At 69.6% G+C, this 52,616-nt stretch carries 51 protein-coding genes and 2 pseudogenes; 12 read left to right on the top strand and 41 right to left on the bottom strand.

Annotated features, from left to right (window positions below; genetic code table 11):
• Positions 1-15: 15 nt before the first annotated feature.
• Genes D0D37_RS23335 through D0D37_RS23275 form a run of 13 tightly spaced genes read right to left on the bottom strand, consistent with a single transcriptional unit; the run spans position 16 to position 10,413 of the window.
• Entirely contained in the window at positions 16-810 is a 795-nt protein-coding gene (locus tag D0D37_RS23335) for an SDR family oxidoreductase (RefSeq protein WP_116202699.1), read from the bottom strand.
• Between the two features lie 4 nt (positions 811-814).
• Positions 815-1,585: a maleate cis-trans isomerase family protein gene (locus D0D37_RS23330; RefSeq protein WP_116202698.1), complete on the bottom strand. Its 771-nt coding sequence runs from the start codon at positions 1,583-1,585 to the stop codon at positions 815-817.
• 16 nt (positions 1,586-1,601) lie between these two features.
• Positions 1,602-2,423 carry a GntR family transcriptional regulator gene (locus D0D37_RS23325; protein ID WP_116202697.1) on the bottom strand — a complete coding sequence of 274 codons (822 nt, stop codon included), beginning with the start codon at positions 2,421-2,423 and terminating at the stop codon, positions 1,602-1,604.
• Entirely contained in the window at positions 2,420-2,701 is a 282-nt protein-coding gene (locus tag D0D37_RS23320; RefSeq protein ID WP_116202696.1) for a hypothetical protein, read from the bottom strand. The genes D0D37_RS23325 and D0D37_RS23320 overlap by 4 nt, the downstream gene beginning before the upstream one ends.
• Complete coding sequence (locus D0D37_RS23315; RefSeq protein ID WP_116202695.1) at positions 2,698-3,558, bottom strand: nitrilase-related carbon-nitrogen hydrolase; 861 nt, start codon at positions 3,556-3,558, stop codon at positions 2,698-2,700. Before D0D37_RS23315 ends, D0D37_RS23320 begins: the two co-directional genes overlap by 4 nt.
• Positions 3,551-4,654, bottom strand: coding sequence for a DODA-type extradiol aromatic ring-opening family dioxygenase (locus D0D37_RS23310; RefSeq protein ID WP_116202694.1), 1,104 nt, complete (start codon positions 4,652-4,654; stop codon positions 3,551-3,553). The genes D0D37_RS23315 and D0D37_RS23310 overlap by 8 nt, the downstream gene beginning before the upstream one ends.
• Positions 4,651-5,661, bottom strand: a complete 1,011-nt coding sequence (locus D0D37_RS23305) for a 2,5-dihydroxypyridine 5,6-dioxygenase NicX family protein (protein ID WP_116202693.1) — start codon at positions 5,659-5,661, stop codon at positions 4,651-4,653. The genes D0D37_RS23310 and D0D37_RS23305 overlap by 4 nt, the downstream gene beginning before the upstream one ends.
• Before the next feature lie 25 nt (positions 5,662-5,686).
• Positions 5,687-6,478: an SDR family oxidoreductase gene (locus D0D37_RS23300; RefSeq protein ID WP_116202692.1), complete on the bottom strand. Its 792-nt coding sequence runs from the start codon at positions 6,476-6,478 to the stop codon at positions 5,687-5,689.
• Positions 6,479-6,480: 2 nt separating this feature from the next.
• Entirely contained in the window at positions 6,481-6,675 is a 195-nt protein-coding gene (locus tag D0D37_RS23295; protein ID WP_116202691.1) for a ferredoxin, read from the bottom strand.
• 12 nt (positions 6,676-6,687) lie between these two features.
• Positions 6,688-7,878: an NADH-ubiquinone oxidoreductase-F iron-sulfur binding region domain-containing protein gene (locus D0D37_RS23290; RefSeq protein ID WP_116202690.1), complete on the bottom strand. Its 1,191-nt coding sequence runs from the start codon at positions 7,876-7,878 to the stop codon at positions 6,688-6,690.
• Positions 7,878-8,495 carry an isochorismatase family protein gene (locus D0D37_RS23285; RefSeq protein ID WP_116202689.1) on the bottom strand — a complete coding sequence of 206 codons (618 nt, stop codon included), beginning with the start codon at positions 8,493-8,495 and terminating at the stop codon, positions 7,878-7,880. Before D0D37_RS23285 ends, D0D37_RS23290 begins: the two co-directional genes overlap by 1 nt.
• On the bottom strand, positions 8,492-9,877 hold the full coding sequence (locus D0D37_RS23280; RefSeq protein ID WP_116202688.1) for an aromatic ring-hydroxylating oxygenase subunit alpha: 1,386 nt from the start codon (positions 9,875-9,877) through the stop codon (positions 8,492-8,494). The genes D0D37_RS23285 and D0D37_RS23280 overlap by 4 nt, the downstream gene beginning before the upstream one ends.
• 26 nt (positions 9,878-9,903) lie before the next feature.
• Entirely contained in the window at positions 9,904-10,413 is a 510-nt protein-coding gene (locus D0D37_RS23275) for an aromatic-ring-hydroxylating dioxygenase subunit beta (protein ID WP_116202687.1), read from the bottom strand.
• Between the two features lie 557 nt (positions 10,414-10,970).
• Here D0D37_RS23275 and D0D37_RS23270 point away from each other — a divergent pair.
• Positions 10,971-11,627, top strand: a complete 657-nt coding sequence (locus tag D0D37_RS23270; RefSeq protein ID WP_116202686.1) for a hypothetical protein — start codon at positions 10,971-10,973, stop codon at positions 11,625-11,627.
• A 131-nt stretch (positions 11,628-11,758) separates the two neighbouring features.
• Here D0D37_RS23270 and D0D37_RS23265 read toward each other — a convergent pair whose 3' ends face one another.
• Together D0D37_RS23265 and D0D37_RS23260 are read right to left on the bottom strand one after the other, a co-directional pair.
• The gene (locus tag D0D37_RS23265; protein WP_116202685.1) at positions 11,759-12,886 is read right to left on the bottom strand and encodes a mandelate racemase/muconate lactonizing enzyme family protein; all 1,128 of its coding nucleotides are present in this window, start codon (positions 12,884-12,886) and stop codon (positions 11,759-11,761) included.
• Positions 12,883-13,635: a creatininase family protein gene (locus D0D37_RS23260; protein WP_116202684.1), complete on the bottom strand. Its 753-nt coding sequence runs from the start codon at positions 13,633-13,635 to the stop codon at positions 12,883-12,885. Before D0D37_RS23260 ends, D0D37_RS23265 begins: the two co-directional genes overlap by 4 nt.
• A 41-nt stretch (positions 13,636-13,676) precedes the next feature.
• Here D0D37_RS23260 and D0D37_RS23255 point away from each other — a divergent pair, with 41 nt between their 5' ends.
• Entirely contained in the window at positions 13,677-14,606 is a 930-nt protein-coding gene (locus D0D37_RS23255) for an ROK family protein (protein WP_116202683.1), read from the top strand.
• A 2-nt stretch (positions 14,607-14,608) separates the two neighbouring features.
• Here the strand turns inward: D0D37_RS23255 and D0D37_RS48490 are convergent, their stop codons facing one another.
• From D0D37_RS48490 to D0D37_RS23230, 5 genes are read right to left on the bottom strand one after another with little or no spacing between them, the layout of a single operon-like run.
• Entirely contained in the window at positions 14,609-15,406 is a 798-nt protein-coding gene (locus tag D0D37_RS48490; RefSeq protein ID WP_116202682.1) for an ATP-binding cassette domain-containing protein, read from the bottom strand.
• Positions 15,403-16,200: an ATP-binding cassette domain-containing protein gene (locus D0D37_RS23245; protein WP_116202681.1), complete on the bottom strand. Its 798-nt coding sequence runs from the start codon at positions 16,198-16,200 to the stop codon at positions 15,403-15,405. Before D0D37_RS23245 ends, D0D37_RS48490 begins: the two co-directional genes overlap by 4 nt.
• Positions 16,197-17,081, bottom strand: coding sequence for an ABC transporter permease (locus D0D37_RS23240; protein WP_116202680.1), 885 nt, complete (start codon positions 17,079-17,081; stop codon positions 16,197-16,199). Before D0D37_RS23240 ends, D0D37_RS23245 begins: the two co-directional genes overlap by 4 nt.
• Positions 17,078-18,049 (bottom strand): ABC transporter permease, encoded by a 972-nt coding sequence (locus D0D37_RS23235; RefSeq protein WP_116202679.1) that lies wholly within the window; start codon positions 18,047-18,049, stop codon positions 17,078-17,080. The genes D0D37_RS23240 and D0D37_RS23235 overlap by 4 nt, the downstream gene beginning before the upstream one ends.
• Positions 18,046-19,590 carry an ABC transporter substrate-binding protein gene (locus D0D37_RS23230; RefSeq protein ID WP_116202678.1) on the bottom strand — a complete coding sequence of 515 codons (1,545 nt, stop codon included), beginning with the start codon at positions 19,588-19,590 and terminating at the stop codon, positions 18,046-18,048. Before D0D37_RS23230 ends, D0D37_RS23235 begins: the two co-directional genes overlap by 4 nt.
• A 69-nt stretch (positions 19,591-19,659) precedes the next feature.
• Between D0D37_RS23230 and D0D37_RS23225 the strand changes: the two genes are divergently transcribed.
• Together D0D37_RS23225 and D0D37_RS23220 are read left to right on the top strand one after the other, a co-directional pair.
• A complete protein-coding gene (locus D0D37_RS23225; RefSeq protein WP_116202677.1) occupies positions 19,660-20,469 on the top strand; it encodes an IclR family transcriptional regulator in 810 nt (269 codons plus the stop codon).
• Positions 20,459-21,457, top strand: coding sequence for a serine hydrolase domain-containing protein (locus D0D37_RS23220; protein WP_116202676.1), 999 nt, complete (start codon positions 20,459-20,461; stop codon positions 21,455-21,457). Before D0D37_RS23225 ends, D0D37_RS23220 begins: the two co-directional genes overlap by 11 nt.
• A gap of 628 nt (positions 21,458-22,085) precedes the next feature.
• Here the strand turns inward: D0D37_RS23220 and D0D37_RS23215 are convergent.
• From D0D37_RS23215 to D0D37_RS23200, 4 genes are all read right to left on the bottom strand, one after another.
• Complete coding sequence (locus D0D37_RS23215) at positions 22,086-23,633, bottom strand: long-chain-fatty-acid--CoA ligase (protein ID WP_116202675.1); 1,548 nt, start codon at positions 23,631-23,633, stop codon at positions 22,086-22,088.
• 62 nt (positions 23,634-23,695) lie between these two features.
• Positions 23,696-25,144 carry an aldehyde dehydrogenase gene (locus tag D0D37_RS23210; protein ID WP_116202674.1) on the bottom strand — a complete coding sequence of 483 codons (1,449 nt, stop codon included), beginning with the start codon at positions 25,142-25,144 and terminating at the stop codon, positions 23,696-23,698.
• A gap of 51 nt (positions 25,145-25,195) precedes the next feature.
• Positions 25,196-26,551 carry a flavin monoamine oxidase family protein gene (locus D0D37_RS23205; RefSeq protein WP_116202673.1) on the bottom strand — a complete coding sequence of 452 codons (1,356 nt, stop codon included), beginning with the start codon at positions 26,549-26,551 and terminating at the stop codon, positions 25,196-25,198.
• A gap of 122 nt (positions 26,552-26,673) precedes the next feature.
• Positions 26,674-27,297: a TetR/AcrR family transcriptional regulator gene (locus tag D0D37_RS23200; protein WP_116202672.1), complete on the bottom strand. Its 624-nt coding sequence runs from the start codon at positions 27,295-27,297 to the stop codon at positions 26,674-26,676.
• Positions 27,298-27,541: 244 nt separating this feature from the next.
• On the opposite strand from D0D37_RS23200, the gene D0D37_RS23195 reads away from it, so the two are divergent.
• Both D0D37_RS23195 and D0D37_RS23190 read left to right on the top strand, forming a co-directional pair.
• Positions 27,542-28,939, top strand: coding sequence for an APC family permease (locus tag D0D37_RS23195; RefSeq protein WP_162834414.1), 1,398 nt, complete (start codon positions 27,542-27,544; stop codon positions 28,937-28,939).
• 33 nt (positions 28,940-28,972) lie between these two features.
• Positions 28,973-29,644, top strand: coding sequence for a transporter (locus tag D0D37_RS23190; protein WP_116202670.1), 672 nt, complete (start codon positions 28,973-28,975; stop codon positions 29,642-29,644).
• A gap of 57 nt (positions 29,645-29,701) precedes the next feature.
• On the opposite strand, the pseudogene D0D37_RS48065 reads toward D0D37_RS23190, so the two are convergent.
• Positions 29,702-29,911, bottom strand: a pseudogene (locus D0D37_RS48065) (amidase); the annotation flags it as partial.
• A 103-nt stretch (positions 29,912-30,014) separates the two neighbouring features.
• Between D0D37_RS48065 and D0D37_RS23180 the strand changes: the two are divergent.
• A pseudogene (locus tag D0D37_RS23180) lies at positions 30,015-30,179 on the top strand (Asp/Glu racemase); the annotation flags it as partial.
• Between the two features lie 53 nt (positions 30,180-30,232).
• Positions 30,233-30,538, top strand: coding sequence for a hypothetical protein (locus D0D37_RS23175; RefSeq protein WP_116202669.1), 306 nt, complete (start codon positions 30,233-30,235; stop codon positions 30,536-30,538).
• A gap of 273 nt (positions 30,539-30,811) precedes the next feature.
• Here the strand turns inward: D0D37_RS23175 and D0D37_RS23170 are convergent, their stop codons facing one another.
• The gene (locus D0D37_RS23170) at positions 30,812-31,225 is read right to left on the bottom strand and encodes a nuclear transport factor 2 family protein (protein WP_116202668.1); all 414 of its coding nucleotides are present in this window, start codon (positions 31,223-31,225) and stop codon (positions 30,812-30,814) included.
• A 173-nt stretch (positions 31,226-31,398) separates the two neighbouring features.
• Between D0D37_RS23170 and D0D37_RS23165 the strand changes: the two genes are divergently transcribed.
• A complete protein-coding gene (locus D0D37_RS23165) occupies positions 31,399-32,631 on the top strand; it encodes a helix-turn-helix domain-containing protein (protein ID WP_116202667.1) in 1,233 nt (410 codons plus the stop codon).
• Here the strand turns inward: D0D37_RS23165 and D0D37_RS46755 are convergent.
• From D0D37_RS46755 to D0D37_RS23135, 7 genes are all read right to left on the bottom strand, one after another.
• Positions 32,628-33,491 carry an NAD(P)-binding domain-containing protein gene (locus tag D0D37_RS46755; protein ID WP_162834413.1) on the bottom strand — a complete coding sequence of 288 codons (864 nt, stop codon included), beginning with the start codon at positions 33,489-33,491 and terminating at the stop codon, positions 32,628-32,630. The genes D0D37_RS23165 and D0D37_RS46755 overlap by 4 nt on opposite strands.
• Positions 33,488-35,026: a long-chain-fatty-acid--CoA ligase gene (locus tag D0D37_RS23160; protein WP_162834412.1), complete on the bottom strand. Its 1,539-nt coding sequence runs from the start codon at positions 35,024-35,026 to the stop codon at positions 33,488-33,490. The genes D0D37_RS46755 and D0D37_RS23160 overlap by 4 nt, the downstream gene beginning before the upstream one ends.
• 82 nt (positions 35,027-35,108) lie before the next feature.
• On the bottom strand, positions 35,109-36,149 hold the full coding sequence (locus D0D37_RS23155; RefSeq protein WP_116202666.1) for an alpha/beta hydrolase: 1,041 nt from the start codon (positions 36,147-36,149) through the stop codon (positions 35,109-35,111).
• The gene (locus D0D37_RS23150) at positions 36,146-37,684 is read right to left on the bottom strand and encodes a flavin-containing monooxygenase (RefSeq protein ID WP_116202665.1); all 1,539 of its coding nucleotides are present in this window, start codon (positions 37,682-37,684) and stop codon (positions 36,146-36,148) included. The genes D0D37_RS23155 and D0D37_RS23150 overlap by 4 nt, the downstream gene beginning before the upstream one ends.
• Before the next feature lie 137 nt (positions 37,685-37,821).
• Complete coding sequence (locus D0D37_RS23145; RefSeq protein WP_208720102.1) at positions 37,822-39,312, bottom strand: aldehyde dehydrogenase family protein; 1,491 nt, start codon at positions 39,310-39,312, stop codon at positions 37,822-37,824.
• A 1-nt stretch (position 39,313) separates the two neighbouring features.
• Positions 39,314-39,745, bottom strand: coding sequence for a hypothetical protein (locus D0D37_RS23140; protein WP_116202664.1), 432 nt, complete (start codon positions 39,743-39,745; stop codon positions 39,314-39,316).
• Complete coding sequence (locus D0D37_RS23135; RefSeq protein WP_116202663.1) at positions 39,742-41,379, bottom strand: GMC family oxidoreductase; 1,638 nt, start codon at positions 41,377-41,379, stop codon at positions 39,742-39,744. The genes D0D37_RS23140 and D0D37_RS23135 overlap by 4 nt, the downstream gene beginning before the upstream one ends.
• A 55-nt stretch (positions 41,380-41,434) precedes the next feature.
• Between D0D37_RS23135 and D0D37_RS23130 the strand changes: the two genes are divergently transcribed.
• Positions 41,435-42,064 carry a TetR/AcrR family transcriptional regulator gene (locus D0D37_RS23130; RefSeq protein WP_116202662.1) on the top strand — a complete coding sequence of 210 codons (630 nt, stop codon included), beginning with the start codon at positions 41,435-41,437 and terminating at the stop codon, positions 42,062-42,064.
• 186 nt (positions 42,065-42,250) lie between these two features.
• On the opposite strand, the gene D0D37_RS23125 is transcribed toward D0D37_RS23130, so the two are convergent.
• From D0D37_RS23125 to D0D37_RS23110, 4 genes are read right to left on the bottom strand one after another with little or no spacing between them, the layout of a single operon-like run.
• The gene (locus D0D37_RS23125; RefSeq protein WP_162834411.1) at positions 42,251-43,624 is read right to left on the bottom strand and encodes an acetyl-CoA carboxylase biotin carboxylase subunit; all 1,374 of its coding nucleotides are present in this window, start codon (positions 43,622-43,624) and stop codon (positions 42,251-42,253) included.
• 3 nt (positions 43,625-43,627) lie between these two features.
• Complete coding sequence (locus D0D37_RS23120) at positions 43,628-43,843, bottom strand: biotin/lipoyl-binding carrier protein (RefSeq protein ID WP_116202661.1); 216 nt, start codon at positions 43,841-43,843, stop codon at positions 43,628-43,630.
• Complete coding sequence (locus tag D0D37_RS23115) at positions 43,840-45,396, bottom strand: acyl-CoA carboxylase subunit beta (protein ID WP_116202660.1); 1,557 nt, start codon at positions 45,394-45,396, stop codon at positions 43,840-43,842. Before D0D37_RS23115 ends, D0D37_RS23120 begins: the two co-directional genes overlap by 4 nt.
• The gene (locus D0D37_RS23110; protein WP_162834410.1) at positions 45,393-46,946 is read right to left on the bottom strand and encodes an AMP-binding protein; all 1,554 of its coding nucleotides are present in this window, start codon (positions 46,944-46,946) and stop codon (positions 45,393-45,395) included. Before D0D37_RS23110 ends, D0D37_RS23115 begins: the two co-directional genes overlap by 4 nt.
• Before the next feature lie 111 nt (positions 46,947-47,057).
• On the opposite strand from D0D37_RS23110, the gene D0D37_RS23105 reads away from it, so the two are divergent.
• Together D0D37_RS23105 and D0D37_RS23100 are read left to right on the top strand one after the other, a co-directional pair.
• Entirely contained in the window at positions 47,058-47,450 is a 393-nt protein-coding gene (locus D0D37_RS23105; protein WP_116202700.1) for an acyl-CoA thioesterase, read from the top strand.
• Positions 47,451-47,492: 42 nt separating this feature from the next.
• Positions 47,493-48,680 (top strand): saccharopine dehydrogenase family protein, encoded by a 1,188-nt coding sequence (locus tag D0D37_RS23100; protein WP_116202658.1) that lies wholly within the window; start codon positions 47,493-47,495, stop codon positions 48,678-48,680.
• Between the two features lie 59 nt (positions 48,681-48,739).
• Here the strand turns inward: D0D37_RS23100 and D0D37_RS23095 are convergent, their stop codons facing one another.
• The 4 genes from D0D37_RS23095 to D0D37_RS47475 all read right to left on the bottom strand — a co-directional run bounded on the left by D0D37_RS23095 (position 48,740) and on the right by D0D37_RS47475 (position 52,445).
• Positions 48,740-50,185, bottom strand: coding sequence for an MFS transporter (locus D0D37_RS23095; RefSeq protein WP_116202657.1), 1,446 nt, complete (start codon positions 50,183-50,185; stop codon positions 48,740-48,742).
• A gap of 15 nt (positions 50,186-50,200) precedes the next feature.
• A complete protein-coding gene (locus tag D0D37_RS23090) occupies positions 50,201-51,706 on the bottom strand; it encodes a flavin monoamine oxidase family protein (RefSeq protein WP_116202656.1) in 1,506 nt (501 codons plus the stop codon).
• 343 nt (positions 51,707-52,049) lie between these two features.
• Positions 52,050-52,181 (bottom strand): hypothetical protein, encoded by a 132-nt coding sequence (locus D0D37_RS48485; protein WP_279630332.1) that lies wholly within the window; start codon positions 52,179-52,181, stop codon positions 52,050-52,052.
• Between the two features lie 39 nt (positions 52,182-52,220).
• Entirely contained in the window at positions 52,221-52,445 is a 225-nt protein-coding gene (locus tag D0D37_RS47475) for an AMP-binding protein (RefSeq protein WP_116202655.1), read from the bottom strand.
• Between the last annotated feature and the right edge of the window lie 171 nt (positions 52,446-52,616).

Raw genomic sequence — 52,616 nt, 5'->3', positions numbered from 1 at the left:
GGTGTCGGCCATGGGTCAGCGTCCGACCCGCCCGCCCGGCCGTGCCAGTCCGCGCACCCCCAGCCCGCTGTCCACCGGCACCATCGTCCCGGTCATCGCGCGCGACTGGTCCGAGGCGAGCAGCGTGAAGACGCCGTTGAAGTCGCTCAGCGCAGGCACCTCCTGCGTCGGCAGGGCCGCAGCTGTGCCGTCCAGCACGGAATCCGCCGGTTCCTGTCCCAGCGCTCCGACGCCCCGCAGCTTCGTCGGTGCGACGCCCGGCGCTACACCGTTCACCCGTACGTCCGGGGCGAACTCGTAGGCCAGCTGCCGAACCAGGCCCAGCACCGCGTGCTTCGACGCGGTGTACAACGGTCCGCCGCCGGAGGCGTGGTAAGTCGCGAAAGAACCCGTGAGAATCACGCACCCCCGCGAAGCGATCAGATGCGGCAAGGCCGCTCGCACGCCGAGCAGCGGAGCCAGCACGTTGACGCTCATCAGCTCGCCGAACGCCGCGGGCAGCGTGTCCAGCTCGATCTCTTCCAGCGGCTTGGCTCCGTCGTACACCCCGGCGTTGCCCGCGAACACGTCGAGCTTTCCCCATGCCGAGACAGCAGCGTCCACAGCGGACTGATTGACCGCCGGATCGCTGACGTTGCCGACGATCGGCAGCACCGCGTCGCCGAGTTCGTCCGAGAGCCCGGTGACCGCCGGGGACAGGTCGACCGCGACCACGCGGGCGCCTTCACCGACGAAATGCCGGACCACCTCCCGGCCGATCCCCGCGCCCGCCCCGGTGAAGACGACCGTTTTCCCTTCCAACAAGCCCATTCTGTCACGCTCCCGCGAGCAGCAGGCCCGCGTCCGGGACCACCGGTTCGAGTCCTAGCGTCGTCAGCGTCTGCCACACGGTGGCCGTCGACGCCGACAGCACCGGGATGTCGAACCGGTCCTGCACCGGCTGGATCGCGGGCAGCGAAGGCATCTGCACGCACGCGCTGAGCACCAGCGCGTCCACGCCTCGGGTGTCCACTTTGGCCGCCAGGTCGAGCAACTGCGCGGGATCGAGCCGGCCGACCTCGAGGTTGTCCGGCACGCCGAGCGAGATCGAATCGTGCACGGTGATGTCCTCGGCCTCGATGTAGTCGCAGACCAGCTTGGTCAGCGACTCGACGTACGGCGTGATCACCGAGATCCGGCGCGCGCCGAGGTGCCGCAGCGCGCTGATCAGGGCTCCGGCCGAGGAGAGCACCGGCACGTCCGATACGGTCTGCGCCCGGGCGCACCCGGTGAGCCGGGACTCGGACTCGCGGTGGTAGCCCGGGCCTTGTGCCATGATCGCGACCAGGCAGGCGTAGGCCATCACGTCGACGTCCGCGTCGCCGAGTTCGACCGCGCAGCGCAGCGAATCGTCGTCCATCGCCTTCAGCTCGGCCGGGGTCACGTGCTGCATGCGCATCCGGCTGGAGTGGAAGGTGAACCGGTCGGCCCGGACCGCTTCGCGGGCGCGCAGCATCGCCGGGATCTCGGTCTCCATCGTCGTGTTGGAACTCGGAACGATCAAGCCGACGCGGTGCGCGGCGGGACCGGACAGGGGGAACGTCACGGGGCCTCTCTCAACGTTAGGTCTCCGACCTCGGCTCGTACACGAGGTTCGTGGTGGTGATGGCGGGCATCCGCGCCGCGTCCAGGCGCACCCAGCCGACGCGGGCGGGTCGCGTGACGCAGCCCTTTTCGTCGTGGTCCAGGGTGATGCCCTGGCCGCGCAGCGCGAGCAGGACCGCGTCGAACCGGTGGTCCGGGTCGATGTCGAGGACCAGGCCCAGCGCGGCGTCGAGCAGATGGAATTCGAGGAGCTGGCGCACCAGACCCGAGTCCCTGGCGGCGATGGCGGCCAGGAACGCCTCGTCGGTGCGCAGGATCTCCTCCGGCGCGCGCGGACGGGAGAAGTACGCCCGCTGGTGCCGGTAGATCATCGTGTGCAGGGACCGGGTCAGCTCGGCGATCGCCGGCGGGTACCGCACGAGCGCCACGTCGTGGAAGTGCCGGTGCGCTTCCTGGAACTCCCGGGTGCGGTCGACGACCGCCACCATCCGGTCGAGGACCTCGCGCATCGCTTCGAGGTCGGCCTCGGTGAACTCGTCGACGAGCGCGGCGATCACCGGGGGCTCGACCAGCAGCCGCATCGCGTAGTGCTGCTCGGTGTCGGCGTTGGCGATCGGAGCCACCTGCATGCCGCGGTTGGCCTCGGACACGAGCAGCCCGTCTGCTTCCAGCCGGCGCAGCGCCTCGCGCAGCGGGGTCCGGCTGACGTCCAGGTCCTCGGCCAGATCCCGTTGGGACATCCGGGTTTTCGGACCGTAGGTGCCTTCGATGATGCGTTCGCGCAGCACCTGGTAGATGTCGTCGACGGTGGTGCCCGCCCGGGTCTTCGGCTCGGTCACCGCGCCTCCCCCCGCTCTTCCTCGACATGCGAGCCGAGACGGCGGGCGATCAGCTCGGTGAACGCCTCCGGGGTGAGCGTCGAGATGATCTCCAGCTGCATCGCGTCGAGCAGGACCCGGTGGCCGTGCTTCGGCGTCGTCACCTCGAGCCGTTCCCCGTTGCGTGTGCGGACCTTCTGGATCCGGACGCCGGTGAACTCGTTGGCGATGCCGATCGGCTCCCCGACCGGCTGCACCGTCTCGTCCTCCGGCGGGCGCGCGGCCTGCTCGTCGGTCATGGCTCCCCTCCTTGGTTCGCGGAGATCGTCACCGGCTGCCGCGCATAGGCCCCGGGGCGGACCCCTCGCAGCACCGGGAGCTTCGCTCTCGTTCGAGCCACCGTAGCGAGGTCGAGCCCGATCACCCGGCAGGCCAGCGGTGCGGTCCCCAAATCCGCGAGCACCTCGCCCCAGGGACCGACCGCCAGCGCGTGCCCGTAGGTGGGGAACGCGTCGTCCGGCGAGCCCGCGACGGTCGCCGACGCGACCACGAAGGCCGCGTTCTCGATCGCCCTGGCCCGCAGCAACGTCTCCCAGTGCGCCGCTCCGGTGACCGCGGTGAACGCCGCGGGCACGAGCAGCACTTCCGCACCGGCCGCGGCGAGTGCGCGGAACAGCTCGGGGAACCGGACGTCGTAGCAGATCGTGAGACCGACCTTGACGCCGCCGACGCGCAGTAGGACGGGCTGGTCGCCCGCTCGCTCGACTCCGGACGCCTCGAAGGACTGGCCGCCGACGTTCGCGTCGAAGAGGTGGATCTTGTCGTACCCGCCCGCGACGGTCCCGTCCGGGCCGAACACGACCGCCGTGTTCCGCACGATCCCGTCAATGCCGATCAGCTTCGCCCCGCCGAGCACCACCGAGACCCGCTCGGCCGCCGCCGCTGCCCCGAGCCGGGTCAGCTCCGGTCCGTCGAGCCGCATCGCCGCGGCCCGCATCTCGGTGTTGGTCCCCAGCATCAGGCCGTTCTCCGGCAGCAGCACCAGGTCCGCCCCGTCCGCCGCGCAGTCGGCCACGAGGCGGCACGCGACGTCCAGATTGCGCTCGACGTCGCGCGTCGCGTGCCACTGCGTGAGGCCGATCCGGAGGCTAGTCATGGTCCGGGAGCAGCATGTTGGCCACCGTCCATCCCCCGCCGGAGGCTTCCATCGGTTCGTAGGCGAACACTTCGCCGCGGATTCCGGGACCGGCGAGCGCGAGCATGATCAGCCAGTTCAGGAACTCGTACTGGCCGTGGCTGAGCAGCGCGAACGGTTCGAGGTCCGCCAGTTCGAGACCGCGTCCCTCCTGCAGCGCGCGGAGGATGTGCGTGTCGAACTCGACGTCCACGTGCCCGAAGTGGCCGGGGTCCAGCCAGTGCGAAAGACCGCCGGTGGCGAGGAACGCGACGCGCTTGCCGCTGCCGGCCACGACGTCGCGCAGGACCCGGCCGAACGCACGCGCGCCCCACGGGGAGAACGTCCGCGCCGGTTGCGTGATGATCGGCACGACCGGCAGGTCCGGCCGGGGAAGCACCTGGCGCAGCGGGACGATCAGGCCGTGGTCGAGCTGCACCTCGGGTGCGGGCTCGACCTCCAGCCCCGCCTCGCGCACCGCGGCGACGACCCGCTGGGCGAACTCCGGCTCGCCGGTCAGCGTGATGTCCAGGTCCGGGCGGCCGAAGAACTCCATCGACCCGGTGTGCGTCGCGGCGGTCCCGACAACGAACGCCCCGGTTTCGAAGCTCTGGAAATGGCAGTCCGCGGTGGTCAGCAGCAGATCCGGTTCGGCCGCCGCGAGCGCCTTCCCGAGCCGGGCGTAGCTGTCCGACAGCCGGTCGACGCCGTCCGCCGGGTCGATCTCCGGCCGCGCCAGCAGGTCCGGCACGTGCGAGCAGCCGCCCGCGAACACCAGCCCGGCGGGCACGTCCGGGGCGGGCAGCGGCGCGTCGCTCAGGGTGAACGCGCCCGAGCTGGCCGAGTCGCCCAGGTCGGCCTTGAACCACCGGCTGACCAGGATCGTGATCCCGTCGTTGACGCCCGCCGAGCGCAGCCGGTCCCGGTCGCCCTCGGCGATGCTGCGGGCCCAGCCCGCGTCGAGCCCCATCGACTCCGCGACGCCTTCCGGATCGGCCTGGAACGCCGCCAGCAGCGTCCGGTCGCGGGCCAGCCGCAGGATCGCGGCTTCCAGCCCGGCCCGGTCCACGGCGCTCACGATTCCGCCAGGACGCCGTCGACGGTCATCGCTTCGCCGTCGATCTCGACCGTGCACCCGCGCATCGGGATGTCCAGGTGCGCCGGGGTTTCCCGGCCGGCGAACCGGTTCGGGCCGGTCGACCACATGAAGTTGCCCGGCGTCGACCGCAGTTCCTGGCCGTAGAGCGAACGCGGTTCGTAGACCTCGAACGCCGACCAGTTCGCGATCGGGTGCAGGCCCCATCCCATGTGCGACACCGCGTAGACCTCCGGGTCCTGCCACGCCTCGAAATAGTCGCGCAGGACCTGGGCGTCGAGCCTGCCGTCAATGCCGGTGATGAAGCCGTTCTCGATCGTGAAAGCGACCTCGTCGCGCACATACCGCTGCCAGGGGATCAACGCGTCGCCGGGCTGCAGCACGATAGTGCCCTGCGCGCTGCGGTCGCGCGGGAAGCACGCGACGAACCCGCTCGGCCAGTGGTCCCACCGGCCGGGTTCGTCCACGTAGCCCCACTGGTGCGTCACCGGCAGGTCGTCGCCGCTGATGTCCGCGATCAGGTCCGTGCCCGCTTTGCTGGTCACGCGCAACTGCTGGCCGGCCTTCAGCTTGCGCCCGCCCGCTTCCACTCGCGCCCGCAAGTCTTCGTCGCCCATCAGCCGCTCGAGCACCGCGGCCGGTTCGGCGACGAACAGCATCCGCTTGCCGTTGCCGGTGATCCGGGTCCGGACGCTCGAATGGATCAGCCCGCCGACGGTCACGTCCACGACGAAATCCGCCTCCCCCGCCGCCGCCAGCAGCGCCGGGACTTCCCGCCCGTCGCCCTTGTACGGCGGCAGGGTGGGCTCGGACAGGCTCGACGCGGTCAGCACGAGAGCGCCCGCGCCGAGGTCCTGCGCCGCGCCGACCGCGGCATCGACGTACTCCTGCTTCTTGCCGTGCTCGCTGATCACCGCGACGGTCTCGTCGGCGGTCAGCCGACACCGCCGGAACTGTTCGACGAACAGCTGACGAAGGCTCTTCGGCATGTGTTTTCCTTGTCTACTCGTGGTTTCAGAGCGTTGCGCGGACCGCGCCGCCGTCCAGCGACAGCGCGTGCCCGGTGGTGAACGCCGAGCGGGGCGAAGCGAGGAACGCCACCGCGTCGGCGATTTCCTCCGGCTCGGCCCAGCGTCCGATGGGGATGGCGGAGACGACCTCGGCGATTTCCTGCTCGACCGTCGTGCCGTTGCGGGCGGCCTTCGCGGTGGCGATGTCCCGCATCCGGTCGGTGGCCGTCGCGCCGGGGAGCACCTGGTTGACGCGCACGCCGTCGGCGGCCAGTTCCACCGCGCATTGTTTGCTCAGCGACGAGATCGCCGACCGGAACGCCGCGCTCAAGCCACCACCGGCGGAGGGCTGGCGAACCCAGGTCGAGGTGAGGAAGACGATGCTGCCGTCGCCGCGCTCGGCCATGTGCCGCGCTGCGGCGCGGGAAAGCTGCACGGCCGGGCGCAGCAACGTGCGGTACCCGGTTTCCCAGTCCTCATCGGACAGATCGAGCACCGGGCTGATCCGCGGTCCCGGCGTGTTGCTGACGAGGATGTCCAGCGACCCGAGCGTTTCGATCGCTTCCGCGACCAGTGCGGTGCCCGCGCCGTCCTCGGTGAGGTCGGCGGGCAGTTCGTGAACGCGATCCGGTGCCTGCGCCCGGAGCCGTTCGGCCGCTGCCTTGAGCGTCGGGCCCGGGCGCGAGCTGATCGCGACGCGGGAGCCTTCGGCGACGAACCGCTCGGCGACGGCGTAGCCGATGCCTTTGCTCGCGGCGGTGACGAGGGCGGTCTTGCCGGCCAGTCCGAGGTCCATGCTCAGTCCTCGACCCGGATCGCGGCCTCGGGGCAGGCCGTGGCGGCCGCGCGGGCCTGGTCCTCGTCCCCGGCGGGCACCGTGCCGTCGCCGATGACCGCGCCGAAGCCGAACTCGTCGACCTCGAACACGGACGGGCAGGCGTCGGCGCACGCGCCGTAGCCCGAGCACTTTGTCGAATCGAGGAACGCTTTCATCAGGTGAGCCCTTCAGGAAATAGACGGGGAGACAGGGATTTCGAGCAGCGGGAGACTGGTCCGGGCGAGGTTGGCGGCCCCGTCCAGGAATGCGCACGCTCCCTTGCCGCGCAGGCTGGTCCCCCACCGCCGCAAGTTGCCGAGGTCGGCTGCTTCCGGTGCTTCGTTGTCGATCCGGGACAGCGCCGCCGCGATCGCGTCGGTGCCCTTGCGGCACACCCCGCACTGCTGCGAGGACTCCTGCGCGTACCAACGGGCCAGGCGTGCCGCGACCGCGCCGACCCGTTCGCCCGCGCCCAGCACGGTGACCGAGCCGCATCCGACGGCGGACTTCGCCTCGGCCATCGCGTCGAAACACCACTGCGCGTCGAGCACGTCGCCGGGGCGCGCCACACCGGCGAACCATCCGCCCATCAGCAGTCCGGGCGCATCCGCTGGGTCGGTACCGGCGCATTCGCGGAACAGCTCGCGCAGTGTCGGCCCGAACGGAACCTCGTACACCCCAGCGTTTCCGTCCGCACCGGTCAACGTGATCAGTGCGGTGCCGGGTGACGATTCGGTGCCGTACTGGCGGAATGCGTCGGCGCCGTGGCGTGCGATCCAGGCGGCGTGGACGAGCGTTTCGACGTTGCTGACCAAAGTGGACAGTCCGTCGACGCCCGCTTCGAAGACCCGCGGCGGTTTGGCCGTCGGCAACGCCGGTCCGCCGTTGATGGCCCGGACGACCGCGCTTTCCTCCCCCGCCACGTATCGGTGTTCGACCACGAAGATCTCCACCCGCGCGGCTAAGCTGGCTGGTAGCTCCGCGAGCGCGCCGTGGACGGCTTCGACGGTTTCGGGATGCGACAGGTAGATGATCGCCCGGTGCGCGCCGACCACGTCCGCGGCGACGAGCAGGCCGTCGAGTACCGCGTGCGGGCGATGGGTGAGCAGCCAGCGGTCCTTGAACGACGCCGGTTCGCCCTCTTCCCCGTTGGCCACGACGACGCACCGATCGGCCGCGGCGACCGCCCGCCATTTCACCGCCGCCGGGAACCCGGCCCCGCCACGGCCGCGGAGCCCGGAACGCTCCAGCTCGGCCAGCACCTTCGCAGAGTCGACCGGGGTGTACGCGTCCCGCTCCTCGGCCGCGCTCAGCCGTCGCGTCGCTGAAGCCCCGACGACCAGCCGAGGCTCAATGCCCGGATAGGTTCCTGCCTGCATCAGGCCGCCTCCAACCGGTCGAAGAGGTCCGCGAGCGAGACGACATCGGCGTATTTCGCTTGCAGGTCAAAGAGATTCGCTTCGTGTGCCCCGGCATGCCGGTCGCCGACGCACTCGCGAGGAACGACCGTGCGGTAACCAGCCATGCAAGCGTCAACGACCGTTGCCCGGACGCAGCCGGACGTCGTCGCACCCGCGACGATCAGGCTGTCCGCGCCGAGCGACACCAACAGCGCCGGCAATCCGGTGCCGCCGAACGCCGATGCGGTGCGCTTGACGACCAGCGGCTCGTCCGGCCGCCGCGCAAGCCGTTCGTCGACCGCTACCGCCGCCGAGCCCTCCGCCAGGCAGTCGAGCGCGGGCATCTTCCGCCGCCACACCCGTCCTTCCGCGCCGTCCTCGGCGAACGCGATCGTCGTGAAGACGACCGGCAGCCGCCTCGCGCGCGCCCGATCGAGCAACGACCGCGTCGCGGCGACGACCTCGTCGAGGTCCGCGCCGGGAGGGTAGGCCGGGTCGGTGAACCCGGCGACGAGGTCGACGACCACGACCGCCGGGCGCGAACCGAGCCCGACCGCTCCGCCGAAGAGCGCCGCGTCGTAGGCGTGCACGGTCATTCGTCCTCGAACTTCAGCGCGGGCCACGACCCCGCCTCAGCGGTCATCATGTCGTGGTAGAAGCGGAACAGGTTGCGCTGCACGCCTTCCTCGTACCGCGTCCAGTACACGGTGCCCGGGCCCGGCCATTCGCTCACCGGATGCGCGATGCCGACCCCGGGCATGCCCATCTGGTAATTCAGCTTCATGCCGAGCACTTCCGCGGCGGTCGAGCGGCCGGTGCGCGCGACGGTGATCCACGGTTCGGTGTCGTCCATTTCGAACGCGCCGCCCATCGAGAACGTGCCGAGCCCGGCGCGGTAGGATCGGTCCTTTTCCTCGGCGGTCATGTTCTTGTAGCCCAGGAACCAGTTCCAGATCTCGAATTTCGATTCACTGATCGGCTGCCACGTCCGGACGGTGAGCACCGCGGTCGGCGGGTAGTGCGATCCGTCCTCGGTCATCGGGAGCGCGAGGATGGAGAAGTTCGGGAAGACGTTGCCGACGAACACCCGCGAACGCCGGGCGACGTCGAGCTGGTGGTCGCTGATCCGGTCGCTGGTGAAGGAATTCGCGAGCCGTTCGGGAAAACCGAAGAAGCGCGGGCCGGGCTCGTCCTCGTCGGGAGCCATCGAGAAAGACAGCGAATGCCCGGGCGAGGCCTGGATGTGGTAGCCCATCATGTTGGCGGCGAACGGAACCGGGAACGCCCCGATCTCCCAGACGGACTTGTGCAGCGTGCCCAGGTGGTAATCGTCGCCGGAGAAGTTGTCCGCGCCGGACTTCCAGTTCGCGTCGATGACGAACCGCTGCGGCGCGCCCAGCACCTCGACGCCGTGCTCGTTGAGCCCGAAGACCAAGTCGAGATACCAGGCCATGCCGCCGAGGTACTCCTTGAGCGGAGGAGCCGAAGCGTCGAGCGTCGCGAAGACGAGACCGTGGTAGCTCTCCACCTTCGCCGCCCCGACGAGGCCGTTCTTGGACTTGTCCATTCCGCCGAAAGCGTTCTTCCACAACGGCGCGCCGACGAGATTGCCTTTGGTGTCATACGTCCAGCCGTGATACGGGCAGCGGAAATGCGACGTGTTGCCCGCGTCCGCGCGGCAGATCTGCACGCCCCGATGCCGGCACGCGTCGAACAGCACGTTGATGCCGCCGTCCTCGTCGCGCACGACGACGAAGTAGTCCTCGCCGATCTTGCGCAGGACGTAGTCCCCCTTCGCGGCGATCTCGGACTCGTGCGCGAGATACACCCAGCAGCGGGCGAAAATGTTGCGCTTCTCGCGTTGGTAGAGCTCGGCGTTGCCGTACAGCGTCGCCGGGATCTCGCCCGCCGGAAGCCCTTCGGCGAGCTCGGCCAGGATGCGGTCCGCCGCCGTGGCGGGAGGGGTCGTCTGGGTCATCGCAGAATGCCTTCCGTGGGGCCGGGTCAGAAGAAGATGGACAGGTTGTGCGTGCCGATGGCGGTCAGGTCGAGCAGCACCCGCCGCTCGAGCAGCCGCAGGACGCCGTCCTCGCGGCGCAGCGTGTCCCAGCGCTCGCCGGACAGCATCTGCGGAACGACCCCGTCCTGCCTGGTGCGGTAGACCAGCAGGTTCGTCCGCGCCCGGACCAGCCCGTCCGCGTCCTCGCGGACCCGCAGATTGGTGACGAAGTGCCGGATCCGCGACGGCGGGTCCTCGGCCCAGGCGTACTGCGTCTCGTTGCGCGCGACCCGGGTTTCGAGCGACCCGTAGCGCTCGTCGAGGTGGTAGGTCCCGTCGACCCAGCCCGCCCCGCGAGCGCGTTCGACCGTCTGCCGCAACGGAACTTGGTACACGATGTCCTTGCTGACCATCGTCTCCAGCCACTTGCGCTCGAAGCCGTCGTCGAGAAGCTCGGCCTCGGCGTGCATCCAGTCACGGATCTCCGCGTGGAGATCGGAGGTAGGGCCACTCATGCGGATTCCCTTCGCCGGTTGGTGCCCACCATAGTGGATACACTTTTGGATGCCAAGATCTCGAGAGGAGGATTCGCAGCTGCCGACGACGATCGCCACGTCGGCATCCCACCCGCCGCTCTCGACCTTCCGCGGGCAAACGACGCCTCGCCGTTGGCCCCATCGCGGAATCCAACCTCGCAAGGCAGCCGCGGTCATGCCGTCCGGGGCTGAAACTCAGTCAGCACAACCGGTTTCGCCTCACCCGGCGGCGAGCCTGTTTATTTGCGGTCGCCGGTGTTCCCATGCCGGCCGTACAGAGATCTAGCAATGCTCCCGGGGCTGGTCGGCGCGAGAGTGCGGAGCGATGTCGTCGCGGGGTGCACGCGCACCCGGTAGGCGTCGGGACCCACATAGGCCAGCTGTCGAGTTCCTGCGGCAGGCCGTCGAGCATGTCAATGTGCGACGGCGGGCCGCGGAGACTGAGACGATCAGGTGATTCTCGTGCTCGCAGTCTTCGACCGGCTCCTCTTCCGGCAAAGTCGCGCTATCCCCGATTCTGCCCAGGAGCGCAGCACGTGCCTTACAACCCGAACCAGCCCAGAGATTCCCAGGGCAGATGGATCAAGACAGGCGGCGTTTTGACCGCGGCCGCTTTGGCGACGGTCGTGGCGGCGGCGAGCGGCGGAGGCACAGTCACCTCGGTCGGTGCCGGACTCGACGCCGCGACGACCAAGAGCGTGTCCGAGACGAACACGGCCAACAGCAAGAAGGCCGCGCAGAAGGGAGATCGCGCCGAGGCATGGCGACGGCTGGCTCTCAAAGAGGTCAGGAATGAGATCAAGAAGGATCTCCGCTGCGCCGTCCAGTCGTTCGGCCAGGTTCAGCAGTACTTCCTGCGCCACCCGTGCCAGAAGCTTGACCAGTTGCTGTTCGTCGTGCAGGACAGCGACGGAAACAGGATCGCCGGATCGGTCACGTGGGTGAAAATGCCGTCGGCCGATTCAGCCGCACAGCTCCGCAGGCTGGAAGACACCTACGGATCCGGTGACGTCACCCCGTTCGGAACGGAGATTCTCGAAGCAGGCGGCTTTCGTTTCACCGGAAAGCACTACCGGTCACGGCAGGACGGGAAGCTGGTCGTCATCGCCGAAATCGATCCGATCAAGGGCAGCCCTTCCGACTCGTTCCTCAAGCAAGTCGCCGACGTCGCGGATGTCCTCCCACCGCCGTGATCCCGTACCGGCCGACGCTTCGAGGAACCTGCCGATCGTCTCCGAGAGTTCGTGCGCAACACCTTCGTCGGCCTCGCGTGCGAAGAAGCGCCGTCCGGGAGATCGACCGGGGAATGCGGCACCGGGTGCGCTCAACCGGTCAAGTCGCCCTCCTTCTCGTTCTTCGCCGCATAAAAGGCCAGTTTCTCCTCGTCCACCTCGACCCCCAGTCCCGGCCCGGACGGTACCCGCAACCGGCCGTCCGACAGCTGCAGCGGCGCGACGATGTCGTCCGCGTGCAGGTAGTACATGCTGTCGATCGCGCGGGAGAGCACCGGCGTGCTCGCGACTACCGCCAGGTGCGCGGCGGTCGCGATGCCGAGTTCGCCGCCACTGTGGAGGTTCATGCCGAGCCCGAACGTTTCGCAGTGCGCCGCGAGCGCCTTGGTGGCCGAGATGCCGCCCCATTTGTACACATCGCCATGGATCACATCGACCGCGCCGAGGCGAACTGCCGGGGCGAACTCCTCGAACCGGACCACGCACATGTTGGTGCACAACGGGATCCGCACCCGCGCGCGCACCTGGCTCATCCCCTCGATGCCGATGCACGGGTCCTCGAGGTATTCCAGGTCCAGCTCTTCCAGCGCGAGGCCAGCGCGGATCGAGTCGGGCACCGACCACGCGGCGTTGGGGTCGACCCGAAGCTCGACGTCCGGCAGCGCACTCCGCAGCGCGCGAAGGATCTCGACGTCCCCGCGGACGTCCCGGGTGCCCTTCAGCTTCACCGCCGTGAACCCGCCTTCGGCCACCACTTTCGCCGTGTGCTCGGCCAGTCCCTGCGCGAGTTCCGTGCCTTTCGCGCCGGGCGCGTCGGCACGCGTGATCAGCGCGGTGATCGGCACCTCGGTGCGCACCGGCCCGCCGAGCAGATCGGTCACCGACTGCCCGGTCGTACGCCCGACGAGGTCCCAGCACGCCACGTCCAGCGCGGCGAGCGCGGCGTAGCCGAGGTAGCCGTGGAAAAACGGGACCATGTGGTGGCGGCGGTGGAACGCTTCGAGCGCGAACGGGCTGGTCCCGATCATTTCCGCGCCCAGTTTGCGCGTCAGCTCGGCGACCGGGCGGCCCCACATCGTCTCGCCCCAGCCCTCGGCGCCGGTGTCCGTGCGCAGCCGCACCACGGTGCGGGTCTCGCCGGTCTTGGTCTCGAACGAGCTGGTGAACGGGTTGGTCAGCGGCAGGTTCACGACCTGCACGTCGACATCGGTGATCTTCATTGCGCCCCTTCGGTGGATGCGTGGCTGTCCCGGGTGCTCCGGTCGAACGCCCGGATCGCCTCGGCGAGCGCGGCGCTGCGCCCGGCGAGCAGTTCTGCGCCGTGCGCGGCGCTGGCCGCGGCGGCATCGTCGGTGGTCCCGCCCGCGCGCGCCCATTCGCCGTGCCGTTCCACGGTCAGCCCGGGATACGGCGCGTCGTAGAACAGCGGCGGCGGTTCGACGACCGGCCGCGGCTCCGGCGGGCGCACCAGGTCCGGGTGCGCTGCGAGCATGAGCGAGGTCTCGAACATGCCCGCGTGGCCCGGCACCTGACCGTCGCCGACGGAGAAGTACGAGCACGCCGCGAGCGCGACATCCGCGCGCAGCGCATACTGCTTCACCGCCAGCCGCATGATCTCGTCGTTGCCGCCGTGGCCGTTCACGATCACCACGCGCCGGTATCCGCTGGTGGCCAGCGAGTCCAGTACGTCGTCGAGCACCGCCTGCAGCGTCGACGCGCGCAGCGACACCGCCGCCGCGAACAGATGGTGCGGGCTGTGCCCGAACGGCAGCGCGGGCAGCCGCACCACCTCCGGGTCGCCGCCGAGCCGGGCCAGCGCGGCATCGGTGACCGCTTCGGCGAGCATCGTGTCGGTGCCCATCGGCAGGTGCCCGGCGTGCTGTTCCTGCGAGCCGATCGGCAGCACCGCGATCGCGGAGCGGCCGGCGGCGCGCGTCTCCCGCCAGGTCATTTGCGTCAGTTCGGACATCTGGCCTCCCTTCTCGGCGCGGCGCGTGGCATCGTGACCGCATGAATTCCGGCGAACGCCCGGCCCTGCGGCTCGTTCCCGCGCCGGTCGCGGCGCCCTCTGCGGCCGGGCCGGCGCTCGGCGCGGTCGAGCTGCTCCCTGGCCGCGTCCGCGCCGCACTGCTGGATCTGGCGGGCGCGGTGCAGTGGCGCGCGGAAGCGACCTACGCGCGCACCGCCTCCCCAGCGGGCATCGCGGCCGCGCTGGCCGAGGTCGCCCGGTTCCCGACCGCGCCGGCCGCGATCGGCGTCGCCTCCGCCGGACTGGTCGACGCCGCCGCGGGCACGATCATCGAGGTGCACGAGGTGCCGGCGCTGCACGGCTACCCGATCGCCGAAGTACTCGGCGGCCTGGCCGGGGCGCCGGTCCACGTCGAGCACCGCGCCCGCCTGCAGGTCCTCGGCGACCGCTGGTTCGGGCCGGGCCGGGGCCGCAGCACGTTCGCTTCGGTCTCGACCGGCGAAGTGCTCGGCGTCGGCCTCCTGTTCGAAGGCGAAGTCCTCGCCCCGCCCGGCGGACGCAGCGGCGCGCACATGACGGTCGCCGCGAGCGGACGCGAATGCACCTGCGGTGCGCGCGGTTGCTGGAAAACGGTCGCGACCACGCCGTGGCTGCGCGGCGAAGCCCAGCGGCGCGGCCTCGCCGCCCAGACAGTGCGCGAGCTCGCCGGCGACCCGCTGCTGGACGAGTACGCGGGCAACATCGCGCTCGGCTTGGTGAACATCCAACAGCTCTTCGCTCCGGGTTTGTTCGTCCTGCACGGCGAAGCGGCTGAGGGCGGCGACCTCTTCCGCGCCCGCATCGAGCAGCGGCTGCGCGAGGACTCGTCGTGGGCCACCGGCGCCGAACCGCCGCGCGTGGTCGTGAACGAGAGCCCTGCCGACGACTTGGCCCTCCTCGGCGGCGCCGGTCTGGTCCTGTCGAAGCTCTGAGCTCACGAAGCCACCCGCCGGCGCGCTCGCGGGTCCGGGTTCGGCACCGCGTCCAGCAGGGTCCGCGTGTACTCGTGCTCCGGCGCGCGGAACAGCCGCTCCGCCGGGGCCAGCTCCACCACCTGCCCGGCACGCATCACCGCCACCCGGTCCGCGATCTGCTGCACCACCGCCAGGTTGTGCGACACGAACAAGTACGTCAGCCCGAGCCGGCTCTGCAGGTCCGCGAGCAGATCAAGGACCTGCGCCTGCACCGAGACGTCCAGCGCGCTCGTCGGTTCGTCCAGCACCACCAGCCGCGGCCGCACCGCCAGCGCCCGCGCCACCGAGATGCGCTGCCGCTGCCCGCCGGAGAACTCGTGCGGGTAGCGGTCCTGCATCTGCGGCGAGAGCCCGACCGCGGAGAGCACTTCGCCGACGCGTCCGCGCAGCTTCGCCCGGCCGGCCCGGCCGCGCATCCCGCGTTCGTGCGTCACCAGCGGTTCGGCCACCACGTCGGTGATCCGCCATCGCGGATTCATGCTGGAGTACGGATCCTGCAGCACCACCTGCATCTCCCGGCGCACCTTCCGCAGCTGCGCGGCAGGCAACGCGAACAGGTCCGCGCCGTCGAAGCGCACCGAGCCGGCGCTCGGGTCTTCCAGCCGCAGCAGCAGCCGGGTCAGCGTGGTCTTCCCGGAGCCGGATTCCCCCACCACAGCCAAGGTTTCCCCGGCGTGCACGTCGAGGTCCACACCGTCCACCGCGGCCAGCCCGCCGTACTCCTTGCGCAGGCCCCGCATCTCCACCAGGTTCGTCATACCCGCTCCAGTTTCGGCGTGGCGCGCAGCAATTCGCGCGTGTACTCCTCCTGCGGCTGCTCGAACACCGGCACCACGTCACCGGTCTCCACCACCTGACCCGACCGCAGCACCACGACCCGGTCGGCGACCTCGGCGACGACGCCCAGGTCGTGCGTGATCAGCACGATCGCCATGCCGTGCTTGCGCTGCAGGTCCACCAGCAGATCGAGGATCCGCGCCTGGACGGTCACGTCGAGCGCGGTCGTCGGCTCGTCCGCGATCAGCACGCGCGGCCGTCCGACGAGGGCCATCGCGATCATCACGCGCTGCCGCAGACCGCCGGACAGCTGGTGCGGATACTGGTCCGCGCGGCGCTCGGGGTCGGGAATCCCGGCCTCCCGCAACGCTTCCACTGCCGCCGCGCGGGCCCGCGCCCGTGTCGCGCCCTGGTGCCGCCGCAGCACCTCGGCGACTTGCGCGCCGACGCGCTTGACCGGGTTCAGGCTGGTCATCGGGTCCTGGAAGACCATCGCGACGTCGTTGCCGCGGATCCGCCGGAGTTCTTTCTCCGGCAGGCGAAGCACGTCGCGTCCGTCGAGGCGCACCTCTCCCCCGGCGTACACGCACGGCGGTTCCGGGTTGAGCCGCAGCACCGACAGCGCAGTCGCGGTCTTGCCGCTGCCCGATTCCCCCACCACGGCAAGGGTTTCGCCGGCTTCCACGGCGAAACTCACGCCGTCGGCGGCCACCACGGTCCCGGTCGCGAGGCGGAATTCGATCCGCAGGTCGTCGATCTCCAGCAGGGCGCTCATGAGCGGTACGCCTTCGGGTCCGCGACGTCGCGCAGGACGTCGCCGGTCAGGTTGACAGACAGCGCGGTGAGCATCAGCGCCAGCCCCGGGAACACCGCGACCCACCACGAGGTGCCCAGGTACAGCTGGCCGTCGCTGAGCATGCCGCCCCAGGTCACGGTCTGTTTCGGCACGCCGAGGCCGAGGTAGCTCAGCGAAGCCTCGGCCACGATCGCGGCTGCGACGTGCAGCGTGCCGATGGTCACCAGCGGGGCCAGCACGTTCGGCAGCAGGTGCCGGCGCATGATGGTGCCGCCGCGCACGCCGATCGCCCGCGCCTCGGTGACGAACTCCCTGGTGCGCAAGGAAAGCACCGCGGACCGGATGACCCGGGCGTAGGACACCCAGCCGGTGAAGCCGAGCACCAGCACGACGTACCACAGCCCGGAGCCGAGGAAGCCGACGATGGCGAGCGCGAGCAGGATCGACGGAAACGCGAGCTGGATGTCGGCGATCCGCATGAGGATCCGGTCGAACCAGCCGCCGAGGTACCCGGCGATCAGCCCGATCGCCGCGCCGACGACCCCGGCCAGCAGCGCCGCGCACGCGCCCACGAGCAGCGAAACGCGTGCGCCGTAAAAGAGCCGGGACAGGATGTCGCGGCCGAGCTGGTCGGTGCCGAGCAGGTGGGAGGACGTGCCGCCGTGCGCCCAGGCGGGCGGATTGAGCCGCACCAGGAGGTTCTGCGCGGCCGGGTCGTACGGTGCGATCAGCGGCGCGAAGACCGCGACGAGCACCATCACCGCGAGAACGGTGATCGCGACGACGCCCAGCTTGTTGCGCAGCACCGCGCGCACCACGCTGGGCCGGGCGGTCGGGACAACTGCGGTCACGGCGGTCATGAGGTCACCCGCACCCTCGGGTCGAGCAGCGTGTAGGACAGGTCGACGAGCAGGTTCACGACGACGAACGTGGCCGCGAAGAACAGCACCGCCGCTTGCACGAGAGGGAAATCGCGATTCTGGATGGCCTCGACGGTCAGCCGGCCGAGGCCGGGCCAGGAGAACACCTGCTCGGTGAGGATCGCGCCGCCGAGCAGGGTGCCGACCTCGAGCCCGACCACGGTGACCACCGGCAGCGCGGCGTTGCGCAGGCCGTGCGAGAGGACGACTCCGCCGGTGCCGAGGCCTTTCGCCCGGGCGGTGCGGATGAAGTCCGAGCCGAGCACGTCGATCAGCGACGACCGCAGCAGCCGGGCGATCACCGCGACCGAGTACACCGCGAGCGTGACCGCGGGCAGGACCAGGTGTTCCAGCCCGCCGTACCCGGACGCGGGAAGCACTTGCCACTGCACGGCGAACACCAGGATCAGCAGGATGCCGACCCAGAACGCGGGCGTCGACTGTCCGATGAGGACACCGGTCATCACGCCGGTGTCGCCGGCGCGGCCCCGCCTCGTCGCCGCGTAGGTGCCCGCCGGGACGGCGATCAGAAGCGCGACCAGCAATGCGGCCCCGGCGAGTTCGAGCGTCGCCGGCACGCGGGAGAACAGGACCTCCGAGACCGGCTGGTCGTAGACCAGCGACGTGCCCAGCCGCAGGCGCGGCAGCCCGCCGAGGTAGCCGAGGTACTGGGTCAGCAGCGGCCGGTCCAGGCCGAGGCTCGCCCGCAGGGTCGCCTCCTGGTGCGCGGTCGCGTCCGGCGGCAGGATCAGCTTCACCGGGTCGCCGGAGAGCCGGACGAGGAAGAACGCCGCGGTGGCCACGAAAAACAGCACGATGACGGCGGTGACCACCTTGGCCGCGACCGCGCGCAGCACACCGGTCCCGGCCGCGGCCGGACGAGGGACGGAGACGGCCGGGGCGGTCACGAGGCCACCTGCGCCCGGGCCATCGCGAGCAGGCCGACGACGCCCGGCTGCCACCGCGGCCGCGTGTTGACCGCGTAGACGGTGTCGATCTGGTACAGGAACACGAACGGCGCCTCCTGGTTCAGAAGATGCTGGAGGCCGGTGAACGCCCGCTGCCGGTCGGCGGGCGCGAGCGACTGCTCCTCGGCGTCCACGAGCCGGTCGGCTTCGGGGTTGCGCCATCGGCTCTGCCTGCGGTCGTGGCGGACGTTGGACTGCACGAGGCTTTCCGCGTCGAGCGTCCAGCCAGTGCTCGCGGCGAGGTAGATCGGGCCGAGCGCGCCGCGGTTGTTCGAGGTCAGGCGGCTGCTGTAGGTGCCGGCGTCCACCAGTTCGACTCGGGCGCGCACCCCTGCGCGCGCGAGCAGGCCGGAGATCGCCTCGGCGGTGTTGGCGTCGGCGGTCTGCGCGGTGAGCGTGGTGTCGAAGCCGTCCGGGAAGCCGGCCTCGGCGAGAAGCCGTTTCGCGAGGTCGACGTCGCGGGTGTACGGCTGGATCGACGGATCGAAACCGAACGATTCACGCGGGAACATCGTCGGCACCTCGCGCGCCTTGCCGTCGAGCACCGCTTTGATCAGCAGCGGCACGTCGACGGCGTGGTTGAGCGCCCGGCGGACGCGCACGTCGCGAAGCGGGCCAGCGGTGGTGTCGAGCGAAAGGTACGACGTGCGGATGCCCGGGCAGTGCCGGATCTCGACGCCGCGGTAGCCCTGGATCTGCAGCGCGGCGTCCGGGGTCAGGTTCGCGACGATGTCAACCTGGTCGCTCTGCAGCGACGCCAGCGCCGACGACGGGTCCGGCATCGGCAGGAACACGAGCTCGTCGAGCGCGGGTTTCCCGCCCCAATACGAGGGATTCGCGCGCATCCGCATCTGATGGTCACGCTGGAACTCGGCGAACGTGAACGGTCCGGTGCCGACCGGATGCTTCGCGAAGCCCGCGTTGCCGACCTGCCGAAGATAGTCCGGCGGCACAACGACCCCGCCGAACAGCGACACCTTCGCCGGCAGAATCGGGTCCGGCTCGCTGAGGTGCAGATCGACGGTCAGGTCGTCGACGACCGTCGCCTTCTTGACGTAGCGCAGCTCGACGATCGGCGATTTCGTCGCCGGGTCCAGCAGCCGCTGCACGCTGAACGCGACCGCGTGCGCGTCACAGGGCTCGCCGTTGTGGAAGCGCACGCCGGGCCGCAGCCGGAACCGCCAGGTCAGCCGGTCGAGGGAGGACCAGGACAGCGCGAGACCGGGCGCGAGCTGGTTGTCCGCTCCCCGCGTGGTGAGCGTGTCGAAGATGTTGATCAGAACGTTCATCGAGGTCAGATCGCCCTGTTTCTGCGGGTCCAGCGTCTTCGGGTCGGCCGTCTGGGCGACGCGCAGCACGCGGCCGGGGCTGCCCGTCGCCGTGCCGCACGCGGTGAGCGCGGCGGGCAGGGCGAGCGCGGGCAGCGTCAGCCCGGCCAGCCGGAGCGCGGTGCGGCGAGACAGGCGGTGAGGTGGGGCCACGGGTCTTCCTTTCCGTGGGATGACATCTCATTCCGTCAGATGGAACGCGATTGCGCTAAGGTAGGCGGCGTGAAGAACGCTGTCAACGGTCCGTCCGGCACCGGACGGACCGAGCCCCGCGGTGCCGTCGACAAGGCCCTCGAGGTCCTCGCCGCGCTGTCGCGACCGGGTGGTCCGCACCGGCTCGCCGACCTCGCCGAGGCCTGCGACCTGCCGAAACCGACCACGCACCGGATGCTGCAGACGTTCGCCGATGCGGGCTTCGCGGTCGGGCTCGGCGGCGGCCGGTACGCCGTCGGACCGCGGCTGCTGGGAATGTCGGCGGCGGTGCTCGCGGCACGTCCGGCGATCCGGCCGATCCTCGCCGACCTGCGGCGGCGGACCGGGCACACCGTCCACTACGCAGTGCGGCACGCGGACCTGGCGGTGTACGTGGACAAGCTCGAACCGGACCAGGCGTACCGGCTCAACACCCGGCCCGGCGGCGAGGCCCCGCTCTACTGCACCGGAGTCGGCCGCGCGATCCTTTCCCGGCTGTCGCCTCAAGAAGTCGCGACCGTGCTCGACGCCGCGCCGCTGCGTGCCCGCACGCCGAAAACAGTCACGGATCCGGCGGAAATCCGGGCATCTCTGACCACTGTGGACACTCTCGGGTACCTCGTCGACGACGAGCAGCACGAGCAGCACGTCCGTTGTGTCGCCGCTCCCGTGCTTGCCGCGGACGGACAAGTGGCTGGCGCGGTCAGCGTGGCCGGGTTGACGTTCACCTTGCCGCCCGACAGCTACCCGACGCTCGGCCCGCTCGTCGCCGAAGCGGCGAACCGGATTTCGGCGGCGCTGAGCAGCTCGCCGGTCCGATTGGTGCCCGATGAAGACTGACTTGGCGCGGATGCTGGCGCGCGGCCGGGAAAATCGCGTCTACTCCGCCGCCGCGTGGTCAGTCGGCACCGCGGACGGCGTGCTCGACCGGGGCATGCTCGGCACGCAGTGGTGGGACGGCCCCGCCGTCGCCGCCAACAGCCGATGGGATCTCGCTTCGGTGACCAAACCGGTCGTCGGGATTGTCGTCGGCGCGCTCGCCGACCGCGGCTTGTTGTCCTTCGACGACCCCGTTTCCCGGTTCCTGCCGTCGCACTCCGCCGAGATCACGGTCCGGCAGCTGCTGACGCACACGTCCGGGCTTCCGGGCGGAACTCCGTTGTGGCGCACTCATTCCACCCGTGCGGACCTGCTCGAAGCCATCCGCGTCGGACCGCGTCGCGCGGACGGACAGGTTGAATACTCGTCGCAGGGCTTCATCCTGCTCGGCCTGGTCGCCGAAGCCGCCGGACGCGCCCCTCTGGACCAGCTCGTTGCCGACCTGGTCAGCACGCCCGCCGGCCTCGCCGCGACCGGCTTCGGGCCGGTCCCGGACGCCGTCGCCACCGAGGAATGCCCATGGCGCGGACACGTCGTCCGCGGCGAGGTGCACGACGAGAACGCCGTGGTGCTGGGCGGAATCTGCGGCCACGCCGGGCTGTTTTCCACCCTGTCCGATATGGAACGCTGGGCGCAGCTTCTCGCCTCGGGGGCCGCACCCCTGCTCAAACCCGGGACGCACGCGGAGATGATCGCCTGTCAGACGCCCGGGCTGAATCTGCGCCGCGGCCTCGCCTGGCAGTGCCTGGACGTGCCCGGCTCCCCAGTGGGCACCGAGCTGGCGCCGGATTCCTACGGGCACACGGGATTCACCGGAACCAGTGTGTGGTTCGAACCCGGCCGGGGCCGGTACTACGTTCTCCTCACCAACCGCGTTCACCCCACCCGCACGACGACCGGAATCGAAACGGTACGCCGAGATTTCCACTCCGCAGCTGTGCGGCTATAGGGCGGCTCCCAGGCAGGGCCGCCGGATGGCGCACCGGCTCCGGCCGCGATTGCCGCACTCGGCCGAGCACCACCCGTGGCCTGATGGTCATGGCGTATGCCATGGCGGGATGCCTCGTCTCTCTCTCCCCGCCGCTGCTGTCATGGTTCGGGCCGCGCAGACTTCCCGCACATTCGGCAGGTACAGCGCCGTCCCGCCGAACTCGCCCCGGACGGACAGGCAGGCCAGCAGTTCGCGCCGCCAGCCCGGGAACCCGCTCGGGCCGTCGCACCCGACCGCGAGCGTCCAGCGACCGCGTTCTCCGTGCCAACAGGTCGCGCACAGTTCGACGGGAAAGCATGTGCTCGTGACGCCCGAACGCGCCAGATCCCAGGCGATGAACGGGTGCCGCGCGCTCCCTACCGCCCGTGGCTGCTGAGAAGTAGCAAGTTCCGGGGCCGCCGCGACGGCCGTGCCGGTGGGGAACGTGCACAGCCGCACCGCCGTGCGGCGTCCGCGAATGCTCCGTTTCATCAGTGAGTTACGAACATGAACATTTACGGGGTGCACGAGCTTCTGGTCACCTGGTCCTGAGCGTCCGTTGAGGAGTACCCGGCGGTTCTGTGGCGACCGGCGCCAGCAGTGCCGGTCACGCGAGTTCGCGTTTGAGGATCTTGCCCGTGGCGGTCATCGGCAGCGCGTCGACGATCTCGACGATCCGCGGGTACTTGTATGCGGCCATCCGTTGCTTGCCCCAGGCGATCAGCGCTTCGGAGCTGACCTCCGCGCCGGGTTTCGGGATCACGAACGCCTTCACCTCTTCGCCGTGGCTTTCGTGCGGCACGCCGACGACCGCGGCGAGGCTGATCTCCGGGTGGGTCAGCAGGACCTCCTCGATCTCGCGCGGGTAGACGTTGAAGCCGCCTCGGATGATCATGTCCTTGGAACGGTCGACGATGTAGTAGAAGCCTTCCTCGTCGCGGCGGGCCAGGTCGCCGGTGCGGAACCAGCCGTCCTTGATCGCCGCGGCGGTCGCCTCGGGCCGGTGGTAGTAGCCCTTCATGACGTTGTGACCCTTGACCGCGAGTTCGCCGATTTCGCCGGTCTCGGTCACCTCCGACCAGTCGGGGCCGATCAGCTTGACCTCGACGCCCCAGATCGGGACGCCGATCGAACCGGGACGCGGTTCGCGGCTGCGGTCGGAGAAGGTCACGACCGGCGAGGTTTCGGAGAGGCCATAGCCTTCGAGGACCTGGATGCCGAGTTTTTCCTTGACCTGGCCGAGTATTTCGACCGGCAGCGCGGCGCCGCCGGAAACGCCGATGCGCAGGTTGCGGGCGATGCGCTCCACGTCGACGTCGCCGCCGAGAGCGCCGAGCAGGCCCCACCACATGGTCGGGACACCGGCGAAGAAGGTGATCTCCTCGGTGTTCATCAGCTGCACGACCTGCTTCGCGTCAAAGCGCGGCACGAGGTGAAGCGTCGCGGCCATCGAGAAACCAGCGTGCATCTGCACCGTGGCACCGAAGGTGTGGAACAGCGGCAAACAGAGAAGGTGGCTGTCGGCGGCCGGGACGCTCTCGAACATCCGGTTGCAGGCGACGACGTTCATCATCGTGTTCGCGTGCGACAGCTCAGCGCCCTTCGGCTGGCCCGTCGTGCCTGAGGTGTACAGGATGACGGCGGTGTCGGTCGCTTCGGTGGCCACCGAGTCGAAGACTGGCGACATGCCCGTCAGTTCGGCGTCCAGGGTCTGGGCGCCCTCGATCGGTGAAGACGCGGACGGGTCCGCCGTGATCAGGAAGAAGTTCTCGCAGGTTTCGACCTCGCCGAAGGCCTTCCAGCCCACTTCTCCGATGGCGAGTTCGGGCGTGTCCTGGAAGCAGAAGTACGCCTTCGCGCCGGAATCGCGCAGGTGATAAGCGACCTCGCGAGACTTGAGCAGGATGTTCAGCGGTACGACGACCGCGCCCGCCTTGAGCGCGCCGTAGTAGACGATCGGGAACCGCGGCAGGTTCGGGCAGCTCAGCGCCACCTTGTCGCCGGGACGGATCCCGCGCCGCACCAGCAGGTTGGCGACCTGGTTCGCGGCCGCGTCGACCTCGCCGTAGGTCAGCCGCAGCGGGCCGAGGACCAGCGCGGCACGGTCCGGGTGCGTGCGGGCGGAGTCCTCGAGGAGAACCGACAAGTTCAGCATGGGCCTCTTCCGAAGGTTCGGGCCGCGGGGGCGAATCCCCGCGGCCCGGCGACGAGTGCGGGTCAGACGTAGATGGACTTGAGCTCGAGGTGGGCGGCGAGCGCCTCGGGACCGAGGTCGCGGCCGCCGCCGCTGGCCTTGACGCCGCCGAACGGCGCGGCGATGTCCGGCAGGTAGCGGTTGACGCCGATCGTTCCGGTGCGCACCCGGCGGGCGACCGCTTGGCCGCGCGCGGGATCCGACGTCCACACGGACCCGCCGAGACCGTACTCGGAGTCGTTGGCGATGCGCACCGCGTCGTCCTCGTCGTCGTAGGCGATCACCGACAGCACCGGGCCGAAGATCTCCTCTCGCGCGATGGTCGAGGAATTGTCCACGTCGGCGAAGACCGTCGGCTCGACGAACCAGCCCTTCGCCAGCCCGGCCGGACGGCCGCCGCCCGCGGTGACGCGGCCGCCTTCGGCCTTGCCCTTGGCGATGTAGCCCTCGACCCGGTCGCGGTGGGCCGCTGTGGCCATCGGCCCGACCTGGGTCACCGGGTCCAGTGCGTCGCCGACGGTCATCGAGCCCGCCAACGTCGAGATCGCGTCTACTACTTCGTCGTACCGCGACCTCGGGGCGAGGATGCGGCTGCTGAGGAAACAGGTCTGGCCGTTGTTGATGAAACAGGCCGCGAACAGCGACTCCCCGATCGCGGCCAGGTCGAGGTCGACGTCGTCGAGGAACACCGCGGCGGACTTGCCGCCCAGCTCCAGCGTGACCGGGCGCAGCAGCCGCCCGCACACCTCGCCGATGGAGCGGCCCGCCGCGGTCGAGCCGGTGAAGGTGACCTTGTCGACGCCCGGGTGGGAGACGAGGTACGCCCCGATTTCGCGACCGGCGGGCACGATGTTCACGGCACCGGGCGGGAGTCCCGCGGCCTTGGCCGCTTCGGCGAAAAGACAGGAGTCCAGCACGGTTTCCGGCGACGGTTTGAGCACGAGCGTGCATCCCGCCGCGAGAGCGGGCCCGACCTTCCACGCGGTCAATGCCTGCGGGAAGTTCCACGGGACGATGGCCGCGACGACGCCCATCGGGCTGCGCTGGACGAGCGTGTCGCCTGCTCCCAGGAAACCGGCGCGATGCTCCAGTTCCTCGGTGGTCGCCGCGAGGCCGGCGTAGTACCGGATCACCGCGGAGGGGTAGTTGACCTCGAACTGGCTGGACAGCCCGAGCGGCATGCCGTTCTGGCTCGACACGGCGGCGGCGATGTCCTTCTGCCGGGCGTCGAGTTCGTCGGCGAGCCGGTTCATGGCTTCGGCCCGCTGATGCGCGGTGAATCCGCCCCAGCCGCCGGGGTCGGCGAAGGACCGACGGGCCGCCGCGACCGCGGCGTCGACGTCCGCGCGGGTCCCCTCGGGCACCCGGCCGATGACCTCTTCGGTGCTCGCGTTGACGACGGTGATCGTGTCGTTTCCTTGCCCGGCAACGAATTCACCGCCGATGAACAGCGTGTCGTGCGTGTGGACCACGAGGTGCTCCCTTTCTGCGTTTCTCGGAGATCGGCGGCGGCGCGACGGGCGTCAGCGAAACCCCAGGATCTCGTCCGCGGCGCGGCGGCCCGAGCGGATGGCGCCGTCCATGTAGCCGTTCCAGACGGCTGCGGTTTCCGCTCCCGCCCAGTGGATGCGTCCTTGCGGGGCGGCGAGCGCGGGGCCGTACTGGGTCCAGGCGCCGGCCGCGAGCCGTCCGCCGTAGCAGCCGCGGGTGAATTCCTCGGCGTTCCAGTCCTGTTCGAGAACGTCGAACGGGTGCGCCGCCTTCGGCCCGAAGTACTTCACGAGGTTGCCGAGCACCAGCTCGCGGCGCTCCTCGAAGCTCAGTTCGCAGGCGGCGCGGGCGTAGGCGCCCTCGAGAAAACCGACGAGCACCCCGCACGAGGCGTCGGGCGGGCTGTTGTCCATGACGACGTTGAACTCGTCGTCCAGGCTCACCGCGAATCCGCTCAGCCCGTCCTCGCGCCAGAACGGCGTGTCGTAGCCGATCTGGAACTTGATGACCGAGCCCGCGGGCATCTGCTGGGTGAGCCCGTCGCGCAGCGGCGGCATCGCGGGGACGTACCGGATCCGGCCGGCCAACGTCGTCGGGACGGCGACGACCACGTGCCCGGCGGTGACGCTGCCGCCCTCGTAGTCGACGACCACGCCGGTCTCGTCCTGGCGGATGGTCCGGACCACGGCGCCGAGCCGGACGCGGTCGCCCAGTTCGGCGGCGATCCGCTCGGAAATCCGGTGGGTGCCGCCGACGACGCGGGTCTGCTGGGCGCCGCCGGCGACGGCGACGAGCGTCTCCAGGCTGGTGCCGGATTTGAGGTAGAAAAGGAAGTGCAGCAAGGACAATTCCGGGGATTCCGCGGAGAACAGGGCAGGCACCAGGAACCGGAAGAAGCGGCGCGCGATGTCGTTCTCGGTGTTCGCGACCAGCCAGCCGTCCAGGGTCTGCCGATCCAGGTCTTCGGCGCCCTCGGTCTCCCACGGCGTCTCGACCGGGACCGCCGAGGCCAGGATCTCCAGTTGCTCCCAGAGCCGGAGCACCTCGGCGGCATGCTCGTCGGGCAGGCCGAAAATGCTGCCGTCGTCGTCGGCGTAGCGGAGGACGTCCCCGTCGATCACCGTCAGAGCCAGGCCGGTGTCGTGCGTCGGGAAGGTCTCCAGGCCGAATTCCTTGATGAGTTCGAGCACCGCGTCCTGCGTCGGGCCGACCCATTGGCCGCCCATCTCCACCGGAACCCCGTTGCTGAGGAAACCGCCGAGGTTCCTCCCGGCGACCCGGTCGCGGGCCTCCAGCACGGTCACGGACTTCCCGGCGGCGGCCAGCTCGCGAGCGGCGCTCAGGCCGGCCAGTCCCGCGCCCACGACCACCACGTCGACGTCATGCATCTCAGACACCTCCACACCCATTCAGTCGACCGACTGAATAGCGAGAGAGTAGGCCGCGCCCTTGGATGGCGCAAGACTGCGCGCGGGAGATTCGTGCGCTCGACCGAAACCGGCGGGGAAGCTCAGGCCTCCGCGGCGGCGGCGGCCGGGCGCACCCCGGCCAGCGAAGTGAGCATCTGGATCAGGCTGTCGAGGTCCTCGCGCGAGCGGGATTCATTGGGGTCGCACACGTGCTGCAGGATCAGCCCGTCGCATCCGGCGAGCATGACGCGGGCGAGCCGGCCGAACGGCACCGCGCAGGTCTCCCCCGCGTTGTGCGCCGCCTCCTGGCACCACTCGGCGATGATGCTCGCGTAGCGTTCGTACTGCCAGCGGGCCAGGCTTTCGTGCCCCGCCGTGCGCAGGGAGTAGATCGTCAGCTCGTACTGCATGAGCTGGAGGCCCTGGTGGCCGGACACCAGCTTGGCCCAGAACGCGGTCAGCCCCTGGCGGATCGCGTGCTCCAGGCCGCCGCCCGTCTCCGCGGACGCCTTGATCACCTGGGCGATCTCGCCGACCACGTCTTCGATCACGGCGCGCAGCAGCAGTTCCTTGGACGGGAACACGTACTGCATCGTGCCGAGGGGGACTCCGGCCTCGGCGGCGACGGCGCGCAGGGAGGTCTTCGCGACCCCGTCGCGGGCGAGGACGCTGCGCGCGGCGGCGACCAGCTGCGGGCGGCGAACCGATGCCTCGACGTGCGCCATGGAACGACCCCTCCCGTTCAGTCGGACGACAGAAATGTTGCCACAGGCCTTGCCGAGGCGTCGTCACCGGCTTATGGTCAGCAGCCAACAAAGTCAGTCAGTCGCGTGACTTGATCCTAGCCGATGTTTCCCGATCCCGGCTCGGGACGTGAGCGAGCTGACCCCAAGGTCCACAAGAGAGGGGACCGTCATGTCCTCGCACGACTCCGCCAGCCCCCGCGAAGGACACCTCGCCTCCGGTGCCATGAGCACTGCTGACATCGTGTTCTTCGTCCTGGCCGGCGTGGCGCCGATGGGCGCGGTGGTGGCCCTGCTCTCGCTGGCTGTCGCGCTGGGAAACGGTCCGGGAGTTCCGGGCAGCTATCTGATCGCGGGCGCCGCGTTGGCGTTGTTCAGCGCCGGGTACGTCCGCATGAGCCGCCGGATCACCAACGTGGGCGGCTTCTACACCTTCGCGCGTGAGGGACTGGGCCGGCGGGCGGGCGGCGCCACGGCGTATATCGCGCTGGTGGCCTACAACGTCGCCACGATCGGCGTGTTCGGCGGCCTCGCCTACTTCGGCAGTCAGGTTCTCGGGCAGTTCGGAATCGCGGCGCCGTGGCCGGTGTGCGGACTGGTCGCGGTCGCGATGGTGGCCGTGCTGGCGTATTTCGAGGTCACGATGAGCGCGAAGGTGCTCGGGGTCGCGCTGGCCGCCGAGGTGCTGGTCCTGCTGGGCTTCGACGTGGCGACGCTGGTCGAGCACGGGTTCCACGGCTTCTCGCTGCGGGTGTTCGCGCCGAGCGTCGTGCTCGGCGGCGGATTCGGCGTCAGCCTGATGTTCGCGTTCGGCTCGTTCGTCGGCTTCGAGGCCACCGCGCTTTACGGCGAGGAAGCCCGCAATCCGCGACGCTCCGTGCCCCGGGCGACCTACGTCTCGCTGGCGATCATCACCGTTTTCTACCTGTGCACCACGTGGGCCGCGATCTCGGCGGCCGGGACCGACCAAGCGCAGCGCACCGCCAAGGCGGACCCGTCGAATTTCGTCTTCAACGCCGCGGCGGGCCTGCTCGGCAAGGGTTACGCCGATCTCATGGGGATCCTGGTCGTGACCAGCCTGTTCGCCGCGTTCCTCGCCTTCCACTGCAACACCGCCCGCTACCACGTGGCGCTGGCCAGGGACGGCCTGCTCCCCCGCTCCCTGGCGAAAATCCACCCCCGGCACGGCTCCCCGGCGACGGCCAGCGCCTGGCAGCTCGGCCTGCTCGCCGCGACGACCATCGGCTTCACGCTCGCGGGCCAGGACCCGTATCTGGGCATGGGAGTCAGCCTCTACGGGCTCGGCGTGCTCGGCATCGTCCTGCTGCAGGCCGTGGCCGCCGCCTCGATCGTCGGATTCTTCCTCCGCCGCCGGGAACAGGAGTCGATCTGGGGCGCCGTCGTGGCCCCGGCGCTCGGCTGCGCCGGACTCGTCGGCGGACTGGTCGTGATGGTCGTCAACTATCCGACCCTGACCGGAAGCGACCTCACCTGGGTCAACTCCCTCCCCTGGGCCTTGCCGGCCGCCGCCGTGATCGGCGCCGTGGCGGCAGGCCGCCGGACAGTCGTTCCGGCCTCCGCGGAAAAGCGCGAGGGAACGGCGTCCGGCAACGGTCCCCGATAACCGGCAGTGCGTAAAACTCGACGAGGAGGAAGCATGACCAGAATCTTCTGGTTCAGCGTGGCCGATCTGTGGATGATCGCCTGCGGAGCGTTCTGCGGCTGGAAGTTCATCAAGAAGCACAAGAACTACGTGCTGGGAATCGAATGGCTTATCGTCGCCTACTCCGGCACGAACTTGCTCGTCTACACCTTCAATCCGAACCCGGTGCTTTACCACATCTCGTTCTTCCTCGACGCGTTCTCCCGGGCGCTCGGGTTCACGGTCCTGGTCATCATGGGCTTGATGATGGCCACGCACAGGTACAAACCGTCGGTCGCCACGGACGTGTGGGGCTTCGCGATCGCCGCGGTGGTCGGGCTTGTCCTGCATTTCGTGCCCCTGGGTTTGTTCACTCCCCTCTTCCTCCTGATCATGTGGACCGTGCTGTCGTGCTTCCTCGCCTACTTCGCCTGGCGGCTGTGGCAGGCCGGCGAGCGCCTCCACGCATGGGGCATCGCCGCGGTCATCGTGACCTCGCAGATCATCGCCAGTATTTACGATTTCTACACTATCCCTGGAGATGATTCAGAGAAGACGCTTTTCTTCATCGCGGCGCTGACGGTGTGGGGATTCTGCTTGTTCGAGATCTACCACGCCTACGGTGCACTGCAGCGTTCTGCAGGCAAGACGGTGCGTGCACCGGAATCCGCTGAATCCGCGCACTGAGCGAGCGCGCACTCGGTTGTTCGGCCCGCACCATCCCGGGCGGGCCGAACGACTGCGCTACTTCGGTGCCTGGAACCCGCCGATCCGTTCCTCCAACAGCTCCGCCACCCGCAGCGGGGTCTGGCCCTCGAACATCGGGCCGACGACCTGAACCCCTCCTGAGAGAGGCCGCTGGCATCGCCGTGGCGGGCAAGCCGGGCATGGAGGCGACACCGGCCCAGACCAACCGGTCGAAGAACGGGTCTCGACGCCGTCGACGTCGATCCGGCATCGACATCCCGATGCGCGGCAACAGCCTGTACCTCGACGACGAGCTGATCGTCGACGCGGGCGAGCTGACCGTGAAGGACATGCGCCCGGCGGCGAAGCGATGACCGACCACCACATCGGGATGATGGTCCCGAGTTCCAATCTGACCATGGAAACCGAGCTGCCGCGGATGCTGCGCGCCCGCGAGGAGCGGTACCCGGAGGACCGGTTCGTCTTCCAGCCCGCCCGTGCGCGGATGCAACACGTGACGCCGGCAGCTGCGCGCCACTGAGTCCACATGACGACGCGCCGTCGGTCAGCGCCGCTACGGTGGCCGCGATGACCACCGCCACGGCAACCCCGGTCCCGTCTCACGGCCGCAAGCTGCTCCCGCTGGGCAGCGAGATCCTCGCACCCCGCAACCACGCCGGCCTGCGCATTGAAACCGAGAACCCGGGCCTGCTGTTCGAATGGGCGCGCCGCGAGGACGGCGGCCTGCTCGGCTGGGTCACGTACCAGCTCCTCACCGCGGACGACCAATGGTCCCGCCCGGTCAACCACTACGTGCCAGCACACCTGCTCCGCAGACGAGGACCCGCCCGACGCCAGCAATTCGACAACTACCAGCCTCGAACCCACGGCTAGCAGAATCGGCACAAGTGTCTCCGGAGCGATGGCCGCACACCGATCATCCCGCCGGAATTCGCGCGCTTAAACCGACAGGGTAAGAGAAAGCCGGGCTGTTCGAGCGCCGCTCGTGGACAGCGGACGAGATACCACGGTGCTGCGACAAGCTCCTGCCTTGCTCAGCCAGTCAATAGCTGCGTCGGCCATGCGGCCGCAGACGGCCGCGGTTCCCGGCAGAAGCTGGATGCGGTGAGCCTGCTGTCGATCAACCCGTGCCGACGGGCGGAGCGGTCAGCCGGCCAGTGCGGCGTCGTTGATCTTCTGCTCCAGTGCCGCCTCGTCCATGAAGTAGACGTCGCGGACGATCTTCAGGGTTTTCGGGTCGAAGGTGGAGTAGCCGGTGCCGATCCACGTCACCTTCGGGCCGGTGCCGCCGGCTGTTCCCGTCACCTCGAAAAGAACGCCGATGGTGTCGCCCTCCAGGAAGGACGTCGCCACTCGCGGGGTCCAGTCGGGGAAGGTCGCGAACATTTCCTCGAATCCCGGGACCAAAGCCGACTTGTCGCCGACCGTCCCGCCTGCGCCGTTGACGACGACGCACTCGTCGTCGAAGTACTCCAGCACCTTGTCGAGGTCGTGGACGGCGACGGCGGCGCAGATCTCGTTCATTTTCTGGATGTAGCGAGCGAGCTTGGCACTGGACACGGGTTCTCCTCCGCGGGAAGCGACTGGTGGCGCACTCCACCTTGCTCGGTGCCGAGGGCAACGGCCTACGCCAAGGAACACCGCGCTGGCCGGTAGTTCGGTGCACTCTGCACTCGTGACGGCCGCCGCTTCTGCGCCTAGGCTGTTCGTCCGGCTCGGGTTTGGAGGCAACTGTGGACGCGGAGGACAAGCAGAGCCAGCGGACGCGCGAGCTTTTTCGTGCCGCCGCGGCCAAAATGCAGGTGCACCAGGCCGAGATTGCGCACGAGATGTGGGCCGCGGGCCAGCGGAGCCTGCGCGAGCGCGCCCTCGCACAAGACCCGGTTCTGTCCGAAATGGACCATGTTTACTGTGCCTCCACTTTGGCCCATTGGCTGATTGCCAACATTGACGATCCCGGCTGCCGGGTCGAGCCGACGATGATCCCCGACACCCGGCACTACGCACGCGACCTCGCACTCCGCGGAATGGACACGAACGACGTCGAGGCGTGGCGGGCGTCGCAGCGAGTCAACTGGTCCGCGTGGCTGCGGTTCTGCTTCGACACGACCGACGACAAGGAGGAGCTTCGCGAGCTGGTCGAGATATCCGGCGATTCCCTGGTGGCTTATGTGGACGATTCGATGGCCGCGGTCGCGGCGTACATCGACGAGGCGAGGGCGGAGCTTGCCGAGGGGCCGGAAAGCGAGCGATTGGCGACCGTGCAGCTGCTGCTCCGCGGTGCGCCGATCGCGCGGCCCCGGGCGGAAGCACAGCTCGGCTACGCGCTCACCGGGCATCACGTGGCGGCGATCCTCTGGGGCGACTCCCCCGATCAGCTCGCCTTCCTCGAGGACGCGGCCGAGCGCGTCATGCGCGCCGCGGGCGCCGCCCGCCGCCTGACGCTCGCCGCGGGGACGACGACGCTCTGGATGTGGATTCCGGGGAGTTCCGCGCCCTCCCGAGCGGAACTCGACCAGATCGTGGCGGAGGTCCCCCACGTGCGAATCGCCCTGGGACGGCCGGCGCCGGACGTGCACGGCTTCCGGCGCAGCCATCTCGACGCGGACGCGGCGCAGGCGCTGCTCACGCGCCTTCGGTCCGGATGCCGCGCCGTCCACTTCGAGGACGTGCAGCTCATTTCCCTGCTGACCAACGACCTCGCCGAGGCGCGTCAGTTCGTCGCGGACACCCTCGGCGGGCTGGCGACCGCCGACCGGGTGCTGCGCGACACTGTCCGGGTCTTCATCGCCGAGCAGTTCAATACCTCGAAGGCTGCCGACCGGTTGTTCGCGCACCGCAACACGATCGACCGCCGGCTGATCCGGGTGGACGAGCTGCTCCCGCGCCCGCTCGCGCAGAACCCGGCCGCCGTGGACACCGCACTGGCGCTGGTGGAACTGCAGAGCGGCGAGCAGCCGGCCTAGAGCAACGACTGCGCGGAGTATCCGAGGCGCCCCATCCCGGCGTGCTCCGCGGCATCGAGCTTCCCCGACACCGCTGCCATCACCGACAAGTCGACGCCCGAGTCCGCCAGCTCTCCCAGAGCCCTGCGCACCCCGTCGGCGAAGACATGGATCGTCGCCTGGTCCGTTTCGTGGCGCCCGGACTCGATCGCGGCAGCCGCCTCCTCGGTAGCGTGGCGCAGCAGTTCGAGACCGTGCAACGTGGTGTCCCGAACCTCCTCGAGCGTTCGGCCCCGCCGCAGCAGGCACGTCGCCGACTCGACGAACCCGGTCAGCGCGGTCACGAAGAAGGCACCGCAGCCCAGGTACAAGCTCTTCGCGCCGGTGATCTCGTCCGACACGTGCCGCGAACGCCCTCCGAGCAGCGTCAGGGTGGCCTCGTGCTCCGCCCAGACCGAGGAGGGGCCCGAGAAAGCCACCATCGCGCCCGGTTCGCCGATCTGGCCGGGGTAGCACAAGGTCGACCCGTCCAGGAACTGGGCTCCGTGCTCGCCTAGCCAGCAAGCCAGCGTTTCGACGTCGTCGTAGGTTCCGTCACTGAGATTGACGACTGTCAGCCCGGAGAGGCTGGGGGCCGCCGCGAGCACGTTCCGGGTCGCGTCGATATCCGACATGCAGACGACGACCAGTCCGGTGCCTCCCAACGCCTCCTCGACGGACGCGGCCGGCCGGACGCCGTCGGAGGCAAGAGCCTCGGCTCGTCCCGGCGTCCGGTTCCATGCCGTCGCCGCGAGGCCGCTGGAGGCGAACCTGCGCGCCAGTGCCGATCCCATCAATCCGCAGCCGAGCACGGCCACGTCGTGCCTGGCCGGGCGAGTCATCGCAGCTGCCGTTTGAGGATCTTGCCGGTGGCGGTCGTCGGCAGGGAATCGACGACCTCGACGATCCGCGGGTATTTGTAGCCGGCCATCTGTTCCTTGCTCCATTCCATTAGCTCGCGCGGCGTCACCTCGGCGCCGCTGCGCGGGATCACGAATGCCTTGACCTCTTCGCCGTGGCTCTCGTGCGGAACTCCGACGACAGCCGCGAGGGACACCGCCGGGTGAGTCAGCAGCACTTCCTCGATCTCCCGCGGGTACACGTTGTACCCGCCCCGGATGATCATGTCCTTGGCGCGGTCGACGATGTAGTACCAGCCGTCCTCGTCGCGGCGGGCGAGGTCGCCGGTGCGGAACCAGCCGTCGCGGATCACTTCGGCGGTCGCCTCGGGCCGGCCGTGGTAGCCCTTCATCACGTTGTGCCCGCGGACGGCGATCTCGCCGATCTCGCCCGGACCGGTCACCTCGGTCCAGTCGGATTTGATCAGTTTCAGCTGGACGCCCCAGACCGGCTTGCCGATGGAGCCGGGGCGGGAGGGGGCGTCGGGATCGCCGATCGTCGCGAGCGGCGAGGTCTCGGACAGCCCGTAGACCTCGAGGATCCGCACGCCGAGCCGGTCGTCGATCTCCTTGATCAGCTCGACCGGGAGGGAAGCGCCGCCGGACATTCCGATGCGCAGGTTCTTGGCGATGCGGGCGACGTCGACGTCCGGGCCCAGTTCCCGCAGCAGCCCCCACCACATCGTGGGGACGCCGGCGAAGAAGGTGATGTCCTCCTCGGCCATCAGGCGGACGACGTGGCTCGCGTCGAAACGGGGCACCAGGTGAAGTGTGGCCGCCGTCGAGAAGCCGGCGTGCAACTGGACTGTGGCGCCGAAAGTGTGGAAAAGCGGCAGGCACACCAGGTGGCTGTCGCTGGCCGGCCGGTTCCGGAGTATCCGGTTCGAGGCGAGCACGTTGAGCATCGTGTTTCCGTGCGACAGCTCGGCGCCTTTCGGCTGGCCTGTCGTGCCCGAGGTGTAAAGGAGGACTGCGGTGTCGGTCGCCTCGGTGACGACGGATTCGAACGTTTCCGGTTGTCCGGCAAGAGCTTCGCGCAGCGTTTCCGCTGCCGTGCACGTCTCCGGGGCGGCGGCGATCAGGAAGAAATGCTTGACGGCGGCGACGTCGTCGAACGCGAGACGCCCCTCCTGGCCGGTCGGGAGTTCCTCGCTGCCCTCGAAGCAGAAGTACGCGACGGCATCGGCGTCCGCGAGGTGGTAGGCGATCTCGCGCCGCTTGAGCAGGACATTCAGCGGAACGACGACCGCGCCCGCCTTGAGGATGCCGTAGTAGACGATCGCGAATTCCGGCCGGTTCGGACAGCTGAGGGCGACTCTGTCCCCCGGTGCGACGCCGCGTTCGACCAAGAGGTTCGCCACTTGGCTGGCCGCGGCGTCGACCTCGCGGTAGGTCATGCGGTTCTCGCCCAGCACCAGCGCGGTTCTGCCGGGATGGTTGCGGGCGGAGTCCTCCAGGAGGACGGAAAGGTTCAGCACGGCGGCTCCTGTCGACGGCGTGGTGCCCGGGCCGGGCGGCGGGTGCGCTCCCGACGCCCGGCCCGGTGTTCATCGAGCGCGTTCAGGCCATGGCCGACGCGATGGCGGACGCGACGCGCTTGACCGCGTCGCTGCTGGTCGCGCTGAGCGCGGTGTACGAGAGGTAGCCGTGAACCAAGCCCGGTTCCCTGATCAGCTCGGTTGGTACGCCGCTTTCGGTCAGCTTGGCGGCGAACGCAAGGCCGTCGTCGCGGAGCGGGTCGAACCCCGCGACAGTCACGAGAGCGGGCGGCAGCCCGGTCAGGTCGTCGGCGAACAGCGGCGACACGCGAGGGTCGGCCCGCTCGACCGACGGCGGCAGGTAGTGGTCGGTGAACCAGGCGATCTGTTTGGCGGTCAGTGCGGGGGAATCGGCGAACTCGCGGTTCGAGGGCCGGGAACCGGCCAGGTCGGTAACGGGATACATCAGCGCCTGAAGCGCCGGCTTCTGCCGGGAATCGCGCAGCTTCTGGGCAAGCACCGCGGCGAGGTTCCCACCCGCGCTGTCGCCCGCGACGGCGATGCGGCCGTCCGGGACGCCCCACCCTGCGGCGTGCGCGACCGCGAACTCCCAAGCGGCCATCGCGTCGTTGTGCGGCGCGGGGTAAGGGCTTTCCGGTGCCAGGCGGTATTCGACCGACAGGATGTCCATGCCCGTGTGGTGGGCGAGCAACCGCACCGGGCCGTCGTAGGCGGCCCGGCTGCCCAGCACGAACCCGCCGCCGTGGAAGAACACGACGAGCCCGGCGGAGGAGGCGCGTGCGCGATACCGGGTCGCCGCGAGGCCACCTCCCAACTGGAGTTCCTCCACGACGTTCATCGGGAGCGGGCGCTCGCCGTAGATCGCCGCAGCCTTCAGCTCGGCGGCACGCGCCTCGACCGGGCTGAGGTCGCTGAAATCGGGGGCTTTCGCGACGACGGACATGAGCATCGCGATCTCGGGGGCCATCTGCTCGCCGTCCGCGTTCACGGGCACCTTGACCAGGCGCTTCACCAGCGACGCGGGAAGCTTGCCCATCCCGATCCCGAGCTGTCTCTGTACCCAGTCCCCGGCCGAGACGCGGGTGGCGGTCGCGGCGTTCATCGCACCTGCTCCTTGCTCGCGGACGCGGCACCGGCCGCCTGCCGGTCGCCGGCGGAGCTGAACTGCAGGTGGTCGTCGTAGAGCGGGCCGTTGAGCAGTCGCTTGTCGGCCTGGTACGACGTGAGCATCCGCCACGGCAACCTGGTGCCCTGCTTGGGCATGCTGTCCGCGTTGCGGGTCACATAGCCGGCGTTGAGGTCGAGCAGCGGTTCGGTCGCCATTCCGGGTTCGGCCACCGGCACGGCTTTGGTGTAGCCGTGCGCGTCCAGGTGCCGGATCAGCCGGATGACGTACTGCACGGTCAGGCCGACCTTGAGCGTCCACGACGAGTATTTGGTGTACCCGAAGGCGAAGGACCAGTTCGGCAGGCCGGACAACAGCATTCCGCGGTAGGTCACGCACGAACCGAGGTCCAGTTTCCGCCCGTCGACCGTCTGCGGGATCCCGCCGAACATGCGCATGTTGAGCCCGGTGGCGGTGACGATCACGTCCGCGGGGATCTCCTCGCCCGAGGAGAGCAGGATGCCGGACTTGGTGAAGCGTTCGATCGTGTCCGTCGCGACGGACGCCTTGCCCGCGGAGATCGCCTTGAAGAAGTCGCCGTCGGGGGTCATGCACAGCCGCTGTTCCCAGGGTTTGTACGGCGGGTTGAAGTGCGTGTCGACGGCGTAGCCCTTGGGCAAGGCCTTCTTTGTCAGGCTACGCATCAGCTTCCGCCCGGAGTTCGGGAACCTGAGCATGTAACCGACGAAGAAGAAATCCCGCCACACGTTCTTGAACCGGGTGACCGCGTATCCGCGCCGCAGGCCGAGAATTCGGTACAGCGCCCGGGAAAACTTGTCGATGCGCGGCAGCGTCATGATGTAGGTGGGAGTGCGCTGCAGCATCGTGACGTGTTCGGCCGCGCGGGGGCCGGTCGTCATCGCGGGAACCATGGTGACGGCGGTCGCGCCGCTGCCGATCACGACGACTTTTTTGCCCGCGTAGTCGTAGTCCTCGGGCCAGAACTGCGGGTGGAGGATGTCGCCTTCGAAGTCTTCGCGGCCGTTGAAGCTGGGTGTGAAACCTTCGTCGTACCGGTAGTAGCCGGTGGCGCCGCAGACCCATTTGGCTTTGAGGGACACGGTTGTCGGCTTCTGGCCGGGGGCCTCGGTCCGGACCTGCAGCGTCCAGGCGCCCTCGGCGCTGGACCAGTCGGCCGACACGACCTGGTGGTGGTAGCGGATCAGGTCGTCGACGCGGTGCTCGGCGGCGGTTTCTTCGAGGTACTCGCGGATGAGGTGGCCGTCCGCGATCGCGTGCTCGTGGCTCCACGGCTTGAATTGGTAGCCGTAGGTGTGGAGTTCGGAGTCGGAGCGGACGCCGGGGTACCGGAAGAGGTCCCACGTGCCGCCGATCCGGCCGCGCCCTTCGAGCACGACGATTTTCTTGCCGGGAAAGGCTTCCCGGAGGTAGCACGCCGATCCCACGCCGGAGACGCCGGCTCCGATGATGACGATGTCGGCGGCCTCGGGGCGGGCGTCGTTGCCGGCCATGGTGACTCCTCGTCTCGATCTGCTCGGGCCGGTCGTCCGGCCAGGAAGTCATGCTGTGCCAAGGGGGATGACCGGGGCCACGCACATCCGTGGCGTCCTGGGGCGGGGCTTGGTGCAGAGTGCACCGGGCCCGGCGGTCACGAGGCGGTCGGCGCTCCGATCGGGAGCATCACGTGCTTGGTGCGCGTGTAGTCGTCGAGGGCGTAAGCGGAGTTGTCGCGGCCGTAGCCCGATTTCCCGAAGCCGTTCCACGGCATTTCGCTGGCGAAGTTGAGGTGCGAGTTGACCCAGACCGAGCCGAACGCCAGTTCCTCGGTGAACCGGAGCGCGCGGGCCTGGTCGTGGGTCCACACCGATGCCGCGAGACCGTATTCGACGTCGTTCGCCTTGTTCAGCGCCTCGGCTTCGCCGGTGAAGGTCTCGACCGAGATCACCGGGCCGAACACCTCCTCGCGCGCCATCTCCGTCCCGGAGGCGACGTCGGCGAGGATCGTCGCCGGGTAGAAGAAGCCGGGTCCTTCGGGCACCTCGCCGCCGAGGACGACCCGGGCGCCGTCCTGACGCGCCTGGTCCACCATTCCCGCGACGCGGGCACGATGGGCTTCGCTGATCAACGGCCCGAGTTCGAACTCCTCGCCCGACGCGGCGTTTCCGCTGCGAAGTTCCCGGGCGGCCGCGGCGAGCGCTGCCAGGAGCCGGTCCCGCACGTCCTCGTGGCAGATCACCCTCGTCGCCGCGCCGCAGTCCTGGCCCGCGTTGCCGTAGCCGACCTCGATCAGCGTCTGCACGAGGAGGTCGAGGTCGGCGTCCGGGAACACCACCACGGGCGCCTTGCCGCCGAGTTCGAGGTGGACCCGCTTGACCGTGGTCGCCGCGCCCGCCGCGACCTGCTGGCCCGAGCCGACGCCGCCGGTCAGCGCCATCATGTCGATGCCGTCGTGGTGGCTCATCGCCCGGCCGACTGTCGCGCCGGCGCCGGTCACGATGTTCAGCACGCCGTCCGGCAGGACGCCGGTGGCGATGTCGGCGAGGACGAGGGTGCTGAGCGGGGTGAGCACGGACGGCTTGAGCACCATCGTGTTCCCCGCCGCCAACGCCGGCGCGATCTTCCACGCCGCCATGAGCAACGGGAAGTTCCACGGCGTGATCGCGCCGATCACGCCGACGGGTTCGCGCCGGATGTAGGACAGCTGGCCCGCGACGTACTGGCCGGGCGCCGGGGCCTGAGCGGTTCGCGCGGCTCCGGCCATGAAGCGGAAGCAGTCGGAGATCAGGGGAATCTCGTAGGTCGCGTACGCGTAGGACTTGCCGACGTTGAGCGCTTCGAGCGCGGCCAGCAGTCCGGCGTGTTCGTCGATGACGTCCGCGAATCGGAACAGCGCCTCGGCTCGTGCTCCGGGCGTCGTCCGCGCCCACGCCGGCAAGGCGGTGCGCGCCGCCGAGACCGCGGCGTCGACGTCGGCCGTGGTGCCGTTCGCCGCGACCCCCAGCAGCGTGCCGGTGCGCGGGTCGGTCACCTCGATCGTCTCGGTGCTCGCGCTCGGGACGAAGCCGCCGCCGATGTACTGGGCCGGAGCCAGGCCGTCGATGCGCCGGTGCGCGTCGGCCAGGATCGTCTCGGGGGTCATCTCAGGCTCCTTCGGTCGGGGTGGGGACGTAGGTCGGGCCGAGCGCGAGCACGGGGGCGAGCAGGTCGTCGTCGAGCAACTGGTCGGGCGTGGCCTCGGCCGAGGGCGTGCGGACCTGGCCGGGATAGCCGACGGCCCGGCGTGCCTCGGGCGCCATGTAGTAGGTGCTGGCGAGGAAGTAGAAGGCCGCTTCGGCGAGTTCGGGCGGCCAGTCCGCGACTGCCTCGGCCGAGAGTTCGTCGGCCGCTGCGGCCAGCTCGGCGGCCTGGATGAACGCCGCGGAAAGGCCCGGATTGGCTTGGAGCGCGCGGTGCAGGAGAGCGGCGTAGCCGGGCAGGGCAGTCAATGCGGGCGATCGGCCGGTGCCGGGGAACCACAGGTCGGCGAGGCCCGCCGCCCCGGCACGGGCTTTGTCGTCAGGGAAATCGATCACAACGGGGTCCTTTGGCTGGCGGCGGTTTCGACGAGGTGCTCGGCAGCGCGCAGCGCGAAGGCGGTGATCGTCGGCGTCGGATTGACCGAGGAAGACGTCACGAAGACGCTGCCGTCGAAGATGTAAAGGTTGGGGACGTCGTGCGACCGCCCGTATCCGTCGACCACCGACGTCGCCGGATCCGTGCCGCACCGGGCGGTGCCGAGCAGGTGCCAGCCGGTTTCGCCCCCGAAGTCCACGCGCTTGGTGGAGACGGCCCCTGCCGCTTCGTGGACCTCGGTGATCCGGTCCAGATGCCAGTCGAGCGCGCGTTTGCTCTCGTCCGACATCGTGTAATGGATCTTCGGCGCCGGAATGCCGTCGCTGTCGACGAGGTCCGGGTCGAGGGCGACCCGGTTGCCGAAGTCGGGCAGGTCCTCGATGGAGGCCGAGATCTCGAACGCCCGGCCGTACAGCCGCTCCACGAGTTCATGCCCGGCCGCGCCGCTGCGCTCGGCGAGCGGCAGCTCCGCGAATCGCTGGAGCAGCCCCACCGGCCCTTGGAGCACGACAGCCGTCCACTTGGCCCCGCGATGGAAGCCGCGGCTGGCATCGGTCTCCGCGAAGTGCATCGACCAGATCGGGTGGCTCTCCGGCCCGAGCCACGGCTCGACGTCCTTTTCGTACTCGCCCAGCACCGTCGCCACCGGATGCATCATCAGGTTGCGTCCCACGCGACCGGAGGAATTCGCCAGCCCGTCCGGGAACCGCGGCGAGGTGGACAGCTGCAGCAGCCGAGGGGTGCCGATCCCGTTGGCGCACACGATCACCACCGGCGCCGACGTGTGCCGTTCGGCTCCCGCGCGGTCGATCCACGTGGCGCCGGTCGCGAGGCCCCGGCCGGAGACCGTGATCTCGCGGACCCGCGCCCCGGTCACCAGGTTGACCCCGGCCGCCAGCGCGCCGGGCCACATCGCGACGTCGAAGGACGCTTTCGCTCCCTCGGGACAGCCGCTGCCGCAGGTCCCCCATCGGGCGCACGGCCCGCGGGAACCGGCGCCCTGCGACAGGATCGCCGACGTGCCCGGCCACCAGCCGATGCCCAGCTTGTTCATGCCCTCGGCCGCGATCCGGCCGATCCGGCCGATGGGAAGCGGCGGCTGGGGAAGCACGTAGCCGGGCGGGTAGGCGATGTTGCCGCCCAGCCCGGAGACGCCGATCATCTCGTCGACAGCGTCGTAATACGGCTGCAGTTCCTCGTAGGTGAGCGGCCAGTCGTCGGCGATGCCGTCGAGGGTGCGCACCCGGAAGTCGGACGGGATCATCCGCGGCCACTCCGCCCAGAACAGGACGCTGCTGCCGCCGACGCCGTTGAACATCAACGGATGCACGTCCGAATCGGAGTCGTCGACGGGATAGTCGCCCGGCCCGCCGCGGTGGTTGGGATTCGGATTCCAGGGGCCGGCGACGAGCAGGTCGCGTTCGAGCTTGTCGCTGGGATAGTCGGCGACGGCGGGCCAGTCGCCCTGTTCCAGGACCGTCACGCGGAACCCGCTCTCGGCCAGCAACCGCGCGGCGGTGACGCCGGACGGCCCCGCGCCGATGATCAGCGCGTCGACGTCGCCGTCTCTCGAAGACGGGCCAGGCACGGTCATGGGCACGCTCTCTTTGCTCGGTATTTAAGTCAGACGGTTGTGTTTAAATAAGGACATGCCGAAGATCGTCGACCACCGCCAGCGGCGTGCCGAGATCGCCGACGCCGTGCTGGCGATCGTCGCCGAGGACGGTGTCGCCGCCGTGACGCTGCGCGATGTCGCGGACCGCGGCGGCTGGTCAACCGGGGTGCTGAACCATTACGTCGGCGGCCGGGACGACCTGCTGCGGCTGGCCTTCCGGCACACGTTCTGGCTCTCCGGCCAGCGGCTGGCCGCCATCGCCGAGGAGACCGGACTGGAGCCGGTCGAGCGGCTGGTCCGCATCCTCGCCGCGCACCTGCCGCTCGACGGGCCGTCGGTGGCGTTCGCCCGGATCACGCTGTTCTTCTACGCCGAAGCGGCCGGTTCCCCGGACAAGCTCGGCGAAGACATGCTCAACTACCTCACCTCGTGGCGTTCGACGGTCGAGGACCACGTGCGCGCGGCGTTGGATTCGCGCGGCCTGCCGACGTCCCAGGCGCGGCAGATCGGAGACCACCTGGTGGCGGTCATCGATGGCTACGTCATTTACGAAGTGCTCGGCTCGAGCCTGTGGAACGGCGGTGATCGCAGGGTCGCTCCGCCGGTCCGGGACTGGGTCGAGTCGGCGCTCGCGATGAGCACAGTGGACGCGGCACGGCGCTGAGCCCGGACCGGCCGACCGCCGCGGTCCGGTTGTGCCGAAGGCTCCGATGCCGGTCATGGATGCGCTCCCGAACTCCGTTTGCCGCACCGCTCGCCCGGCGCGGTACCCATGGTTCGACATGGGCGGTGGTGCGCGCCACACACATCTGAGGTGTACGCGAACGCGCCGCGGTGCACATTGCACTCGTCATTCGCGCCGGTCCGCCCAGGCGTCGGTGGACTTCAGCCAGGCCCGGTCCGCGACCAGTTCACGGCACGTGCCCGCCCGCTCCCATTCCTCGCTCGCCAGCAGCGCGCGGTGGAACGGAAGCAGCGTCGGAATCCCCGCGACCGCGGTCTCGTCGAGTGCCTTGCGCATCGCCGAGGTGGCGGCGACGCGGTCCTCGCCCCAGGCGATCACCTTGGCGATCAGGGGGTCGTAGTAAGGATGGACGTCGTCTCCGGCGGCGACACCGGTGTCGACCCGCACTCCGTCTCCGGTCGGCGCGGCGAAGCGCTCGATCCGGCCGGGGCCGGGCCGGAATCCCTTGGCGGCCGATTCGGCGTTGATCCGGCATTCGATCGCGTGGCCGGTGATCCGCACGGCCGACTGGGCGAAGCCGAGCGGTTCGCCCGCGGCGATGCGGATCTGCTCCTCGACCAGGTCCAGGCCCGTGACGAGTTCGGTGACCGGGTGCTCTACCTGGATGCGCGTGTTCATTTCGAGGAAGTAGAAGTCGTCGCCGACGAGCAGCCCTTCGACGGTGCCGAGCGAGAAATAGTTCGCGGCTCGCGCCGCCCGCACCGCGATCTCGCCCAGCCGCGCGCGCTGAGCGCCGGTCAGCAGCGGGCAGGGTGCTTCCTCGACCAGCTTCTGGTGCCGCCGCTGGACAGAACAGTCCCGTTCGAACAGGTGGACCGCGTTGCCGTGCATGTCGGCGATGATCTGCACCTCGACGTGGCGCGGGTCTTCGAGATAGCGCTCCAGGTAGACCGTGGCGTCGCCGAAGAAGCGTTCGCCCTCCCCCGCCGCGCCTTCGACCGCGGCGGCGAGTTCGCCGGGACCGTTGGCCACGCGAAACCCTTTTCCGCCACCGCCGCTCGCCGCCTTCGCGGCAACGGGATAGCCGATCGACTCCGCGGTCGCGAACGCCTTCGGCCCGGGGCGGACCGGCTCGGTGCGCCCGGGCACGACGGGAACGCCGGCCGCCGCAACGGTCTGCCTCGCGCGGATTTTCGACGACATCATCTCCATCGACTCCGGGCTCGGCCCGATGAACACCAGCCCGGCCGCCGCGCAGGCACGGGCGAACTCCGGATTCTCCGACAGCAGGCCGTAGCCGGGATGGACCGCCTGGGCGCCAGTGGACAGCGCGGCCTCGACGATGCGGTCGATCCGCAGATAGCTTTCGGCCACCGGGGCGGCGCCGATCAGCACGCTTTCGTCGGCCGTCCGGACGTGCAGACTGCCCGCGTCGACATCGGAGTGGACCGCGACGCTGGCGATTCCGAGACGCCGCAACGTTTTCATGACGCGAACCGCGATTTCGCCCCGGTTCGCGACGAGGACTTTGCCGAACACGAGTCAGGCCTCCAGCGTCACGAGCACGTCGCCGTCGGAGACGACGGCGCCCTCGGCGACGAGGATCTTCGCCACGACTCCGTCCTCTTCGGCCTCGACCGGGATCTCCATCTTCATCGACTCGAGGACGAGCAGCACGTCGCCCTCATTGACCTGGTCTCCAGGCTTCACAACGATTTTCCACACGGAAGCCGCGCAGTCGGCGACGATCTCGTTCATGGCTTCTTCCTTGTCTGTACGGCGAGCGCGCCCTGGCCGGCATCGAGGAACGACGCCACGACCTCGCGGGTCTCGCGCGGATCGATCATGTGCTCCACGCCGAACGCTTCGACGGTCCGCCACGGGTCGACCAGCGAGCGCATGCGGTCCTCGATCCGCGCCCGCATCGCGGCGGGGTCGTCCGCCGACTCGATCTCGCGCCGGTAGGCGGCCTCCACGCCGCCTTCGATCGGCAGGTCGCCCCATTCGCCGCTCGGCCACGCCAGGCGCAGCCCGAGCCGGTCGGGGTTCGACGTCGCGGAGACGGCGAGTCCGTACGCCTTGCGCACCTGCACCGTGATGACGGGAACGGTCGCCTCGACCACCGACTGGATCGCGCGCACTCCCCAGCGCATGACGTTGGCCCGCTCCGCCTGCGGGCCGACCATGAACCCGGGGACGTCGACGAAGTAGAGGACCGGGAGGTGGAAGGTGTTGCAGAGGTTGATCAGCCGCACCTGTTTCTCGGCCGCGGCGGCGTCCATCGCTCCGCCGAGGTGCTGCGGATTGCTGGCCAGGACGCCGATCGGCATCCCGTCGATCCGGGCGAGACCGGTGACCAGGCTCTTGCCCCACCGGGGACCGATCTCGAAGAACGAATCCCGGTCGACGACGGCTTTGACCACCTTGGCCGCGCGGTACGCCTGCCGCCGGTTTTCCGGGATGATGTCGAGGAGTTCCGGTGCTCGGCGGTCGACGGGATCGTCGCAGGGAGTGCGGTCCGGAAGCTGCCAGACGTTCTGCGGCAGGTAGCTCAGCACCGCGCGCAGCTGCGCGATCGCGTCGTCCTCGTCCTGCGCCAGGTTGTCGACGGCGCCGCAGGCGGTCGCGACGGGACCGCCGCCCAGCTCGTGCTTGTCGATCTCGATGCCCAGCGCGCGCCGCACGAGCGGCGGGCCGCCGGCGAACAGCACGGAATCCTTCGTCATCACCGAAAAGTGGCTGGCCACCGCCCGCGCCGCGCTGCCGCCGACCGCTGCGCCGCTCACCATGGTCAGAACCGGAACCTCGTCGAGAAGCTCGAAGGAACGCGTCCAGCTCAGGGAGCTGGTGAGATAGGTGTGCCCTTTGTCCTCCTGGGCCGCGACGTCCCCGCCGATGCCCTCCACGAACATCAGCAGCGGGATCTTGTACTCGTGGGCGAGATCCTCGACGAAACCGCCCATCCCGCCCTTCATCCGGTCGAGATAGCTCTGCGGTGCGCCCGCGCGCACCGTGAAGTCCTCGCCGCCGAGCGCGACCGGACGACCGTCCACTTTGGCCAGACCGCACACGTAGCTCGACGGCAGCGTGCCCAGCCGGTTGCCGAGCGCGTCGTTCTCCTCGAAGACCGCGAACTCGCCGATCTCGCGGAAATTCTCGGAGATCGCGGCGATGCGTTCGCGGATCGTGTACCGGCCCTGGTCCTTCTGCCGCGCCACCCGCCGTTCGCCGCCGAGCTTGCGGGCCTGCGCGCGGCGGACCTCGAATTCGTCCAGGGCGTCCGACCAGCTGAATCCGCCGGGTGTGCTCATCGCGGTACCTCCATGACGTCGGGCGACGTGATGTCGCGGGAGAGCAGATGTTTCTGGACCACGCCGGTCCCGGCGCTGCGGACGAATTCGGAACCGTCGGTGACGGTCAGGTATCTCGGCATCGCGAACCGGGGAAGCACCTTGCGGCAGTGCTCCACGAACTCGTCGGGCACCAGGTGGTCGCCGTCCGGGACAACGAAGACTTTGATCTCGTCCTCGCCGCCGTGCTCGTCGCGCACCGCGATGGCGACGCACTCCCGGACACCGTCAGCCGTGTTCAGGCTGTGTTCCAGCTCCCAGACCGAGATGTTCTCGCCGCGGCGGCGGAAGCTGTCGGTCCGCCGGCCGTCGAAGCAGAGAAAGCCGTCGCCGTCGAGATGACCGGAATCACCGGTGTGGAACCACAGATTGCGCCAGGCCTCGACCGTCGCCTCGGGTCGGCGCCAGTAGCCGAGGGCCGTGAGGTGCGGGCTCCGCGGACGGTAGACGATCTCGCCTGTCTCGCCCGCGGGAAGCGGCCGGTCGTTCTCGTCCACCACCCGCACCTCGATCGCGTCGTGCGGATGTCCCGCCGCGCCGCGGCGGCGCTGCTCGACGCTGTCCATCGCGATGCCGTCGCATTCGGTCTGGCCGAACAGCGTCAGGACGGGGATGCCGAGCCCGTCCTCGAACGTCTCGTAGACGATCCGCGGAATCGGCGCCCCGATCATCCGGGTCAGCCGATGCGAGCCGGGTTCGGGCAGCTCCCCCTGCGCCAGAATCGACAGCATCGCCCCCACCCCCGCCGCCCATGTCGCGCCGAACCAGCGGACATCGGCGAAGTACTCACTGGCGGAGAACCGTTCGCGGAAGGCCATCGAGCCGCCCGACTGCAGGCAAGCGACGAGCTTGACGTGCCCGTCGACGTGGAAGAACGGCAGCGGGAAGTAGCCGATGTCGTCGGCGGTGAGGGCGAGCCGGTCGGTCCAGATCTCGGCGAGATTCGAGAAGTACGCGCGCGGGAGCATCACGCCCTTGGCCGGCCCCGTCGTTCCCGACGTGTAGAGGATGGTCGCGAGATCGCCGGGACCGAACCCCTGCTGTGCCGCATCGAGTTCTTCCCGAACCACGTCGTCGACCGGATCCGCGGTCAGCTCGCTCATCGGCAGGACGTCGCCGGACACCGCCTCGCGCACCTGCCCCAGGCACTCGTCCTGGCAGGCGATCAGGCGCGGATCCGAGTCGGCCAGGACGTGCTCCAGCATCGGGCCGCGGAGTTCGACGTTGACCGACACCTCGACCGCGCCGAGCCACCAGATGCCGAACATCCAGACGACCCGGTCGATCGAATTTCCGCTCACCAGCGCGACGCGGTCCCCTGAGGACACGCCGCGTCGTCGCAGGGCCGCCGCCACGCGACGCGCCCGCTCGGCCAGCTCCCCGGCGGAGAGAACCTCGCCGCGCGTGCGGAGCAGCGGGCGGCCGGCGCCCCCGGCGACCGCGCGCAGCAGGTCGTCCACAGGACTGACACGACCGGCTGCCTGCCGGCGGGACCTGCTGACGTCGTCCACGAAGAGATCCCTTCGCTCGTCGGGGTTTATTATTTCAGACGTTTGATATAGAACAGTTCTTGTCCATCCGCTGTCAAGACCCGTGGAGGTCGCGATGACTGGGAACTCGCCATGACCTGGACGACGACAGTGCACCCGTGGTCGTCCGACTTCGACTATCTGGGGCACCTGACCGCTGCCGTCTACCCGAAGGCGTTCGAGCAGGCGCGGGTGGAGTACCTGCGCGACCGATGGCAGACCCGCGCGCCCGCCTATGTCGTTGCCGCGCAACGGATGCAGTACCTCAAGGAGATCCTCGAGGAGGACGGGCCGCTCAAGGTCGCGCTCCGGCCGGTACGGGTGGGCCGCTCGAGCGTCGATCTCGCGGAACTGCTCTGCAACGCCGAAGGCGCCGTGTGCAACCGCTCCGATGCGACGCTCGTGGCCTGGGACCTCGAGACGCGCCGTTCGCGACCGCTCACCGCCGGCGAACGCGACGCACTCAGCGCGGACATCGCCGCGTGAGAACCGGATTTCCGCTGTCCAAACAGGAGGTTGAACATCACCATGGCTGCTGAACGCCGCACTGGAAAACGCGTTCTCGTCACGGGCGGGGCGGGCGAGATGGGCGCGCACGCCTGTCGCGTCCTGGCCGGCGCCGAGGAGATCGCCGAAGTCCTTGTCGCCGACCGGAACGAGGCGGCCGCCAAAGCACTCGCGGACCTGCTCGGCCCGCGGGCGACACCGCTCGCGCTGGACATCTCCGACGCGGGCGCGCTCGCCGACGCATTGTCCGACATCGACATCGTGCTCAACACGGCGGGACCGTTCTACCGGTTCGGCCCGCTCGTCCTGCGCGCTGCGATCGCTGCCGGAACGCACTACCTCGACATCTGCGACGACGTCGAGCCGACGCTTGAAATGCTCGGTCTCGACGCCGCCGCGCGGGAAACCGGCATCACCGCGGTGATCGGGGTCGGCGCGAGCCCCGGCATCAGCAACCTGCTCGGCGTCCTGGCCATGAACGAGTGCGACGAGGTCGAAACCGTCTACACCTCTTGGCGCGCATCGGGTTTCCAGCGCGCCGAGGTCGACGACAGCGTGCGGTCCTCCGCAGCGGTCGAGCACTGGGTGCACAACTGCACCGCGACGATCAAGGCGTGGCGCGACGGGGGTCTCGCCGACACCCAGCCGCTCGAGGAGCGCACGCTCAGCTACCCGGGTCGGGGCGAAGCGACGGTCTGGGTGTGCGGTCATCCCGAGCCGCTGACCCTCCCCCGTTCCCGAAGCGGCGTAAGGGAATCCCTCAACCTCATGACGTCCAGGCCGCGGTTGATGGAGGCGGTGATCCGCACGGCCAACCGGGTCCGCTCCGGCGAACTCGACGTCGCGGCGGCGAGCCGGGCCCTGGTTCTCGAGCCGGGCACGATGGGCTCCGCCGCGGGTCCCGCGCCGTCCCTGCCGGTGCTCTTCGCCGTCGCGGAAGGAACGAAGAGCGGCAAGCGAATCCGCGTCGGAGCCCGTCCCCTCGTCGTCCCCGACGACAGCATGGGCACGATGACCGGCATCCCGCTGGCCGTGGCGACGCTCATGACAGCACGCGGCCAGGTCGGCCGACCGGGCGTCCACGGCCCGGAGGTCATCGACGCACGCGCGTTCTTCGCCGACCTGGCTCAGCACGCGCGCCAGGTGCCCGGAATCGAGCGTCCGGCTGACGTCGTCGAGGTCGTCGTGGAGGAAATCGCTGCCCGGTAAGCAAGGGGGTGCACCTCGGCCGGGCCGAGGTGCACCCCCGTTGAGCACTGTCACGGCGTTCAGGCCGCCGCGGGGCACATCTCGATCCCGCGCGGATGGCGCAGCCGCGACACTCCCGTGGCCACGAGAACCACCACGGATATCGCCACGGCTACGACATAGCCAGTCGTGTAAAGAGATTCCTTCGGCAACCCGGTAGCCGTGTCGGTGCCGGACCCGAGCACAGCAGTGATCACCGCCGAGCCGAACGCGAACCCGATGGCCATCGCGGTGCCGCCCATGCCGGAGGCCATGCCTGCCTTTTCCTCCGGGACCGCGTACTGCGGCACCGCGAACCCGCCGCTGTATCCGGCGCGGCTGCCGAGACCGACGATCGCGGAACCGACGAGGTAATGCCACGGCTGGTCGTGCGCCACAGCGAGCCACAGGAAACCCGCCGCCGACACGAGACCGCCGAACACGAGAACCACTCCGGGCCGTCCTTTTTCGACGAACTTCTCGGCCGCGGTGCCGCTGGCGAACATCGACAACGCGAACGGCAACATCAACAGGCTCGATTTCAAGGCGTCATACCCGAGCCCGTATCCCGCCGCGGCAGGGGTTTGCGTGTAATACGTCACCAACAGCAGCAAGGCGCCGTCCGTCGCACCGAAAAGTCCGACCGACAGGCACGAGGCGGAAACGTAAGGTTTCTTCAGGAGACTGACGTCGAAGACCGACGTTGAGGACCGACGTTCCGCCACGGCCCAGGCCACGCCAGCGACGAGCCCCGCCGCCAACAGAATGTAGGGCAAGCTGCCCGTCCAGACCGTGCCCTGCGAAAGGGCGAGGAGAACCAGGCCGAGCCAACCGATCATCCACACCGTTCCGAGCACGCCCATGCGGCCGCGGGTCGTGGCCCGTTCCGCCGGGAGAACGGCTACGAGCGCGACAGTCGTCAGCGCCAGCACCACCGTCATCGCGTAAAAGAACGTGTCGACGGAGAAATACTTGACCAGGACTCCGCCGCCAGTCAAACCCAGCACCACGCCGATTCCGCTCGCGATGATCGAGACGCGCACGGCGACGCCGATCGCGCTCCCCGGCAGCAGCCGCCGCAGAAACACAAGCGGGAGCAGCATCGAACCGCTGCCCAAGCCCATCAGCGCGGCCCCGATGACCAACGCCGGGTAGGTATGGCCGACCGCAGCGACCAGCGCGCCGACGGTCATCACGAGGCCCGAAGCCAGCGCCGTTGCGCGGTCCCCGCGCAGATCCGACAGCCGCGGGATGAGCACGAAACCCGCGCCGGAGGCCAGCGTCATCGCGGTAAAAACCCACGCCCCGGACGTGACGCCGAGGTGGTACTGCGCCTGCATGTCCGGCAGCAACGGCGGCAGCATGAACGCGATCGCATTCGTCACGGTCCCGAGGAACCCGGCCACGACGATGAGCGCCCAACGCGCTGGAGCCCTGCCCACATCGATTCTCGCCGGCATGCCGACCGCATCATTGAGGTCTGTCATCCGTGTCTCCCATACTCAGTTTTCGGACCGAGCTGCGCGCACTTCCTGCGCTCGGCGGTGCTGACGGGCCCCGTTCTCGCGTGGTTGGCGAGGCGACGGGCCGCCTGACTGCTCTTCGGAGACCGGCCGGTCGGCTGCCTCCGCGTCGATGAGGGCGGCGATCTCTGCCGCAGCCCGTTCCCCAGCGACGACCGCGCCCTCCATCGAGCCGACCCACACTGGAGACGCCTCCGAACCGGCAAAGTGCAACCGTCCGGCCCGGGCGGCGTAGGCCGGCCCGCAGGTGGTGAGCAGCCCGGGAGACCAAATCGGGATGCAACCGGAGGTCCAGCGCTCCTCGGCCCAGTTCATCTCGTGGTACTCGTCGGGGCGCAGCGCCTGCTCGCCGAAGGCACGAGCCAGGCCCGCGAGAACGGCATCGCGACGCCGGTCCGGGTCGCCGGGCATGGGGTCGGGCAGATCCGCGCAGATCCCGCCGTCGGCTCGGGCGAAGCCGACGAGGGTGCCCTGCCGTTCCCCCGGCGGAGTGTCGTCCCAGGTCAGCATCAGTGGCCCGGTGTCGCTCATGCTCGCACCGCTCAGTCCCCGGCGACGCCAGAAGGGTTGGGGATAAACCACATGGACCTTGTAGGCGTGCGCCATCGACATCCGCTCGCCGATGGTCCGCTGGGGAAGCGGGAGCTGAGGATCCACCCGGATGCCGGCACGGTCGGGCGGGCTCATCGCGAGGACGACGCGGCGTGCGCGATGGGTGCCTGCCGGCGTGTCGACCTCGACCCCGTCGTCGTGCTGGCGGATCGCCAGGATCGGAGAGCCCAGGACGACCCGGTCTCCCAGGTCCGCGGCCATCCGGTGGCTCAGCTCGGCCGACCCACCCGCGAACGAACGCTCGTCGCCGCCGGACAACGACGCGAGAAGCGTCTCCACCCCGCCGATCAGGTTCAGGTGGCGCACCACGAACAGCAAGGACAGGTCGCCAGGCCGCGACCCCAGCGTCAACGCCGCGATGATCGCCCAGAGCGTGCGCGCCGTCGCCGTCTTGGTGCTGCGACGCACCCAGGACTCGAAAGTGAGCGCGTCCAGCCTCTCCGCCTCCGGCGTCGCCAGCGCGTCGCTGCCGGGAGCACGCTTGCACAGCCGGCCCAGCCGGACCAAGGACTGCGCGAAGTCCGCCGATCCCAGCGGGTCCGCGGTCCACGGCATCGATCCGGTGAACGTGAGCACCCGACCGCGGCGCTCGAACACCGCTTTGCCGTGCTCGTTGTGCGGCCAAGTCGGCACGCCAAGTTCTTCCCCCAGCGCGATGAGCCGCTTGTACTCGGGTCCGACCAGCTGCCCGCCTTCCTCGGCGAACCGCCCGTTCCCGAACTGGTGGACCTTGGTGCGCCCGCCGACCCGATCGCGAGCTTCGAACACTCGCAGGGACGTGACGCCCGCCTGGCTGAGCCGACGCGCCGCAACGAGCCCGGACAGGCCGGCCCCGACCACGATGACGTCGACCGTAGCGTTCTCGCGTTCCATGAATTCCTCGCTCTGCGCCCAGACCTTCTGTCGCCGTTCACTGTCGTGACCGAGGTCACCTCGGCACTACGGCAACACCCACCGGCTGTGGCTCGGCAGTGGTGCACTGTTCACCAGGCGCACCGGTCGACCGGACAACGCCGGGCAGAACGGGCATTGACTGTCCGCACGACGGATTCGGTGCGCTGATAGGCACCGCCGCCACGACCAGAAGAGTCCACAACGCGGTCGAAAACCGCGGCATCGCATGAGAGCACTGGCCGCTTGGTCAGCCCTGTGAACGAACGGCGGCCCAGGCGGACGAGTCCGTCACCGGGCCAGCCTCGAAGACGTCCGCGTCCGATCAGAACGTGCGCACGCTGAACCGCTCGCGGAACGCGAACGTCGGCCCGCGTTGCAGGCACGCGGGAACCAGGACATGGGCATCCACATGGAAGAACGGCCACGCGTGGTAACACACGTCCTCGGTCGTCAAGCCGGTGACGCCGCCCACGACCGACCCGAAATAGGAGAACTAGCCGTGCGGCAGCATCACGCCCTTCGACGGACCTGTGGTACCGGAGGTGTAGAGCAGAGACGCCGGGTCGCTGTCGTGCAGGACGTGCCGCAGGAGCGGGCCCTTCAGATCCGCGTTGACGGTCCCCTTGACCGCGCCGGCCATCCAGATCGCGTAGGTGACGGCCGACGCGGTGGCTGTTCCGGGCGAGCACCGCGACCCGGTCCCCCGCCCGAATCCCATGACCGCGAAGGTCCGAGGCGGCCGAGCGGACGGCGTCGGCGCCCCCCCCGTTACCTTCTTCGTAGCTCCTGATCAAGGAGTTCGTGGTCGCCAGGCCTGGCATGACTTACTCCCCCAGTCGAACCCATGATCCGGGGGGTGGTGTCACCGGGTTTGGTGGCATCGAGGGAC

Source organism: Amycolatopsis circi (assembly GCF_003385235.1).
GTDB lineage: Bacteria > Actinomycetota > Actinomycetes > Mycobacteriales > Pseudonocardiaceae > Amycolatopsis > Amycolatopsis circi.
The sequence above is the reverse complement of the archived record's forward strand: the minus strand, read 5'-3'. Positions and strand labels throughout refer to the sequence as shown.

What these genes read in the sequence shown, in the direction of transcription:
- D0D37_RS23215 (WP_116202675.1), bottom strand. Translation starts at nt 23,633, where the DNA reads ATGCTGAACTTGTCGGTTCTCCTCGAGGACTCCGCCCGCACGCACCCG.
- D0D37_RS23255 (WP_116202683.1), top strand. Translation starts at nt 13,677, where the DNA reads ATGAATTCCGGCGAACGCCCGGCCCTGCGGCTCGTTCCCGCGCCGGTC.
- D0D37_RS23290 (WP_116202690.1), bottom strand. Translation starts at nt 7,878, where the DNA reads ATGCAGGCAGGAACCTATCCGGGCATTGAGCCTCGGCTGGTCGTCGGG.
- D0D37_RS23265 (WP_116202685.1), bottom strand. Translation starts at nt 12,886, where the DNA reads ATGAAGATCACCGATGTCGACGTGCAGGTCGTGAACCTGCCGCTGACC.
- D0D37_RS23145 (WP_208720102.1), bottom strand. Translation starts at nt 39,312, where the DNA reads ATGACCCCCGAGACGATCCTGGCCGACGCGCACCGGCGCATCGACGGC.
- D0D37_RS23275 (WP_116202687.1), bottom strand. Translation starts at nt 10,413, where the DNA reads ATGAGTGGCCCTACCTCCGATCTCCACGCGGAGATCCGTGACTGGATG.
- D0D37_RS48490 (WP_116202682.1), bottom strand. Translation starts at nt 15,406, where the DNA reads ATGACGAACCTGGTGGAGATGCGGGGCCTGCGCAAGGAGTACGGCGGG.
- D0D37_RS23260 (WP_116202684.1), bottom strand. Translation starts at nt 13,635, where the DNA reads ATGTCCGAACTGACGCAAATGACCTGGCGGGAGACGCGCGCCGCCGGC.
- D0D37_RS23195 (WP_162834414.1), top strand. Translation starts at nt 27,542, where the DNA reads ATGAGCACTGCTGACATCGTGTTCTTCGTCCTGGCCGGCGTGGCGCCG.
- D0D37_RS23205 (WP_116202673.1), bottom strand. Translation starts at nt 26,551, where the DNA reads ATGCATGACGTCGACGTGGTGGTCGTGGGCGCGGGACTGGCCGGCCTG.
- D0D37_RS23200 (WP_116202672.1), bottom strand. Translation starts at nt 27,297, where the DNA reads ATGGCGCACGTCGAGGCATCGGTTCGCCGCCCGCAGCTGGTCGCCGCC.
- D0D37_RS23120 (WP_116202661.1), bottom strand. Translation starts at nt 43,843, where the DNA reads ATGAACGAGATCGTCGCCGACTGCGCGGCTTCCGTGTGGAAAATCGTT.
- D0D37_RS23100 (WP_116202658.1), top strand. Translation starts at nt 47,493, where the DNA reads ATGGCTGCTGAACGCCGCACTGGAAAACGCGTTCTCGTCACGGGCGGG.
- D0D37_RS23285 (WP_116202689.1), bottom strand. Translation starts at nt 8,495, where the DNA reads ATGACCGTGCACGCCTACGACGCGGCGCTCTTCGGCGGAGCGGTCGGG.
- D0D37_RS23115 (WP_116202660.1), bottom strand. Translation starts at nt 45,396, where the DNA reads ATGAGCACACCCGGCGGATTCAGCTGGTCGGACGCCCTGGACGAATTC.
- D0D37_RS23095 (WP_116202657.1), bottom strand. Translation starts at nt 50,185, where the DNA reads ATGACAGACCTCAATGATGCGGTCGGCATGCCGGCGAGAATCGATGTG.
- D0D37_RS23175 (WP_116202669.1), top strand. Translation starts at nt 30,233, where the DNA reads ATGACCACCGCCACGGCAACCCCGGTCCCGTCTCACGGCCGCAAGCTG.
- D0D37_RS23220 (WP_116202676.1), top strand. Translation starts at nt 20,459, where the DNA reads ATGAAGACTGACTTGGCGCGGATGCTGGCGCGCGGCCGGGAAAATCGC.
- D0D37_RS23155 (WP_116202666.1), bottom strand. Translation starts at nt 36,149, where the DNA reads ATGAACGCCGCGACCGCCACCCGCGTCTCGGCCGGGGACTGGGTACAG.
- D0D37_RS23320 (WP_116202696.1), bottom strand. Translation starts at nt 2,701, where the DNA reads ATGACCGACGAGCAGGCCGCGCGCCCGCCGGAGGACGAGACGGTGCAG.
- D0D37_RS23130 (WP_116202662.1), top strand. Translation starts at nt 41,435, where the DNA reads ATGCCGAAGATCGTCGACCACCGCCAGCGGCGTGCCGAGATCGCCGAC.
- D0D37_RS23295 (WP_116202691.1), bottom strand. Translation starts at nt 6,675, where the DNA reads ATGAAAGCGTTCCTCGATTCGACAAAGTGCTCGGGCTACGGCGCGTGC.
- D0D37_RS23280 (WP_116202688.1), bottom strand. Translation starts at nt 9,877, where the DNA reads ATGACCCAGACGACCCCTCCCGCCACGGCGGCGGACCGCATCCTGGCC.
- D0D37_RS47475 (WP_116202655.1), bottom strand. Translation starts at nt 52,445, where the DNA reads ATGGGATTCGGGCGGGGGACCGGGTCGCGGTGCTCGCCCGGAACAGCC.
- D0D37_RS23090 (WP_116202656.1), bottom strand. Translation starts at nt 51,706, where the DNA reads ATGGAACGCGAGAACGCTACGGTCGACGTCATCGTGGTCGGGGCCGGC.
- D0D37_RS23305 (WP_116202693.1), bottom strand. Translation starts at nt 5,661, where the DNA reads ATGCCGAAGAGCCTTCGTCAGCTGTTCGTCGAACAGTTCCGGCGGTGT.
- D0D37_RS23105 (WP_116202700.1), top strand. Translation starts at nt 47,058, where the DNA reads ATGACCTGGACGACGACAGTGCACCCGTGGTCGTCCGACTTCGACTAT.
- D0D37_RS46755 (WP_162834413.1), bottom strand. Translation starts at nt 33,491, where the DNA reads ATGACTCGCCCGGCCAGGCACGACGTGGCCGTGCTCGGCTGCGGATTG.
- D0D37_RS23300 (WP_116202692.1), bottom strand. Translation starts at nt 6,478, where the DNA reads ATGGACCTCGGACTGGCCGGCAAGACCGCCCTCGTCACCGCCGCGAGC.
- D0D37_RS23245 (WP_116202681.1), bottom strand. Translation starts at nt 16,200, where the DNA reads ATGAGCGCCCTGCTGGAGATCGACGACCTGCGGATCGAATTCCGCCTC.
- D0D37_RS23315 (WP_116202695.1), bottom strand. Translation starts at nt 3,558, where the DNA reads ATGACTAGCCTCCGGATCGGCCTCACGCAGTGGCACGCGACGCGCGAC.
- D0D37_RS23240 (WP_116202680.1), bottom strand. Translation starts at nt 17,081, where the DNA reads ATGACCGCCGTGACCGCAGTTGTCCCGACCGCCCGGCCCAGCGTGGTG.
- D0D37_RS23335 (WP_116202699.1), bottom strand. Translation starts at nt 810, where the DNA reads ATGGGCTTGTTGGAAGGGAAAACGGTCGTCTTCACCGGGGCGGGCGCG.
- D0D37_RS23135 (WP_116202663.1), bottom strand. Translation starts at nt 41,379, where the DNA reads ATGACCGTGCCTGGCCCGTCTTCGAGAGACGGCGACGTCGACGCGCTG.
- D0D37_RS23150 (WP_116202665.1), bottom strand. Translation starts at nt 37,684, where the DNA reads ATGGCCGGCAACGACGCCCGCCCCGAGGCCGCCGACATCGTCATCATC.
- D0D37_RS23190 (WP_116202670.1), top strand. Translation starts at nt 28,973, where the DNA reads ATGACCAGAATCTTCTGGTTCAGCGTGGCCGATCTGTGGATGATCGCC.